This window comes from Bdellovibrio bacteriovorus, from assembly GCF_001592755.1.
GTDB classification, from domain to species: domain Bacteria; phylum Bdellovibrionota; class Bdellovibrionia; order Bdellovibrionales; family Bdellovibrionaceae; genus Bdellovibrio; species Bdellovibrio bacteriovorus_E.
On record NZ_LUKF01000017.1, the window covers coordinates 169,565 to 226,823 of the forward strand.

At 45.6% G+C, this 57,259-nt stretch carries 53 protein-coding genes and 1 riboswitch (2 of these 54 cut by a window edge); of the genes, 33 read left to right on the top strand and 20 right to left on the bottom strand.

Annotation, left to right across the window (positions count from 1 at the left end; all coding sequences use genetic code 11):
* Positions 1–1,279 carry the 5' portion of an LPS-assembly protein LptD gene (locus AZI85_RS13245; protein ID WP_253720986.1) on the bottom strand. 1,112 nt of this gene lie to the left of the window's left edge, so 1,279 of the gene's 2,391 nt are visible here — the first part of the coding sequence; the start codon lies at positions 1,277–1,279; its stop codon lies beyond the left edge, outside the window.
* Positions 1,280–1,429: 150 nt separating this feature from the next.
* Here AZI85_RS13245 and AZI85_RS13250 point away from each other — a divergent pair, with 150 nt between their 5' ends.
* Positions 1,430–1,756 (top strand): STAS domain-containing protein, encoded by a 327-nt coding sequence (locus tag AZI85_RS13250; protein WP_063244522.1) that lies wholly within the window; start codon positions 1,430–1,432, stop codon positions 1,754–1,756.
* Here AZI85_RS13250 and AZI85_RS13255 read toward each other — a convergent pair.
* On the bottom strand, positions 1,753–2,871 hold the full coding sequence (locus AZI85_RS13255; RefSeq protein ID WP_063244523.1) for a hypothetical protein: 1,119 nt from the start codon (positions 2,869–2,871) through the stop codon (positions 1,753–1,755). The genes AZI85_RS13250 and AZI85_RS13255 overlap by 4 nt on opposite strands.
* A gap of 143 nt (positions 2,872–3,014) precedes the next feature.
* Here AZI85_RS13255 and AZI85_RS13260 point away from each other — a divergent pair, with 143 nt between their 5' ends.
* Complete coding sequence (locus AZI85_RS13260; RefSeq protein ID WP_063244524.1) at positions 3,015–3,602, top strand: hypothetical protein; 588 nt, start codon at positions 3,015–3,017, stop codon at positions 3,600–3,602.
* Positions 3,603–3,606: 4 nt separating this feature from the next.
* Here AZI85_RS13260 and AZI85_RS13265 read toward each other — a convergent pair whose 3' ends face one another.
* The gene (locus tag AZI85_RS13265) at positions 3,607–4,812 is read right to left on the bottom strand and encodes a DsbA family protein (protein ID WP_063244525.1); all 1,206 of its coding nucleotides are present in this window, start codon (positions 4,810–4,812) and stop codon (positions 3,607–3,609) included.
* Between the two features lie 82 nt (positions 4,813–4,894).
* Between AZI85_RS13265 and AZI85_RS13270 the strand changes: the two genes are divergently transcribed.
* Together AZI85_RS13270 and AZI85_RS13275 are read left to right on the top strand one after the other, a co-directional pair.
* A complete protein-coding gene (locus AZI85_RS13270; protein WP_253720987.1) occupies positions 4,895–6,538 on the top strand; it encodes a ChaN family lipoprotein in 1,644 nt (547 codons plus the stop codon).
* Complete coding sequence (locus tag AZI85_RS13275) at positions 6,535–6,951, top strand: DUF4339 domain-containing protein (RefSeq protein WP_063244526.1); 417 nt, start codon at positions 6,535–6,537, stop codon at positions 6,949–6,951. The genes AZI85_RS13270 and AZI85_RS13275 overlap by 4 nt, the downstream gene beginning before the upstream one ends.
* Here the strand turns inward: AZI85_RS13275 and AZI85_RS13280 are convergent.
* On the bottom strand, positions 6,943–7,215 hold the full coding sequence (locus tag AZI85_RS13280; protein WP_063207049.1) for an HU family DNA-binding protein: 273 nt from the start codon (positions 7,213–7,215) through the stop codon (positions 6,943–6,945). The genes AZI85_RS13275 and AZI85_RS13280 overlap by 9 nt on opposite strands.
* Before the next feature lie 181 nt (positions 7,216–7,396).
* On the opposite strand from AZI85_RS13280, the gene AZI85_RS13285 reads away from it, so the two are divergent.
* From AZI85_RS13285 to pyk, 5 genes are all read left to right on the top strand, one after another.
* On the top strand, positions 7,397–8,110 hold the full coding sequence (locus tag AZI85_RS13285) for a hypothetical protein (RefSeq protein ID WP_063244527.1): 714 nt from the start codon (positions 7,397–7,399) through the stop codon (positions 8,108–8,110).
* Between the two features lie 51 nt (positions 8,111–8,161).
* On the top strand, positions 8,162–8,842 hold the full coding sequence (locus AZI85_RS13290) for an outer membrane protein assembly factor BamD (protein ID WP_063244528.1): 681 nt from the start codon (positions 8,162–8,164) through the stop codon (positions 8,840–8,842).
* Positions 8,839–9,576, top strand: a complete 738-nt coding sequence (locus tag AZI85_RS13295) for a hypothetical protein (RefSeq protein WP_063244529.1) — start codon at positions 8,839–8,841, stop codon at positions 9,574–9,576. The genes AZI85_RS13290 and AZI85_RS13295 overlap by 4 nt, the downstream gene beginning before the upstream one ends.
* 87 nt (positions 9,577–9,663) lie before the next feature.
* Entirely contained in the window at positions 9,664–11,340 is a 1,677-nt protein-coding gene (locus AZI85_RS13300; protein ID WP_063244530.1) for a hypothetical protein, read from the top strand.
* 4 nt (positions 11,341–11,344) lie between these two features.
* On the top strand, positions 11,345–12,832 hold the full coding sequence (gene pyk, locus AZI85_RS13305) for a pyruvate kinase (protein WP_063244531.1): 1,488 nt from the start codon (positions 11,345–11,347) through the stop codon (positions 12,830–12,832).
* A 25-nt stretch (positions 12,833–12,857) separates the two neighbouring features.
* Here the strand turns inward: pyk and AZI85_RS13310 are convergent, their stop codons facing one another.
* From AZI85_RS13310 to AZI85_RS13325, 4 genes are all read right to left on the bottom strand, one after another.
* The gene (locus AZI85_RS13310) at positions 12,858–13,841 is read right to left on the bottom strand and encodes a Crp/Fnr family transcriptional regulator (RefSeq protein ID WP_063207067.1); all 984 of its coding nucleotides are present in this window, start codon (positions 13,839–13,841) and stop codon (positions 12,858–12,860) included.
* A gap of 164 nt (positions 13,842–14,005) precedes the next feature.
* Positions 14,006–14,662 carry a CoA transferase subunit B gene (locus tag AZI85_RS13315; RefSeq protein WP_063244532.1) on the bottom strand — a complete coding sequence of 219 codons (657 nt, stop codon included), beginning with the start codon at positions 14,660–14,662 and terminating at the stop codon, positions 14,006–14,008.
* 3 nt (positions 14,663–14,665) lie between these two features.
* Entirely contained in the window at positions 14,666–15,364 is a 699-nt protein-coding gene (locus tag AZI85_RS13320; protein ID WP_063207073.1) for a CoA transferase subunit A, read from the bottom strand.
* 6 nt (positions 15,365–15,370) lie between these two features.
* Positions 15,371–16,546: a thiolase family protein gene (locus tag AZI85_RS13325; protein ID WP_063244533.1), complete on the bottom strand. Its 1,176-nt coding sequence runs from the start codon at positions 16,544–16,546 to the stop codon at positions 15,371–15,373.
* Positions 16,547–16,626: 80 nt separating this feature from the next.
* On the opposite strand from AZI85_RS13325, the gene AZI85_RS13330 reads away from it, so the two are divergent.
* The 4 genes from AZI85_RS13330 to AZI85_RS13345 all read left to right on the top strand — a co-directional run bounded on the left by AZI85_RS13330 (position 16,627) and on the right by AZI85_RS13345 (position 20,420).
* The gene (locus AZI85_RS13330) at positions 16,627–17,607 is read left to right on the top strand and encodes a DUF4097 family beta strand repeat-containing protein (protein WP_253720988.1); all 981 of its coding nucleotides are present in this window, start codon (positions 16,627–16,629) and stop codon (positions 17,605–17,607) included.
* 172 nt (positions 17,608–17,779) lie between these two features.
* On the top strand, positions 17,780–18,700 hold the full coding sequence (locus AZI85_RS13335) for a hypothetical protein (protein WP_063244534.1): 921 nt from the start codon (positions 17,780–17,782) through the stop codon (positions 18,698–18,700).
* 396 nt (positions 18,701–19,096) lie between these two features.
* A riboswitch (purine riboswitch) is annotated at positions 19,097–19,192 on the top strand.
* On the top strand, positions 19,185–19,664 hold the full coding sequence (locus AZI85_RS13340; protein WP_063244535.1) for a hypothetical protein: 480 nt from the start codon (positions 19,185–19,187) through the stop codon (positions 19,662–19,664). (Overlaps the previous riboswitch by 8 nt.)
* 96 nt (positions 19,665–19,760) lie before the next feature.
* Entirely contained in the window at positions 19,761–20,420 is a 660-nt protein-coding gene (locus tag AZI85_RS13345; RefSeq protein WP_063244536.1) for a type 1 glutamine amidotransferase, read from the top strand.
* A 53-nt stretch (positions 20,421–20,473) separates the two neighbouring features.
* Here AZI85_RS13345 and AZI85_RS13350 read toward each other — a convergent pair whose 3' ends face one another.
* Positions 20,474–21,778: a ferric iron reductase gene (locus tag AZI85_RS13350; protein WP_063244537.1), complete on the bottom strand. Its 1,305-nt coding sequence runs from the start codon at positions 21,776–21,778 to the stop codon at positions 20,474–20,476.
* Between the two features lie 275 nt (positions 21,779–22,053).
* On the bottom strand, positions 22,054–22,692 hold the full coding sequence (locus tag AZI85_RS13355; protein WP_063244538.1) for a hypothetical protein: 639 nt from the start codon (positions 22,690–22,692) through the stop codon (positions 22,054–22,056).
* Positions 22,693–22,796: 104 nt separating this feature from the next.
* On the opposite strand from AZI85_RS13355, the gene miaB reads away from it, so the two are divergent.
* From miaB to AZI85_RS13415, 12 genes are all read left to right on the top strand, one after another.
* Positions 22,797–24,158 (top strand): tRNA (N6-isopentenyl adenosine(37)-C2)-methylthiotransferase MiaB, encoded by a 1,362-nt coding sequence (miaB, locus tag AZI85_RS13360; RefSeq protein WP_063207099.1) that lies wholly within the window; start codon positions 22,797–22,799, stop codon positions 24,156–24,158.
* Positions 24,159–24,160: 2 nt separating this feature from the next.
* Positions 24,161–24,718, top strand: coding sequence for a bifunctional nuclease family protein (locus AZI85_RS13365; RefSeq protein ID WP_063244539.1), 558 nt, complete (start codon positions 24,161–24,163; stop codon positions 24,716–24,718).
* Between the two features lie 17 nt (positions 24,719–24,735).
* The gene (locus AZI85_RS13370) at positions 24,736–26,961 is read left to right on the top strand and encodes a cation:proton antiporter domain-containing protein (protein ID WP_063244540.1); all 2,226 of its coding nucleotides are present in this window, start codon (positions 24,736–24,738) and stop codon (positions 26,959–26,961) included.
* A 91-nt stretch (positions 26,962–27,052) separates the two neighbouring features.
* Entirely contained in the window at positions 27,053–28,234 is a 1,182-nt protein-coding gene (locus AZI85_RS13375; RefSeq protein ID WP_081111021.1) for a patatin-like phospholipase family protein, read from the top strand.
* A 69-nt stretch (positions 28,235–28,303) separates the two neighbouring features.
* Positions 28,304–28,816, top strand: a complete 513-nt coding sequence (locus AZI85_RS13380) for a gamma carbonic anhydrase family protein (RefSeq protein ID WP_063207111.1) — start codon at positions 28,304–28,306, stop codon at positions 28,814–28,816.
* A 90-nt stretch (positions 28,817–28,906) separates the two neighbouring features.
* Positions 28,907–30,370, top strand: a complete 1,464-nt coding sequence (gene guaB, locus AZI85_RS13385; protein WP_063244541.1) for an IMP dehydrogenase — start codon at positions 28,907–28,909, stop codon at positions 30,368–30,370.
* 14 nt (positions 30,371–30,384) lie between these two features.
* A complete protein-coding gene (gene guaA / locus AZI85_RS13390) occupies positions 30,385–31,905 on the top strand; it encodes a glutamine-hydrolyzing GMP synthase (RefSeq protein ID WP_063244680.1) in 1,521 nt (506 codons plus the stop codon).
* Between the two features lie 71 nt (positions 31,906–31,976).
* A complete protein-coding gene (locus AZI85_RS13395; protein ID WP_063244542.1) occupies positions 31,977–32,954 on the top strand; it encodes a hypothetical protein in 978 nt (325 codons plus the stop codon).
* A 72-nt stretch (positions 32,955–33,026) separates the two neighbouring features.
* On the top strand, positions 33,027–36,566 hold the full coding sequence (gene dnaE / locus AZI85_RS13400) for a DNA polymerase III subunit alpha (RefSeq protein WP_063244543.1): 3,540 nt from the start codon (positions 33,027–33,029) through the stop codon (positions 36,564–36,566).
* Between the two features lie 2 nt (positions 36,567–36,568).
* Positions 36,569–37,744, top strand: coding sequence for a hypothetical protein (locus tag AZI85_RS13405; RefSeq protein ID WP_063244544.1), 1,176 nt, complete (start codon positions 36,569–36,571; stop codon positions 37,742–37,744).
* 11 nt (positions 37,745–37,755) lie between these two features.
* Positions 37,756–38,682 (top strand): hypothetical protein, encoded by a 927-nt coding sequence (locus AZI85_RS13410; RefSeq protein ID WP_253720989.1) that lies wholly within the window; start codon positions 37,756–37,758, stop codon positions 38,680–38,682.
* A gap of 104 nt (positions 38,683–38,786) precedes the next feature.
* The gene (locus AZI85_RS13415) at positions 38,787–40,541 is read left to right on the top strand and encodes a substrate-binding domain-containing protein (protein WP_253720990.1); all 1,755 of its coding nucleotides are present in this window, start codon (positions 38,787–38,789) and stop codon (positions 40,539–40,541) included.
* On the opposite strand, the gene AZI85_RS13420 is transcribed toward AZI85_RS13415, so the two are convergent.
* Positions 40,538–41,092 (bottom strand): TetR/AcrR family transcriptional regulator, encoded by a 555-nt coding sequence (locus tag AZI85_RS13420; protein WP_063244545.1) that lies wholly within the window; start codon positions 41,090–41,092, stop codon positions 40,538–40,540. The genes AZI85_RS13415 and AZI85_RS13420 overlap by 4 nt on opposite strands.
* 93 nt (positions 41,093–41,185) lie before the next feature.
* On the opposite strand from AZI85_RS13420, the gene AZI85_RS13425 reads away from it, so the two are divergent.
* Positions 41,186–42,466 carry an acetyl-CoA C-acetyltransferase gene (locus AZI85_RS13425; protein ID WP_063244546.1) on the top strand — a complete coding sequence of 427 codons (1,281 nt, stop codon included), beginning with the start codon at positions 41,186–41,188 and terminating at the stop codon, positions 42,464–42,466.
* 2 nt (positions 42,467–42,468) lie between these two features.
* Positions 42,469–43,296, top strand: coding sequence for an alpha/beta hydrolase (locus tag AZI85_RS13430; protein WP_063244547.1), 828 nt, complete (start codon positions 42,469–42,471; stop codon positions 43,294–43,296).
* Between the two features lie 30 nt (positions 43,297–43,326).
* Here AZI85_RS13430 and AZI85_RS13435 read toward each other — a convergent pair whose 3' ends face one another.
* Positions 43,327–44,028, bottom strand: a complete 702-nt coding sequence (locus AZI85_RS13435) for a YebC/PmpR family DNA-binding transcriptional regulator (protein ID WP_063244548.1) — start codon at positions 44,026–44,028, stop codon at positions 43,327–43,329.
* Positions 44,029–44,124: 96 nt separating this feature from the next.
* Here AZI85_RS13435 and AZI85_RS13440 point away from each other — a divergent pair, with 96 nt between their 5' ends.
* Positions 44,125–44,907, top strand: a complete 783-nt coding sequence (locus AZI85_RS13440) for a ferritin-like domain-containing protein (protein ID WP_063244549.1) — start codon at positions 44,125–44,127, stop codon at positions 44,905–44,907.
* Here the strand turns inward: AZI85_RS13440 and AZI85_RS13445 are convergent, their stop codons facing one another.
* The 8 genes from AZI85_RS13445 to AZI85_RS13480 form a co-directional block, all read right to left on the bottom strand.
* Positions 44,908–45,972: a lipid A deacylase LpxR family protein gene (locus AZI85_RS13445; RefSeq protein WP_081111022.1), complete on the bottom strand. Its 1,065-nt coding sequence runs from the start codon at positions 45,970–45,972 to the stop codon at positions 44,908–44,910.
* Positions 45,956–46,690, bottom strand: a complete 735-nt coding sequence (locus AZI85_RS13450) for a pseudouridine synthase (protein ID WP_063244550.1) — start codon at positions 46,688–46,690, stop codon at positions 45,956–45,958. Before AZI85_RS13450 ends, AZI85_RS13445 begins: the two co-directional genes overlap by 17 nt.
* Positions 46,687–47,076: a 6-carboxytetrahydropterin synthase gene (locus AZI85_RS13455; protein ID WP_063244551.1), complete on the bottom strand. Its 390-nt coding sequence runs from the start codon at positions 47,074–47,076 to the stop codon at positions 46,687–46,689. The genes AZI85_RS13450 and AZI85_RS13455 overlap by 4 nt, the downstream gene beginning before the upstream one ends.
* Positions 47,073–47,819: an SDR family NAD(P)-dependent oxidoreductase gene (locus AZI85_RS13460; protein ID WP_063244552.1), complete on the bottom strand. Its 747-nt coding sequence runs from the start codon at positions 47,817–47,819 to the stop codon at positions 47,073–47,075. Before AZI85_RS13460 ends, AZI85_RS13455 begins: the two co-directional genes overlap by 4 nt.
* A gap of 217 nt (positions 47,820–48,036) precedes the next feature.
* The gene (locus AZI85_RS13465; RefSeq protein WP_063244553.1) at positions 48,037–48,258 is read right to left on the bottom strand and encodes a hypothetical protein; all 222 of its coding nucleotides are present in this window, start codon (positions 48,256–48,258) and stop codon (positions 48,037–48,039) included.
* Between the two features lie 143 nt (positions 48,259–48,401).
* Positions 48,402–49,604, bottom strand: coding sequence for an EAL domain-containing protein (locus tag AZI85_RS13470; protein WP_063244554.1), 1,203 nt, complete (start codon positions 49,602–49,604; stop codon positions 48,402–48,404).
* 19 nt (positions 49,605–49,623) lie between these two features.
* Positions 49,624–51,081 carry a peptide ABC transporter substrate-binding protein gene (locus AZI85_RS13475; protein WP_063244555.1) on the bottom strand — a complete coding sequence of 486 codons (1,458 nt, stop codon included), beginning with the start codon at positions 51,079–51,081 and terminating at the stop codon, positions 49,624–49,626.
* Positions 51,082–51,158: 77 nt separating this feature from the next.
* A complete protein-coding gene (locus AZI85_RS13480; protein WP_063244556.1) occupies positions 51,159–52,325 on the bottom strand; it encodes an acyl-CoA dehydrogenase in 1,167 nt (388 codons plus the stop codon).
* 186 nt (positions 52,326–52,511) lie between these two features.
* Here AZI85_RS13480 and AZI85_RS13485 point away from each other — a divergent pair, with 186 nt between their 5' ends.
* The 5 genes in view from AZI85_RS13485 to AZI85_RS13505 are tightly spaced (at most 15 nt apart) and all read left to right on the top strand, a layout consistent with a single transcriptional unit that may run on beyond the window.
* Positions 52,512–53,174 (top strand): site-2 protease family protein, encoded by a 663-nt coding sequence (locus tag AZI85_RS13485; RefSeq protein ID WP_063207160.1) that lies wholly within the window; start codon positions 52,512–52,514, stop codon positions 53,172–53,174.
* Positions 53,171–54,196, top strand: a complete 1,026-nt coding sequence (gene trpS, locus AZI85_RS13490) for a tryptophan--tRNA ligase (protein ID WP_063244557.1) — start codon at positions 53,171–53,173, stop codon at positions 54,194–54,196. The genes AZI85_RS13485 and trpS overlap by 4 nt, the downstream gene beginning before the upstream one ends.
* A 15-nt stretch (positions 54,197–54,211) precedes the next feature.
* Positions 54,212–55,210 carry a segregation and condensation protein A gene (locus tag AZI85_RS13495; RefSeq protein ID WP_063244558.1) on the top strand — a complete coding sequence of 333 codons (999 nt, stop codon included), beginning with the start codon at positions 54,212–54,214 and terminating at the stop codon, positions 55,208–55,210.
* Positions 55,211–55,212: 2 nt separating this feature from the next.
* A complete protein-coding gene (scpB, locus tag AZI85_RS13500; protein WP_063244559.1) occupies positions 55,213–56,742 on the top strand; it encodes an SMC-Scp complex subunit ScpB in 1,530 nt (509 codons plus the stop codon).
* Positions 56,708–57,259, top strand: the 5' portion of a protein-coding gene (locus AZI85_RS13505) for a hypothetical protein (protein WP_253720991.1). 15 nt of this gene lie beyond the right edge of the window; the window shows 552 of its 567 coding nt (coding positions 1–552); its start codon is at positions 56,708–56,710; its stop codon lies beyond the right edge, outside the window. Before scpB ends, AZI85_RS13505 begins: the two co-directional genes overlap by 35 nt.

Genomic DNA, 57,259 nt, shown 5'->3' on the forward strand with positions numbered 1-57,259 from the left:
TCGGATCGTTACAGCTGTTCTTTGGAAAGCGCACAGTGGTATCGCCCGAAGTCTGTGTCGTCATATCGTCATAAGCGTTGCCTGAACGAGTGAAGTTCACAACGTCGAGATCAAAAGCATAAATGAAATTGCTATCGCCGATGTTTTGCTGAGTGTGGGCCCAGCGAAGTTCAGGGATGCGGTGAACGGCATCATTGTTGCCGGCCAAAGGATCTCCGTGCAGCAAGTTCACGTAGTAGGAACTGTCGATACTCATGTGCTGATCTTCAGTGTTTTTCGTGTAAGACACACGATTTTCCATCGCGGAATCACCGTGATTTAAAGTCTCCGTCGGGAAGTCCTTAGGGTATTGGAGGTCACTTGCGTAGTTGATCTGTGCGCGGTGAACCCCACCGTCAGGCATTTCTAGATAGTGACTGTATCTGACGAAGTAACGCTCGATGGGATCGTTTTTTTCGCTCAAAGGACGATACAGATTTAAGCGATCGTCATCGGCGAAGGCTTTGTCGAAAAGGCTTCCGAAGTTCAAAGTACCTTCAGAATTTTCGTTCAACATGTAGCGATACTCTAGCAAACCCTTCATGCCACGCTTTGAGTAGTCTTTAAGTTCTATCGTTGCATCGCTGCTGCGAGAAATCGCCCAGAAGTAGGGAAGAGAAATCGCAAAACCACCCGTGTCGGATGCTTCAAAGGTGGGTGTTAATAATCCTGATTGGCGATCACTCTTTAAGGGAACGATGAGGTAAGGAAACCAAAAGACGGGGAGATGACCAAAACGCAAAACGGCGTTTTTGATATATGCATAGCCACCTAATTCCGCGCGCACCGTTGTTCCTGAAAAACTCCACGTCGAGGGACAGTTCGTACAAGCCGTGTAGTCGGCAGAAGAAACTACGTAATCGGATTCGCCGGTTTTTTGTAAGACCGTCCCCGAGAATGTGATGGAGCCGGATTGCACGTAGCCGTTATAAATCACACCCGTATTGTTTTCATAATCCAGATACACCTGATCACCGACGATGGTGTTCTTTGCATCCATGATTTCAACATTGCCAAAAAGTTCCACCTGACGGGATCGCAGAAGGACGCGAGCGCGGTCGGCGCGAATGTGTTGTCCTTGGTAAACAATCTGGACATTGCCTTCTAATTCCGCAGTTTCTTTTTCGGTATCTCGGAACATGCTATCTGCATTGATTAAGATGCCATGGATCTTCGCCGTGGGTTCGGCCGCCCATAGAGGTGTGCCCGTGAAAACGGTCACAAATAAGAATAAAAACAAGAAGATCCAGCTCTGAAGCACCAAAGTAGTGTAGGGACCAGTTAGGCGTTTGTCGAGTTAGAAAATCCTGATTCCCAGCCTCTTTTTGGACTCAAAATGTCAGAAAATACCGCCGACAAGTGAGCACAGTGATTTAACGTGAGGTCTTTCATGCAAGTAAAACTCGTGCTCGACGGGGATATTGCCATCGTGTCTTTAAGCGGTCGTATTGAGATTGAAAAAACTCAATCTTTTAAACAAGCGTGCTTACAAAACTTTTCTGATAAAAAAGTGGTGTTCTGCATGAAAAATCTAAGTTTTGTGGGCTCTTCGGGCATTCAAAACTTGTTCAATGTGCTGAATGATTTGAATTGCAATAAAAAGTTGAACGCGAAAATCGCGGGTTTGAACCCGGATTTCCAGCGTCTTTTCAGTTTTTCAGAGTGTGCGAACCTTGAGGTTCATGAAAGTATCGAAGGGGCTCTACAAAGTTTCTAGAGCCCGTCCTGTTTACGCAGCTCGTTGAGCTTCTGACTGAGCTCAAGGTTGATCCGCTCTAGTGCAGCGGCCGCAGCCTTGAGTTTTTCTGCTTCTTCATTCTTGGCATTCCACATGTAGCGCAGACTTTCTAGCTGCTCCATATATTGGAAGTTTTCTTTTTCCAATTTTTGGATGCGCTCTTGGTCTTCCACGACACGAATCTGTAGATCCGCATGCTCGACACCCAGCTTTTGATTCTGTTTGGTCAATTCGCTGATGCGTTCATGCTGGCGTTCGATCTCATTTTCCAAACGCTCTTTCATGTCTTCTTTAGTGCGGCGAAGTGTCACAACTTCGTTTTCTAAAGTGTCCTGACGCTCTAAAGCGGTGTGTAGCTTTAAAGTTTTAACTTCAAGTTCTTCTTGAATCTGATGAAGCTGCTGAACTTCGCGGCTCAAGCTTTGAATCTGAGACTCATAGAATTGAACCATTTCTTGAGCTTTTTTCTCGGAAGCTTCGACTTGGTAACGAGAATTTTTTGTCACTTCGATAATCTGGTGACGAAGGTCACGAAGTTGAGCTTCTTTTTGAGCTAAAGAGCTTTCCGTCTCTGCAAGTTTCAAATCTTGCGTGCGAGAATATTCCTTCAGTTGAGAGATGTAAGGCTTCACCTGATTTTTGATACGATCATGGTATTTCACATGACGAGAAAGTTCGGCCCCCATGTTTTGCAGTTTTTCTTGCAGGGCGCGCATTTTTTCCGTGTGGATTTCTTTTTCTCGCTCAAGGGAATCAACCTTCTGTCTCCACAGATTGTCTTTTTCTTTCCAAACCAGAATCTGATCGGTGATAGAAGATTGTGCAAGACGGGCTTTGCCGGTCTCTTCTGTCATTCTTTGGTTTTCGCTTTCCAGTAGCGAAAGACGACGAAGAGCGACTTTGAGGCGCGCCATCAAGTCTTCATTTTGGGAAATAAGATTTTCCACCGTCGAGGATTTTAGAATCTCTTTGGGAAGATGACTGTAATCGTTGCGCTTTGGAAGCTCATCAGGCAAAGGAATTTGCCCCACAGTCTTCTGAGGGTTTTCGAAGTCTAAATGTCCTAAAATAGCAGTCTGAAAGTCGGTTTCCATAGCCCTCCTCCATGAAGTCTAGGTAGCCTTTGCTACATAATCTCAAGATGAAACAGGACTCGTCAAACTTAGGTCGATAAGACTAGACCTTGGTAATATAAAGAAAGCTTCAATGAATTGGGGTTTTATCCGAAAAGGATTTCATGGCATTACCCGTACCCAAAGAAGGCAACGCTGTTGCTGAAACAAAAAAACAAGAAGAGACCGCGTTTTTTGACGTGGGTGTGGATAAAGCCGATTTCGGAAAGCCAGATTCGATTCGTTATAATATTCTGACTTGGGTATTGGATGAACGCTATGACCGCGCCATCGAAGAGCTGAAAGACTTTCTTGAGAAGCCTTCCGAATACCCCAATTTCAAATCTAAAGTAACACGTTATATTCATCACTCAGTGGACTTGATTTATGCAATCAAAGCCAAAAGAAGTTTCCCGGGGATCAATTCTTTAACGCGTGCAAAGCAGCAAGAGCTGCGTGAAAAATTCAAAGAGCACTTTAGAGAGCTTCAGTATGTTCTTAAAATAGTTGAGAAAATTCAAGGGGACTTGCGTGTTCAAGACGTGCGTTCCACCATCTACGTGGTGAAAGCCATGTGGTTTGCTGTGTTGGGAATCATTATTTTGGCCTTCTGGATGGATATCGTCCACGGCCTGGCAAAGACAAGCTTCTTGGTCTTTGATGATGGATTCGGCAAACTTGCAAACTGGCTCGCCGAATCCATAGGGTTTTAAACTATTACTTTAAGCTTCTATAAGCCGCTTCCAAAATAGGGATTAATTGTCCGCCACTTAAAAGTTTACCATTAGCAAAAACTGTCGGTGTTCCTTGGATCTGCGCTGTTTCGCCCTCTTTAGCCATTTTACGGATGAGTTCCGCTGTTGCTGGATCCTTCACGCAAGTTTTTAACTCCTCAAGAGCCAGGCCGGTTGCCTTAGAAACATCTTCAAGATTTTTATCCAAGTTGCCTGCACGGATGATTTCTTCTTGTTGGTCGAAGAAGTAATCGTGGGCTGCCCAACCTTTTTGACCCATTTTTTCAGCACACATCACTGCTGATGCCAGTCCGCAAGAGATGCCATCGCCACCGCCACGAATCGCTTCGTTGCAAGTTCCATCAAGGGGGAAGGGTTTGAAAACCAGCTTCACATCCGGATGGCTGTTGGCGAAAGCATGAAGAGTAGGGGCTGCGTGTTTACAGTGGGGGCAACGGAAGTCCGCAAACTCAACAATAGTCATGACTGGTTCGGAAGAGCCTTTTTGCAAAGTCAAACCCGCAGAAAGATCGAAAGTCTGTTGCGGAGCTGCTGACCAATAAGCGACTTTTTCTTTGGCCATTTTTTCTATATCTGAAAGACCATGGCTTTCAAGATACATAATGTTTCCAAGGAAGGCGAAAGCGGGGATCGCAAGCAAGAACCCGCCCACCCATTTTTCTGTCGTAAAAATGTCTTTCACGTCATCTGTAAGGTTCGCGACTGAAAGGTCCTCAGCACCCAACCAGATTCCGATGAATCCGATGATGGAAAGAATATAAGCGCCAATACAAAAGATGCACAAGTTGCTCATGAAGGACAATGAGATCGCCGCCATAACCAGAGTGCCGATGATCGTGATTCCCGAGAACAAGAAAGCGTAGCGGGATGTCTTCGCTTGATCTTGAACCATGTTAAAGCGAGTCACCGCCAAGAAGTAAAGAAGCACGATGTTTGCGACCACACCCCAAAGAGCTACCGGAACTCCGAAAAGAGCCGAGTACTTGCTCGCCGTTACCGCGTCACAGTTAAGAACTTCGTTGATGTTACAGACTGAACCACCCTCAGCAGTTCCGTATTTCAAGCCATAATAGTGAAGAGTTAGGTAAAGATGCACGCCGATGGCGATCAAAGTGGCAATCAGGGCAAGATTCAAAAACTTCTTTTTGCTAGATGCTGTATTTTTCATGCTCTCATTGAAACGTAGATTCGTGTTTGAAATCAATCAAAATTATGTAAAAATCGGAAGCACGCTATCAAGGAAGACAGCATTGAACGACTTACAGAAGTGGATTCGCATCCGCAAAGAGCTTTATCTCCAAATGCAACGTCAGGTTCGCCATAGACTGGGCGAGGACACACCTGAGTTGATGCGCTACCATAAGACTTATAATAAAGAGTTTCTCAAGAAATGGACGGCGTCTAATAAAGAAGCACTTTGGGAGCAAGTGTCGCAATCTCAAGTCGTTATGATGGGGGATTTTCACGCACTTCATCAGTCGCAAAAGGCGCAATTGAGAATTCTGCGCAGCCTGCCTAAGGGGCGCAAAGTCGTGCTGGCGGTGGAGTTTTTCGAGGCCGCCGATCAAGAAAAAATCGATAAATATCTTTCGGGAAAAATTTCGGAAAAAGAATTTTTGAAGTCCGTGCAGTGGCAATCCAAGTGGGGATTTCCTTGGGAACACTATCGACCTTTAATGCGCTGGGCTCAGAAACATAAGATTTCCGTTCGGGGCCTGAATAAAAGCTACAAAAAAAGAACGGCGATGACCTTAAAGTCTCGCGATGTCTTTGCTGGAAAAAAGATCGCCGAGCTCGTGCAAGAGTTTCCTGATCATTTGGTTTTCGTTATCTACGGAGATTTGCATTTAGCTGCACCTCATATCCCTGAAGAAGTGACGAAAATTATAGGGAAGCCTTTTGCTAAAAAAATTCTGCGTATCTTTCAGAACTCCGAATCTATTTACTTTCAGCTTTTGAATAAGGAGTTAGAGGCCTCTACGGATTTGGTGCGTCTTTCGCAGAATATTTTTTGCCTGATGAGTGTTCCGCCTTGGGTAAAATGGCAGAATTATCTTATGTACCTAGAGCAAACTTATGATCTGGGCTTGAGAGATGAAGACGAAGACGACGACGACGACGAGGATGATGAACAGTTGGACTACACAGATCACGTCGGGCGTTATGTTAAAATCATCGCTGACGAGTTGGGGTTGAATGTTTCTGTCGACGCACTTTCTGTGTACACGGCTCGAGACAGCTCATTCTGGATGCAAGCGCGGGAATCTTACGACGTAAAAACTTTGCGCTGGATCGAAGCTATGATCGGAGAGGGAATGTCATTTTATCTACCCGAGATCAAAGCCGCTTATCTTGCAAGGGCGACAGTCAATCACGCGGCTTCTTTAGCGATGCGCTACATTCATGCTCAAAGCAGTGCGATGACTAAGATACTGATGGATGTTCCATCAGATTTTCTGAGTTTGATCTGGCTTGAAGGAACCGCGTATTTCGGATCGAAGATTATCAACCATAAAAGAAAAACAGATACAATTGCGGACATTAAAGCAAGCTTAGCCACACGCGGACCTTCCGAATTAGGAAAAGAAGCTTTGCAGTTAGCCCTTGCTCAGAAAATGCATGAATTGATGGTCATCACCGGAGTGCCCGGTCATCGCTTGCAGGCCAAGCCTCGCAAAAAATGGAGCTATATGATAGCGGCCCAATTGCTGGGTGGCATGTTGGGTGAAAGACTTTATAATGGGTATCGTAAGAAGATGGTGTCAACGACGACGCTTCGGCATTTTTTGTCGAAGCCCGTTGATAGCAAGCATTTTCAAGTCGCGTACTATGATATGTTGGAAGTGATAGAAAGTTTGCCGACTCTGTTTCACAGCAAGAAGGAAAAGTTATGAAAAGCAACTCGTGGTTTTACAACAAAGATTTAAAGCCTCAAGGTCCTTTATCACTGCAGGAAATGCGCGCGTTGATCCATCGTGGAGACGTGGGTCCCTATGATCTTGTATGCAACGACAGTTTGGGGGAGTGGAAGGCCGCTTGTGAATTCGCGGAATTTGAACGTTCTCTTTTTCCAGCCGTTCAGGTTTTCAGGCCGGGACAAGATGTTATCGAAGATGAAAAAGAGTGGGTTCTGCTGAGTTCTTCAGAGTCGGGAAAATCTTTAGTGCAAGAAGGCCCCTATTCGGTGCGCGAGCTGCGCGCTATGCTGACAGCCAAGAAGGTTCAGGGGGAACAGTACATCTGGAAGTCGGGCTTGAGTGGTTGGTGTAAGCTGCAGGACCGACCTGAATTTTCGGGCTTAGTTTAGAGCGTCTTTTAGGTCTTTGCCTGGTTTGAAACGGGGAACATAGGCACTGGGAATTTTAACCGTTTCGCCGGTTTTTGGATTTCTGCCTTGGCGGGGTTTTCGGGCGCTGCGCGAGAACGTGCCAAAACCGACAAGTTTTACTTCATCACCTTTTTTGAGTGCTTCCTGAATCACTTTGAGGGTGGCGTCGAGAATCTGTTCAGATTGACTTTTTGTCGACTTGGTTTTTTCAGCTACAAGTTCGACCAATTGCGCTTTATTCATGTACCACGGTTCCTTAATCGAAGGATTCAAACTAGAATTCGCCCCAAAAATCGTCAAGCTAAATGCGTCGAATAAGAAGAGGGGTCTAGATGTGACGCGGAAAATTTCTGAATGTTAAGGATCAGCTTTCCATTTTTAGATGACATCTAATATTGTTAGACAAATATCCAGGAGAAGACTCATGAGCCTGCTTGTCGCGTTGTTACTGCCTTTCGTGGGATTTGCTCAAACTGTTTCTACAGCGAATCTTTATGATTTGAAATCCGAACAAACGAAAAAACTTTACACGTTAGAAGTACAACTATCAGAAAGTGACGGCGGTATTCACAGCGAAGCTGTTTACAAAGATTTAACTGGTAAAACCGTCGTCAGGGAACAAGGTGTGATTCAAGGCGCCCAAGTGAAGAGTTATGAAATCGAGCGGCCTCAAACCTCAGAAAAAGGAAAATTCACCGTCGCAGGCGATAAGATTCATTTCGAATACACCGGAGCAAATGGCAAAAAGAAAACCGCCGATGAAAAATTGAAAGGCCTTTTACTTTCAACGGCGAACTTCAATGCGGTGGTGAAAGAAAACTGGGATGTACTTTCTTCAGGCAAAGAACTTGATGTGCGTTTTGCCGTTTGGGACCGCTTAGAGACGGTGGGTTTCACTTTGAAAAAAATGGGTGATACCGACAAAGGCGGTGAAAAGTGGATGGAGCTTCGTATGAAGCCGACAAGCTTTGTGATCGCGGCGCTTGTGGATCCGGTTTATCTCTGGTACTCGCATGAGTCTAAAAAGCTCATGGTGATGAAGGGGCGCGTGGCTCCAAAGATAGAGTCCCGCGGTCAGTGGAAAGATCTGGATGCGGAAGTCGTCTATACTTACGACCAGAAGGCAGTCTCAAAATAATACGAGGTCTTTCAGTCTCAATTTTTATCGGTTTTTGCCGATAAGTGAGACATGAAGAATCAAAACGCTTTTTTCATAGTTTTTTGCTTGTCACTGACAGTGGGTATCCTGGGGGCGTACGCCTCTTTTGTGGGCTACTTCAATGGTCACGAACAGTATGAATTAAAGCTCGCACATCTGCAGAAACAGGTGGAAAAAGAGAAATTCAACAACTCTCTTTTAAGTTATCAGTTGAAGGACTTTCAACAAACCGTAGCTCAAGTTCTTCCTGATGATAAAAAACTTCAAGCAAAGTATGAGCTTGAAAATCTTTCTTCCGTGGTCAGATCTCCGGCCAGTGAAGACTCCTTGGATCTTTCCGGAGTTTTCTTTGAAAAGGGAAAGAAATACTTTAACAATCAAGACTATGAGAAGGCGATTGGGGAGTTTAATAAACTTCTAGATAAGTATCCGCTTTCTCAGCACGTGGTCGAGTCGCACTTTTTTATTGCTGAAAGTTATTTCCTTAAAAAAGACTTCCGCAACAGCCTTTCCCAAATTGACTCTATGGTGACGCTGTTTCCGCAGCATGAACTGACGGGCTTTATTCTTTTAAGAATGGGGCAGATCAGTGAGTTCAATAATCAGAGTGAAGAAGCTTCTGAAATCTATAAAACCGTTTTTAAGAATTTCAAAAATGAGGATCTTAAAAAGCAGGCCCGTAAACTAGCGCAGAGTGTAGAATACAAATGAAGAAGCTCTTCCGTGTCCTCATTTTCATCATGGCTTTTCAAATGGAAGTGCGAGTGCGTGCTTCCGGGGATGTTCTTCAACAGCCTTCAGAGTGTTTAAAGTCCAAAGAAACTTGCGCCTTGCAGGTGACGGGGAAGGCTTTGCACTATTCAAGTGAAAGCTTAAGGATTCATGCTAAAGATGGTTCAACATTGGTTCGTCTGGCTCCGGATCAGTGGCGTTTTGTCAACGGTGCTGTCTGGATGGAGAAATCTAAAAACGTGGAACTAGAAACTCTTTATGGAACTTTGAAGGCCACTCAAGGTCAGTACTTCGTGGTTGATCAGGGAAGTAAAGTTCTGATTCGTAATATGGATGCCACCTTGTCGGTGACTCTTCGTGATGGCAAGACGTTGAATTTACCGGAAGGATTTGAGTTTTGGATTTCCGGAGTGAACTCCAAAGGTCAAACTGATTACGGAATGATTCAACCTGTCGACATGAAATCGCATCTTCCTCTTTGGAATTCCATGTACGAGGGATCTAAGAAAGATTTTATCGCCATGGTTTCGCATTTGCGCGAAAACTGGGGTGATTTAACTGAAAAAAGCGCTTTGATTTATAAAAACGTCGTCGAGCGGGAGATCGCCTCTGAGAAGCAAAAAGAGCGCGCCGAGCAGGCTCGTAAGGCCCGCATCGAGGCGGAACGCCAGGAAATGAAGCGTCTTTACCATCAAAGGGTCTTTGAGCGCTAGACTCCGGTCCTGTTTTTAAAATACGACACTGCTGAATAGAAGTTTCTTCCAAAGACTAATGTTAATCTGTGGTCTGGGAGGATAAGGATGTCTTCTATTTCATCTTCGGATCGCGCACGTCAGGATGACAAGATTCGCCAAACTCGTGAAGAGTATGAGAACCGTGAATCGGAAAATGCTAAACGCCGGAACGCTGAAATCAAGCGTTTGGAGCAACGTCATCACGAAGAAATTCGTAATATCACTGATAATTATGAAGGTCGCATTGCGGAACTTAAAGAGCGCAGTCGTGAAACCTTGAGTGATAGAGATTTTGAAAATAATCGTAAGATTGATGAAGTACGTCAGACTTATCGCGAATCTTTGCGCAATAAGATGGAAGATGCTTACAACGCGCGAGAAGAGCAAAGATCGGCTTATGAAGGAACACTTCGTAAGCAAAAAGAGATCACGGAATCCCAAAAAGAAAACCTTGTTGGCCAGATGAATAACGAAGTGGCTCAACGAGACGAGCGTTTTGCGCAAATGTCTGAAGAGAACCGACTTAAAGCACAACAAACGGTTCACAATAATGCCCGTAAATTAAACGCGTCTCATGAAAAAGAAAAAGATGCGATGCAGGCAGGCTATAACGAGTCTTTACGCGCTCAGCATAGAAATACCAATGAGATGCGTAAGTCTTATGAATCTCGTCTTCGTCAAAGCGAGCGCCAAAGAGAAGCCGATAATTCTCGATGGTCACAGAAGTATTCAGACACGGTCGCTAATAAAAATGCTGAGTACGCTGACAACTTAGAAATGAAACAAATGATCCTTGAGGGAGAGCGCGAAGCGATCCGCGGGAAGTACGAAAATGCGCTGGCTAATAAAACCGAGACTATGGATGATCAAAATCAATCATTCCGTGATTCTGTGAATGAGCGAGTGAATTCGCAAGTTCGCTCTCGCGACAGCCAAATCCAGCGTCTTAATAGTAAATTAAATAATGAGATTTCTAAAAACGAAAGACTTCGTGGTTTAGAGCGTCGTAATCTTACGGAATCCTACGAAAAACGTTTTGATCTTGTGGATCAGCAAAGACAGGATGCCGTCGATCAGATGAAAGATCTGAATGACGATAGAATAGGCAAAGTTTTGAACGAGAACCGCAAGCTTTTAAGAAATGCGGATCGGGAAAGCAAATCTCAAGCGACTATGGCGAATGCTCGTCACCGCGAAGAACGTGAAACCTTGATTCAACAGCATAAAGATCAGGTGACCCAGATCTCTAACAATGCGGAAGGCCGCGTTAAAAAGGTTCTAGATCTGACGAACAAGCGTTCGGAAGATATGGAGCGCTACTATACGGATTCTTTGGACGTCGTAAAATCGAATTATTTGGATCGTATGGACACGTACCGTGAAAAAACGGTGAGTGATCAGACGGCGACCAATAAAGTTATGACCGAGCGCTTTAGAAATATGGAAGCCGGTTTTAACTCGAAGCTTGAGCAGACGATCAAGTCCTATGAGGACAAATTAGCTCAGTTGAAAGATAGCAATGACCGGGAAATCAAACGCCTGGAAAATCTTTATTCCACTCGTTCCGGTGAGCGTGAAAAAGCCGTAAAAATGGAAAAAGAGTCTTTGTCGATGAAGTACGAGGCAAAGCTAGCTCAACTCAACGAGTCTCATCAAGATCAATTAGATAGAATGAATAGACGCCACCAGGAGGATATGCAAAACTTATCTGTGAAGATGAGTTCATATAGCAGGAAGGCGTAATAAAATGTTAGCAGATCGTCGCGCAAAAATTGTGGCCACTATCGGGCCATCTACTCGTGATGAAAAGAACTTAGCAAAAGCAATTAAGGCGGGCATGAACGTGGCTCGCCTTAATTTTTCCCACGGCAGTCATGAAGATCACCTTAAAGTGATTCATTCACTGCGAAAACTAACCCAAGAATTAAGAGCTCCCGTTGCCATTTTGCAGGATCTTCAAGGTCCGAAAATTCGCGTGGGTAAATTTGAAAAAGGCTCTATCGAAATCAAGCCGGGTGAACAGTTGATTATCACCACGGATGCTGTTTTGGGAACAACCGGTCTTATTCCTTCTGATTTTAAAGAACTTCCTTTGGCGTGCTCTCCCGGGACACGCATTCTTCTTGATGACGGCTTGATGGAACTTAAAGTTTTGAAAGTGCGTGGCAATGAAGTCGATGCTGAAGTGGTTTATGGTGGCATTCTGAAAGACCGTAAAGGAATGAATCTTCCGGGCGTAAATCTGCCCGTAGAATGTATGACGCCGAAAGATCTTGAAGATCTGGAATTCGGTATTGCAAACAAAGTGGATTACATCGCTTTGAGTTTCGTGCGTCACGCCAGAGACATTCGTAAACTTCGTGAAATTATTGAATCAAGAAAATCCAATGCCAAGATCGTTGCGAAAATTGAAATGGTGGAAGCTCTAGAGAATCTAGAAGAAATCTGCCGTTTGAGTGACGTCGTCATGGTCGCACGCGGTGACTTGGCGGTGGAAGTAGGGCAAAGCCGTCTTCCTGGTTTCCAAAAACGCATTATTCAAGTGTGCAACCAATTGGGTAGACCGGTGATCACTGCGACTCAAATGCTCGACAGCATGGTTGAAAATCCTCGTCCCACCAGAGCGGAAATCACGGACGTTGCGAACGCTGTTTTAGATGGTTCTGATGCTTTGATGCTTTCGGCGGAATCTGCCAGCGGTAAGTATCCGTTTAAGTGTATTCGCACGATGCATGAGATTATCACGGAAGTGGAACGCAACGAGGAAGAGTACTACAAGCTTTCGCTTGAAAGTGAATTCCTCAGTACACCAGCTTCTATCGCAGCCAGTGCTTCTTTGAGTGCTTTAAAACTGAATGCGACGGCCATTGTCTGCTTAACAACGTCAGGCAAAACCGCAAACATCATCTCGGGATTCCGTCCTAAAGCGCGCGTGATTTCAGTCACTCAGCATATGGAAGTTTTAAATTCCATGGAGCTGATGTGGGGCATTCAGACTCACGTGATTAAGCCTTATAAAACGATGGAAGACATCTTAAGTCAGATCGACCAATTGATGGTCACTCACGGTTTAGCTAAGACCGGCGACCGCGTGATCCTGACATTGGGTCAACCTATCGCTCAAGGCGCAAAAACCAATTCGATCTACGTTCACACGGTAAACGGGGAGCAGTACTCAAAACTCCCTGACGATCAATTGCCACTGCGCTGCCAAGCCGATCCCAACATCGAGTAAAAAAGTACCTGCTTCGGCAGGTACCTTAGCGGAGTTTTTTCTTAAGGTTGTTTACGATCGACCAGTTGCGAGCCATCGGCTCTACGTAAGGGAGTTCTACCATGATGTAGACTCCTTTTTCGTCCATGATTTTTTCGGTGAGATATTTTTTCTCAATCAAAGAATTCACATCGTCGGGGCGGATGAGGTTTCCTAGCTCTTTCATGGATTCATTTTGCACTTCGTTTAAGTCGACTTTGTAAAGGCCTTTGTGATTGGGCTCTACTTTACGCGCGAAGTGCAAGATGCCATTAAGAACATTCACCTCTTGGTCGGTCATTGCAGGTAGGCGGTCTTTTTCTTGTTTGAAAAGCCATTCGTTATACCAATCAACGAACGAGAATAACTCCTGAGGTTTTAGATTTGTGATTTTTTGTGAACCATCGCCACGGTCTTCTTGTTTCAGATAGCCAAGATCTGTCAGAGCGTTCACCACACTTTGCATTTTGTTTGTGGCTTCTTGAAAAATTTGAATCGTGTAGTTGCGAATAAGAACAGACGAAAAAGCCAAGGTTCCTGGCGATTCTTCTTTGCCGTATTTATTCCCCACAAGATTTAAAATAGAAATGTACTTATTCACAATGTGCGGCGGGAAGCGCTCTTCATCGGGATTTGAATTTTCAAGAATTTTGATTTTCTTGTTCGCTTCGCGCATGTTCTCATTCAGAGTTTTCATGATCGCGCGCACCCATACAGGCAATTGCTCCATTTGTTTTGTTAATGAGTCGTAGGGAAGTGCGATGACTTCAGATTCTTTTGTGGCTTTGACATTGGCACTGCGAGGTTTGTTGTCGAATAGAGCCATCTCGCCCACCATCGCGCCAGGAGCAATTTCTGCCAAAACAATTTCAGTGTTCCCTTTTGTTTTCGTCACGGCGAAGCCGCCGGATTTCACAATGTACATCGCATCAGGGGCATCACCTTCACGGAATAGATAAGTATCTTTAGCCACCTTTTTCTGCTCTGCCACGAAAGACCTCTTTTTTGATGGATTGTGGAGTCTTATTATCACTGGAAAAAACAGGGCGGGCAAACGGTGGCTGGACCTTCGATGGAGAGTGTTTTTCTTTGATACAAAAAGACCCCAAGAGGTCTTGGGGTCTAACTAGATTCATAAAATAAGTGCGAAGTACTTTAGAATGTCATCGCTTTGCAATCCGGAGCGATAGTCATTTTACCTTCTGTCGCCGCCAGAACTTTTTCCGGAGATAAATCTGGAGCATATTCCTTCAACACAAAACCTTGAGGTGTGACTTCGATCACGCCGAAATCACTCACGATTTTTTTAATACACTTTACGCCCGTTAAAGGCAGAGTGCACTTCGTGCGAAGTTTTGAATTTCCTTCTTTATCCGTGTGTTGCATAGCCACGATCACGTTGCGAGCACCAGCGACTAAATCCATTGCTCCGCCCATGCCTTTGACCATTTTTCCTGGAACCATCCAGTTGGCAATGCTGCCTTCTTCGTCGACTTCCATGGCGCCAAGAACTGTTAAGTCCACGTGGCCCCCACGAATCATCGCAAAGCTGTCGGCACTTGAAAAGAAACTGGCTCCTGGAAGTGCTGTCACAGTTTGTTTGCCAGCGTTGATCAAGTCAGGATCGATGTCTTTTTCAAATGGGAAAGGCCCCATTCCTAAAAGACCGTTTTCGCTTTGTAACATAACGAACTTGTCGGAAGGGATGTAGTTTGCAACCAAAGTAGGAATACCAATTCCTAAATTCACGCAATAGCCATCTTCCACTTCTTGAGCAATACGTTGAGCGATTTGTTCACGAGTTAATGGCATGGCTTATCCCTTTCTCACAGTTTTTTGTTCGATGCGTTTTTCGTAGTTTGCACCTTTGAAAATGCGCTGTACGTAAACACCCGGAGTGTGAATTTGATCGGGATCTAATTCGCCCACTTCAACCAACTCTTCAACTTCAGCAACTGTGATTTTACCGGCTGTTGCAGCCATAGGATTGAAGTTGCGTGCGGTTTTACGGAAAACCAAGTTTCCGAATTTATCGCCCTTCCAAGCTTTGACGAAAGCAAAGTCACCTTTGATTCCGCGTTCAAGGACGTAAGCACGACCGTCGAAGTTTTTAATTTCTTTTCCTTCAGCAACCAGGGTTCCCACTCCAGTTGGAGTGTAGAATCCAGCGATACCTGCGCCACCCGCGCGAATTCTTTCAGCCAAAGTTCCTTGAGGGCAGAATTCAAGTTCCAGTTCGCCACTCATATAGAGTTTTTCAAACAATGCGTTTTCACCGACATAAGATGAAATCATTTTTTTGATCTGGCGATTTTGCAAAAGCTGACCTAAGCCGAAGTCGTCAACACCGGCGTTGTTAGAAACGCAAGTAAGACCTTTGACTCCCATGTCACGAAGAGCCGCGATGCAGTTTTCAGGGATTCCGCAAAGGCCGAATCCCCCAAGAACTAAAGTCATGTTGTCTTTAACGTCAAAGAGCGCACTCTTTGCATCAGTAAAAACTTTTTTGCTCATGGCCGACTACGCTTTTTCTACGATCAAAGCAACGGCTTCACCGCCACCGATACAAAGAGTTGCTAGACCATAACGTTTGTTGTGAGTGTGAAGACCGTGAACTAATGTCGCAAGAATGCGCGCACCTGAAGCACCGATTGGGTGACCGATAGCCACCGCACCACCGTGCACGTTCACTTTTTCAGCAGGGATTTCTAGTTCTTTCATCGCCACTTGTGTAACGACCGCGAAAGCTTCGTTGATCTCCCACATGTCGATGTCGCCGACGTTCAAGTTTGCTTTAGCCAAAGCTTTTTTGATCGCGCCAACAGGAGCTGTTGTGAAGTATTTTGGTTCATGAGCGAATGTGCCGTGAGCGACGATTTTTGCAATCGGTTTCAAACCACGTTTTTTAGCTTCGCTTTCAGACATCAAGACGTGAGCCGCAGCTCCGTCGTTGATTTTAGAAGCATTGGCTGCCGTGATAGTTCCGGCTTTGTCGAAAGCAGGCTTCAAGCCTGGGATTTTATCGAAGTTCGTGTTAAACGGCTCTTCGTCTTTATCCACAGTCACAGGACCTTTTTTGCCTTCAATCGTTACAGGAACGATTTCGTTTTTGAAAAGGTTTTTGTTCCAAGCGTCTTGCGCTTTTTTGTAAGAATCAATCGCGAAAGCATCTTGTTGTTCGCGAGTGAAGTTATGCTCTTTCACGCAGATCTCTGCCGCACTTCCCATGTGGAAGTTGTTGTAGGGATCCCAAAGACCGTCTTTGATCATAGAGTCGGTCATCTGTGTTGGACCCATGCGGTATCCAGAGCGTGAGTTTTCTAGTAGGTGCGGAGCCAATGTCATGTTTTCTTGACCGCCAGCTACCGCAATTTTTGTATTACCAAGAGCAATAGAATCTGCCGCTAGCATCACAGCTTTAAGACCCGAGCCGCACACTTTATTGATCGTCATACAAGGTGTTGTGTTTTTCAAACCGGCGAAGATCGCGGCTTGACGAGCCGGAGCTTGTCCTACGCCTGCAGTCAAAACCTCACCCATGATGCACTCATCAATTTCGTCAGCGGAAACACCCGCGCGAGTGATCGCTTCTTTGATTGCAATCGCACCGAGCTTTGGTGCAGGAAGAGAAGAGAAACCTCCTTGAAACGAAGCCACAGGAGTTCTTACGCTGCTCACAATTACGACATTTTCCATTTTTCACCTCAATTAGTTGTCAATGCCCCGATACTTTTTTATATTTTAAAGGCAGAGTCAATTTCCCAGGGAGTCAACGCATGTCAGCGATCAGTATCATTCTCGCTCATCTTCTTTTTCAGCCGGTTATGGCTGCAACATTTGAAGTTCCCGTCACTGACGGCGATCGTCTGGTCCTCAAAGGATTAGAAGCCCAGGTGCAAGTTGTGGGACAGGGTGGTAATTCCTTGAAAGTATCTGGCGTGGATGAGGCCAGCACCGAGGGCGTATTTGTTGTTACGAAGAAGAATAATATCATCGAAGTGAAAATGAATGAATACGCTGGCAAAAAGAACTGGTTGAACATCTTGCCTAAGTCCGGCACGCAAATGAGAAAAATTGAAATCTGGGGAGCGGCAGTTCCGACAGAAATTCACTTGCGCGGCGGATCGGTTGTCGCTCAGAAATGGAATAAAGATTTGAAGGTGAGTGTCGCTCAAGGCCGCGTCAGTTCTTTAAATGGCTCAGGTTCGTTGAATATCTATGTGCAAAAGGGCGATGTGAGTGTCTCTGATCATGTGGGGAAGGTGGATGCCGACTCTTACTCGGGCACGATGGCTCTTAAAAACATTCAGGGCGATGTGAGCGCCAGCCTATTCTCTGGTCAGCTTCAGATTGAAAAAGTGCGTGGCTTCCTCACTTTGGCGACGCAGCAATCTAATAGCAAAATCAATCAGGGCACGGGAACGATTCAGTTTGAAAATGGCCGAGGCGCTTTGAATATTCAAGGATTCCAAGGTCGCATGGAAGGCCAGAACCAAGAAGGTTCCGTGAATGTGACAATGACGCTGGATTCAGAGCTGGATGTGAAAGCCAAGTCGGGCCGCGTGAATGTCCAAGTCCCTGCGTCTTCAGGAATGAGTTTAAATTTAATGACTGTCGAGGGCGAAATCGTCGTCCCTTCCGAGCTTAAAGTGACTAAATTGAGTGCAGAAAAATCTGTGCGTGGTCGTCTGCGGGGCGATGCGCAAAGGGGCAGCGTGTTTGTGCGCAGTCAAGATGGAACAATTTCAGTGAAATGAGTTGACGCCCCTCTTGAAATGCTTCACACATGAAAGATCATTTTAAGAGCGCGTAACAAAATGGCCGGGGCCTTTGTTGCTCGTCGTCGACGTACGAGGGTGTACGCCTTCCTCCTCGCGCCGCGGCCCGACCCTTTTGTTACACGCTCTAAAGCACTATCTAGGTAGAATTATGGCAAAAATCGTTAAAAAGAAGCCCGCGGCAAAACCTGCTGCAAAATCTGCTAAAAAAGCGCCTGCGAAAGCGGCCGCAAAACCTGCTCCTAAAAAAGCGGCACCTAAGGCTGTGGTAAAGAAAAAGGCTGATAAAGCTCCGGCAAAACCGGTAGCAAAAAAGCCTGAAGTAAAGAAAAAGCCCGAAGTGAAAGCAGCTCCTGCGAAGGCCGCTGCGAAACCTGCTAAGGAAAAGGAAGTCAAAGAGACAAAAGTCGCTGAGGCTAAGAAGCAAGATAAAAAGGCTGCCACTCCGCAACCTGCTGCTGAAAAACCTGCGAAGAAGGATGCGAAAGCTCCTGCGGCTGCAAAAAAAGGTAAAGGCAAAAAGGAAAAAGAGAAGGAAGAGTCCGATCTTGATGACGACTTTATTGCCGATGACGATTTGATGGGCGATGAAATCGGCGAGTACGAAGAAGAACTGAAAGCCGTTGAAGAGTCTGACGAAGACGTCGAAGAAGAAGAAGAATGGTCGGGCGAAGAAAAGCCAAAAACAGACGAAGAGATCATTCTGACAGACGCCGAAGGCAATCGTTATTGCCGCGCGCGTGACTGCGATCAAATCGCAGCCGTAGATGCTTATTGCCGTTACCACTATCTTCTTTTCTGGAAGAAGATCCAAGTTCGTAAGAAGATCTTGGCTGATGGTAAATTGGAGCGTTACGTGGAAGAATTGACTTCCCGTTATCCAGATAAATTCTTAGAAATGATCCGCCGTGATTTGCGCACGGAAAAAGACTTCTTGGCTGCTATTCAGGAGCTTGAGATCGATGAGTCGGCTCAGGATAATGAGTTTGAAGAGGATACAAGTGCCTACATCGAAGAAGTTCGCGGCATGGGTGATAACGGAACTCCGGGCGTAGAAGACGACGAGTACTAGTTACCGCGAGCGGTGAAAAACGCCCATTCGACTGCGTTGGTCGGGCGGGCGTCTCCCTGAGGCGTACAGGCGTACGCCTCAGTCGCTTCCTTCCTCCCGCCTTGCGCCTGGGCATTTTTGACCGCTCGCTCTTTCTGGGTGTCCACGGTTTTTCGCTTGCTCCTTTGGAGCTCGCTTCTTTAGGTCTCTCTCTAAATTTAGCTTTTATAAAATTAGGTTTTCTTTTCTTGGGATTTTTAGTCTTTCATTTCTTATGTTTCTGATGCTTTGCTTCAGTTTTGTTGGAGGGTGGTTGGGGGCTTGGAATTGTTTGGGAATGGTTAGGATTGGTGTTTGCTGTTGCGTTAAAGCTGCTGGTGCGGACTTTTTTCATTGCAATAGGGAAATCTGATCTGTAGGACTAACCGAAATTGTTCAAATATATGTCAGAGATGGGTCTGATGTTTCTACCTGCCACCGTAAGGGCAGACTATTTGGAGGGGAAATGTTTAAGAGCGTGGCTCTTTTAGCAGTCGTGGTTTTGTGTTCAACTGTTTCTCATGCGAATGGGAATTTTCCAAAGGGGCCGGACGCAAATCTAACTCCGGGGGCTCTTTGTTCAAGAGCGGATTCTTACAGATATCCAGAGCATATTAAATATTGCGAGCGTGATGTCTCTTCTTCTCAGAAAGCCGCTATCTTCCAAAAGTACGATCAGATTGGTTACCGTACGCGCTCTATGAAGCGTCAGGCGTTCAAGATTGATCATTACATCCCACTTTGTGCGGGTGGTTCGAACTCTCCACAAAATCTTTGGCCTCAGCATGAAAGCGTTTATCAAATCACAGATCAGTTGGAAGCTTTGGTTTGTGAAAAGATGGCAGCAGGTCGCTTGAAACAGAAAGAAGCTGTTGAGTTGATCATGCAAGCTAAGAATCACTTGGATGAAGTTCCAGAGATTCAAAAATACGTAAACTCTCTTTAGTTCTAAAATTCAATCTCTCTTCGAGGGGTGCCCATGTCGTAAAAAGCATGGGTTTTTTTATGCCTAAAATTCGCGGCTTCTGTTAGTTTCTTGAGTATGAAAAGTCTTTTGGTTATTCAGCACGAAGCAGACACCCCACCGGGCACCACTTTAGAGTGGGCCGCGCTTCGAGGTTACACCGTTCATCACTGGGCGCCAGGAACGGACGCGCCACCCGTAAAAACAGATTTTGATCTGGTCGTTATTTGTGGTGGCTCTATGGATACTTTTGAGGAAGAAAAACATCCTTGGTTGGTTGTTGAAAAGGAATTCATTCGTAAACTTGTGAAAAATAACACCAAGATCTTTGGTTTGTGTCTTGGATCTCAACTTCTAGCAGAAATACTAGGGGGCTCCGTTCATCAACATCATGGGTGGGAGATTGGTTTTGTGCCTGTGAAAACTCGTGATGCCTCGACGTTACAAGCTTTTCATTGGCATCGTTATACTTTTGAACTTCCCCCAGGTGCAGAGCTTCTTTGTGAAGGAAGCTTTTGTAAAAATCAGGCTTTCACTTTCGGCAAAAATATTATGGCCACCCAGTTTCATCCCGAAACCACCGAGCAGTGGATTCGCGAATGTGCGGAAGAAGTGGCTCTGAATAAAAAGGCTTATACGGGGCTTGTTCAATCTGAAAAGGACATGCTGGCAAGTCTTCCTTTACAAAAGGATTTAAAACACTGGTACTTTGATCAACTGGATCAGCTGGTAAAATAAAAAAAGGGCTTCATTCGAAAGCCCTTTCATAACGTTCTCAAAAAAAAATTAATTTAAATAGCTAGCAAAGTGCGACTGCAAGAGCGGATCATCAAGTTGTCACGCTGAAGCCCTTTTTCTGAAAGCTCCAGGAATCGTTTTGCAGTTTCGTCGCTCATGATGTAGCTCTTATTTAAATAAAGTCCATTGCGTGAAACATGGGGCTTGCTTGAGTTCAGTTGAACACCGGTTTGACGAGCAAACTCCTTTTCGAATTCTTTGAAGAAATCCAAACCCCAACCATTATAGTTGTTTTTAGTAACTTTCTTTGCGTCTATATCCATCCAAGAAGGTGCTGTGTTTCCGTGTAAGATTCCCACGGATACGGACATGTATCCCTTAAGGAGGTTCGACTGCTCCCAAGCTTTTGTGATGTCTGTGCGTTTTACAGCTTCGAAAAACTCGTTTGAAAGATATGTGTCGCCGAAATCACGCAAAACGATTTTACCTGTTGGGCGGTTTTTCGCATCCAGCTCCACCAAGAAGTTTTGAGAGTGTGGGGAGTCATACGTCATGCCAGTGAGGGCATAAAATTCTGCCAATGCGCGGGCGAGCGGTTTGTTATAATGTTCGTTCCAATAAGCCGCGGGGTCTTTAGATCCGTTGGCCTTCGCAAGATCTCTTCCTAAATCTTCGTGCATAATAGAAAAGCCTGGAACATAACGTTTCCCCGATTTTTTCACCTCTTCATAAGAGCGGATGATCATGCCTTGGTCGATTTCTTTAATACCGAAGGCCATCGGCTCATCAAGCAGTACTATGTGTTCTAGTTTGGGTTGACCTTTTAATTGTTTATCCACGAAGTCGGTCATCAGACGAATCTGTTTTCCATCATCCCAGGTCTGTTGTTTGTCTCTCCAGTTGCCGCCGGTGCGGTCCGTAGAAACTTTTACTGAAAACTCAGCTCCTGACTTAGGGTCCACGGCAATATAACTCCGTGAAGCTGTCATGTAGCCGACGAAATGCTTTTTACGTACGGGCTCAATGCCGTTCTTTTTAAGGAAGTCTTCAACTTGCAAATACCATTTTGTATCTTCGGGATTAATCACCCAACGGACAAACTTTTCACCGTCTCTTTCAAAGATAAGAGAACTGACAAATTCAGGATTTGAACGAAGGGCTACGTCGGCTTCAATAAGTTTCAAAGGAATCTCATAATGTTCTAGACGCGTGAATCCGCTATCGCGAGTGGCTACCGCATTGGAATGAGTTTCCATGCGAACCAGGGCGTGCATCTCTTTACTGATGGCCCAGGAAAGGTGAGATGAAAAAATACTAGCGATTACCAGCGAATTTTTCGCCGCCTTCAAAATAGACATCCGGAACTCCTCTTTGACGAAGTTTCCTTTTTCAAAGGGAATGCCAATTTTTCGAGAGGGGAATTGCGATTGTGGTGCAAGCGTACTGGCAAATTGATCGACAAGTGTTGAGAAGACAGTATCTCAAAATGAGATTACCAAAAAACCTCGTTAAACTAAGAACTTACTAGAAGTTTCTTCGCTTATTCAAAGACTCTCACGGAACGCAGACTCCGTTCAAATGTTCGCGACGTTTTGGCTCGAAACCGTTTTGTTGAGCCTGAGTAAAATTGCGATTAGTGAAGATCACCTTTCTTTTTCTTACCACCGCCAAACATGCGGGGGCCACGATCTTCGGATTCATCATCCTCTTCTTCATCGTCTTCATAGTCTTCATCTTCAGAAAACTCTTCGTCGTCACGCGGCGGGGAGAGTTCTTCACTTTGTTCTGCACGAGAAAGCGCGTCTTCATCTGATTCTTCCGCGTCGTTATAAAGTGTTTCGTCATCGACACCCAGAAGTTTGTTCGCTTCCGCTTCTAAGGAGGAATTCTCGGTCGTGAATTGTAGATAAAGTTTTTTGCCTTGGAAGGGGAACTCTTTCCATGTGTAAGGGAAGTCCACTTCACCGTCGTTTTCTAGATACTCCATCATCATGCTTGCGGCTGCGTCCACGCAGTTATGAATGCGTTGAACCGCGTCTTGTTGATCCTGAGAGTAATTCATAGAAACTTCGAAATTAGCCTGGGCCAAGCGTCCTTTTTCTAGGTATCCGACGCGCAGCAGAATTTCTTCAGGGTAAATACGGCCTTCAATCACAAGGTCGCCATTGTCGAGATATTGGGCGAAGTTTTCGGTGAAAACGGCCTGAATCTGATCTGAGTACTCTTTCGGAAACGCCGTCCATTTTTTTGAGCTTTTGAGTCTTGGATTCATAGGGACCTCTGAGTCTGCCGGGCGTTTTTTGCGTCGGGCATTTTGACAAATTTAAGACGCTCCTCTATAACTCACTTTCTTTAATGACACAAGAGGTAAGAACCGTGGAAAACACTTCGCAAAACCCTGAAAGCCTTCAGCAAAATAACGATATCGGTCAGGGCCGTGGTGTTTATATTTCTACCTACGGCTGCCAAATGAACGTCAACGACACCGAACGTATGTACTCTCTTTTAGAGATGCAAAACTTCACTCCGGTTGAAAAACCCGAAGACGCGTCTTTGATCATCATCAATTCTTGCAGCGTGCGTGAAAAGCCCGTGCACAAAGTTTATTCTGAAGTGGGCACTTTCAGAAAAATGAAAGAGAAAAACCCGAACCTGCGTATTGGTGTCGGTGGTTGCGTTGGTCAGCAAGAAAAAGACAACTTGATTAAGAACCAGCCGATGATTGATTTCGTATTCGGTACGGATCAAATCGACAATCTTCCTAACTTGGTGGCGAGAACTTACGAAGGTGAAAAGAAAATCATCAATGCGAAGTTTGAACACCGCGCGCCTTATCACATCGAGACCATGGTTCGTAATCCGGGTGTCGCGACATTTGTGAACATCACAAAAGGTTGCGATAATTTCTGTACGTTCTGCGTAGTACCTTACACTCGCGGTCGTGAGAAATCTCGTCCACTCCAACACATTTTGACGGACATTCGCCACTTGGTGAAGCGTGGAGTGAAAGAAGTTACTCTTCTTGGACAAAACGTAAACTCCTACAAAGCCGAAGAGGGCTTGGACTTTGCCGATTTGATGGCGAAGGTAGCGACGGAAACGGATATCGAAAGAATTCGTTTCACGACGTCTCATCCTAAAGATTTTAATCAAAAGCTCGCGGACACAATGGCGGCTCACCAAGATAAAATCATGGAGTACATCCATCTTCCATTCCAAAGCGGAAACTCACGCATCTTAGATCGCATGAATCGCAACTATACGCGTGAACACTACTTAGAAAAAATCGCGATGTTGAAGAAGACCATTCCGAATGTGGTTTTCTCGACAGACATTATCGTGGGCTTCCCCGGTGAAACAGAGGAAGAATTCCGTGACACGGTGACATTGGTTGAAGAAGTGGGCTTTGAGACGATCTTTGCCTTTAAATATTCTCCGCGTCCTTTCACAAAAGCGGCGAAATTTGAAGATCAAGTGGCTGAAGAAGTTAAGACCGAGCGCTTGAATCGCCTGTTTGATGCTCACGATAAAATGGCTTTTGAACTTGTTAAAAAGTACGAAGGCCAAGTGATGAAAGTTCTTGTTGAAAACGTGGACCGCGAAGACGGAAAGATCCAAGGTCGCAGCACGGGGAATAAACTTGTGCACTTCTTGGGTAGCAAAGATTTGATCGGTCAAACAGTGAATGTGAAAATCACAAAAGCCTTCCCGGCGGTATTCAGAGGAGAGTTAGTTTAAACATGAAAGATCTTTTGGATTCACAAAATCTTAAAGCTCAGATTGTGTTTGCACAGAACACTCATGAGGAAGAAACCTTTCACCAAAATGATTTGGTGCAGTTGTTTCCTTACGGCTTGTCAGTAACAACGGATGCGACTCGTCCGTTCTTGCTTTTGAAGGATGAAGCGCACGTTTATACCTTGCCTGTGGCGGTCAGTCCGATTGATGCGGGTGTGGCGTTGTCTCAGAATAATAAAGTCGTGGCAGAGTCTTCTCCGCACAAATTCACGGCGCTTCTGCTTCAATCCTTAGGGATCGAAATAAAGCAGGCGGTGTTCGTTGAAATCAAAGGCTCCCATCAATATGTGCGTCTTTATATCAGTGGGCACCCGGCGACAAATTCAGTGAAATTGCGCGCGGATGAAGCCATGTCTTTGTGTCTGTACTTACAAGTGCCTCTGTTTGCGACAAAAAACTTTATCGGTCGTTCGCGCATTTTGAATGCAGAGATCGAGAGCGGCGCGCAAAAGGCACAAAATTTCGGTTTCATGGATAAAGGGTTTGGATATCTGAACTAGGTTTGTAAAAATGGGGCATGACTCATTTGCCTCATTTGATTACTGATCTAGGTTTTATTCTTATCATTGCGGCGCTAGCGACGCTGCTCTTTAAAAAGCTGGGACAACCTTTAGTTCTTGGATATTTGATCGCGGGCTTTTTAGTAAGTCCGCATGTACCGTTTTTTCCCACAGTGACAGACAACGAAAGCATCAAAGTCTGGTCCGAGATCGGCGTTATCTTTCTTTTGTTCAGCTTAGGTCTGGAATTTAGTTTTAAGAAATTATTCAAAGTCGGTGGCTCTGCCGGTTTCACTGCGGCCTTTGAAGTGATCTTTATGATGGGATTAGGATATCTTTTCGGCCGTATGTTTGGCTGGAACAGTATCGACAGTCTTTTCTTTGGTGCCATTCTTTCCATGTCCTCTACGACGATTATCGTACGCGCTTTCCAAGAGATGGGAATCAAAGGGAAGAAGTTCGTTGAATTGGTTTTTGGTATTCTGGTGGTGGAAGATATCATTGCCATCCTGCTCCTCGTGTTACTCACAGCGATTGCCGGGTCTGGAGAGTTCTCAACAGCAGAACTTGCATTAGATGGCCTTCGTCTTTTCTTTTTTATTGCTCTTTGGTTTATCGTCGGGATCTTCCTTATTCCCATATTCCTGCGCCGTATCCGTCGTTTGCTGGAAGATGAAACCACGCTTTTAGTGGCTATTGGTCTGTGTTTTTTGATGGTGATGATCGCGGCTTATGTGGGATTTTCTCCGGCCTTGGGCGCCTTCGTTATGGGTTCGCTATTAGCAGAGACGCCTGAAGGTCATAATATGGAAAAGGTGCTGCAACCGGTGAAGAACCTTTTTGCGGCGATTTTCTTTGTCTCTGTCGGAATGATGATTGATCCAAAAATACTTTGGGAAAGATGGGATCTGGTTTTAGCTGTTACACTTTTAACAGTTATCGGAAAATTCATCAGCACCTTCTTGGGTGCGATTTTGTCGGGACAAACCCGCAAGGTGTCCTTTCAGTCAGGAATGAGTTTAGCGCAGATCGGGGAGTTCTCTTTCATCATCGCCTCACTAGGTGTCACAATGAAAGTGACCAGTGATTTCCTTTATCCCTTGGCCATTGCCACATCGGCAGTAACAACTTTTACGACACCCTATCTGATTAAATTCTCTGGCCCCGTACACACTTGGGTTGAAGCGCGTCTTCCTGAAGGGATCAAAGTCATCTTAGATCGCTATCAGCAATCCTTTAACCAAGAGGGGCGAGTCAACGTCGGCGGGCTTATCTTTAGAACCTACGGACTTAAAGTATTAATGAACACGGTGATGGTGGTGGCCATCCTTCTGGCTTCAAAAACTTTCTTAACCGGCGAAGTGCAAAGTTATTTGCAAGAAAGCCCCTGGGCGAGCAGTGTTTCTTTATTCTTATGCTTGTTAGTTTGTGGCCCGTTCCTTTGGGGAATTGTTTTGGGAGGACCTTCTTTAGGATCCGAACGTGATGTGGAAGAATTGCAAAAACTGCGCGGCTTGCAAGCGGGAATATTTGCGGGTCGTTTGATATTAGCGTTAATCTTGGTGGCCGCGATTTTATCGCAGTTCGTGACGGTGAAAATGGCGTCGGGCGTGATGGTCGCCGTTTTGATCATTGCCGCTGGTTTGGCCCAGTTATGGGTTAAAAAACTTTATCAGGGGATTGAAAAGAACTTTTTAAAAAATCTGACCGAAAAAGAGCGCAAATCTTTAGTCAGTGCTGAGGTCGCAAAAAACTTTCTGCCTTGGGAAGCAACCCTGGGAAGTTACGAGATTTTCCCGGAAAGCAGCATCGTCGGACAAAGCTTGCGCAAGCTTTCGTTTAAAGAAAAATATGGCGTGACGGTCGCGGCCGTATTTCGCGGGACTCACCGCAAATTTGCGCCGGACGGAGAATTTATAATTTATCCTTTCGATCGATTGATCTGTTTTGGCAGTGAAGAAGAACTGCAGAACTTCCATAAGACTTTAGAGATGGAACGCGCTTTAAAAACTCAACCCACACAGACGGATCAGCAGGATTACAAGCTGTCTTCTTTCAGTGTGACTGAGGACTCGCCATTAAAAGGAAAATCCATCCGTGAAAGTGGTTTGCGAGAAAAAATGCACGGCATGGTCGTGGGGATTGAAAGAGGCTCTGAGCGCATCCTAGGTCCTAGGGCGAGCTTCACGATTTTGGAGAATGATCTTCTTTGGGTGGTCTCTGACCGTAAACAAAATTCTTAGACGTAAACTTTGTATTTCATCGTTTTCAAACGCCCGCTTTTTTCCTGAGGACAGAAAGGTTTTACCATAGAAGTCCAGGGAAGGAGCCGGCATGCCTTGTTTGGGACTTGTTCTATCAGGGGGAGGCGCAAGGGGAGCGTATCAAGCAGGAGTGCTTGCTGCGATCGCCCATGTAGCGGCGAAAACAAAAATCAGAAATCCTTTTAAAATCTATAGCGGTGTGAGTGCAGGGGCGATCAATGTCGCGATGCTCGCAGGTAACAGCGGTGACTTTGTCGAAAGCACCAAAAATCTGGTTTCGCTTTGGAGTCATATCAATAGCGATCAGATCTATTACGCCGATCTGATGACGTTGTCTCGTGGTGGTTTGCAGTGGATGAGCGAGTTTTCTTGGGGTGGTGGAAATAAAGACTCGGCCTTGAGGTCTCTTTTAAGCACGCATCCATTAAGCAATTTCATTTCGGATAAGTGTCACTTCAATCAAATAGAAAAGAAAATCAAATCAGGTGATTTACGCGCCGTCAGTGTTTCGGCTTTGGACTATGAAAGCGTTTCAACCTTCACGTTCTTTCAAGGAAGTCCGGATATCACGCCTTGGGAGCGAGGTATGCATCGAAGTGAGCGAGTGAACTTAGCAACAGAACACGTCATGGCCTCTTCCGCGATTCCTTTGCTGTTTCCGCCCATACAAATTGGTTCACGCTTTTTTGGTGATGGATGTATTCGCAATCAGTCACCCTGCGGTCCTGCTATTTACATGGGCGCCGACAGCTTGATTGCGATCGGAGTCCGTCGTCGTCAGGACACTTGGTTTTCGTATCATAACAGTTCGGCGTCGGCGAGGCAGGCACCTTCCGTGTCGCGGGTGGCGAATGTGTTGATGAATGCCGTTATGATGGATGGTTTTGAATCCGATGTGCATCGCTTAGAGCAAATCAATCAAAGCTTTTCGTCTTTGTCGCCAGGACAAAAAAAGAAGGTCGCTGTTCGCACGATTGATTACCTTTGGATTTCTCCTTCAGTGGATTTTTCTGAAATTGCAAAAGAGAAAGGTTCTGAACTTCCGCGTATGATTCGTTATCTGTTGCGGGGCCCGGGATCCATTGAAGAGTCGCGAGAGATGTTGAGTTATCTTTTATTTACGCCCAGTTACTGCAAGCAGTTAGTGGATATCGGTTTTTCAGACGGGATGAAAGAAAAAGAGCGTATTGAAGAATTGATCGTTTCAAAGGCCGCAAAATCCCATTCTGTAAAGCATCATGCCAATCCGTGAAGCGATCAATCATTCTTGCATTGCGGTAAAAAATTCGCCATCCTAAGACGATAAAAGAGGTTCGGTTTTATGAGCGACGTTTTTGTAAGAGCCCGTGGTGTTTCTCCTGTTATTTCAGAAGATGTTTTTATCGCCGACAATGCGCGCATCATCAGTGATGTCGAAATCGGTGAAGGTTCTTCTATCTGGTACAATGTGGTCATTCGCGGAGACGTCATGCCGATCCGTATCGGCAAAGAAGTGAATGTTCAAGATGGCACGGTCATTCACGGCACTTACGGCAAATGGGGAACAACTCTGCATGATCGCGTGACTATTGGGCATTTGGTGATGCTGCACGGTTGTGAAGTCGGTCGCGGCACTCTTGTCGGCATGGGCTCTATCTTGATGGACGGTGTGAAAGTCGGCGAGCATTGTTTAATTGGCGCGGGCTCTCTTTTAACAGAAGGTACGGAAATTCCACCGCGCAGTCTGGTTGTAGGACGCCCTGCGAAAGTGAAACGTCCTTTGACGGACGAAGAAGTGGCTCTTTTAGAAAAATCCGCTGACAACTATCTGCTCTATAAGTCCTGGTACGAATAGTTCTAAAAAACTTATTTCTGACAGAGTTCCTGTTGAACTCTCAAATATTTCGTTTGAGAATGAAGAAACCCTGTCAGGAGCAAGCTTTTTATGGAACGTGAAATTCCCTATGCCTTAACCTTTGATGACATTCTTCTTCTTCCTCAATATTCCGAGATCACACCGACGGAAGTCGTTCCTAGATCTCTTTTCGCCAGAGATAAATATCTAAATACACCGATCATCTCTGCCGCGATGGATACGGTCACTGAAAACCGCATTGCGCGTGTGATGGCTCAGCATGGGGGCTTGGGTATCATTCATAAAAATTTGGATATCGAAAAACAAGCTCTCGAAGTTGAAAAAGTAAAAAAATACGAATCCGGTATGATCATGGATCCTATCACGTTGGGACCGGATCATTTGGTGCAAGAAGCTGTGGATCTGATGGAAAAGTTCTCTATCAGTGGAGTGCCGATCACTGTGGACGGGGCTTTGATTGGAATTCTGACAAATCGTGATTTGCGCTTTGAAGAAAACTTCAACCAACCTATTCGTAACCTGATGACGAAAGAAAATTTAGTCACAGCGAAAATGGGCACAACTCTGGAAGAAGCAAAAAAGATTTTGCAAAAACACCGTATCGAAAAACTTCCGGTTGTCGATAGCAAAGGCAAGCTCAAAGGGCTTATTACCATCAAGGATATTGAAAAAGCGAAAAACTATCCGCAGGCGACAAAGGACGAACATGGTCGTCTTTTCGTTGGCGCGGGCGTTGGTGTGGGGGCGGATTCTCGAGATCGCTCGGATGCTCTTGTGGCTGCGGGGGCGGATGTTCTTTGTGTGGATACAGCTCACGGACATTCGAAAAATGTTCTGGAGATGGTGAAATATATTTCGCAAAAACATAAAGACGTGATCGTGGTTGCTGGAAACGTTGTGACGGCGGAAGGCACTCAAGCTCTTCTTGATGCCGGAGCCGAAGTTGTTAAGGTCGGTGTCGGACCGGGAAGTATCTGTACAACTCGCGTAGTGGCGGGCGTGGGTATGCCACAAATTTCGGCGGTGATTGAATGTGCTAAACTTGCAAAATCCAAGGGCAAAACGGTGATTGCTGACGGAGGAATTAAATTCTCTGGTGATATTACAAAGGCCTTAGCTCTGGGCGCAAACACCGTGATGATTGGAAACTTGCTGGCGGGGGCGGAAGAGTCTCCGGGGGAAACCATTTTGTTCCAAGGCCGTACTTATAAAGTTTATCGCGGCATGGGCAGTATCGGAGCGATGTCTCGCGGATCCAAAGACCGTTACGGACAAATGGATATTGAAGAAAATGAAAAACTTGTTCCTGAAGGCATTGAAGGAAAAGTGGCGTATAAAGGCTCCGCGGCCGGCGTGATTCATCAACTTGTCGGTGGATTGAAATCAGGTATGGGTTATTTGGGTGCCCGCAATATCGATGAACTTCAAGCGAAAGCGAAGTTCGTGCGTATTTCCGCCATGGGTCTTCGCGAGTCTCATGTTCATGATGTCAGTATCACCAAAGAAGCTCCGAACTATCGTATTGAAACATAGAAATGGAATCGAAAATGCGCGGATTTATTATTTTAGATTTCGGTTCTCAGTTCACTCAGTTGATCGCGCGTCGTTTGCGTGAGCTGGGTTTTTATTCAGAAATTCATTCTTATAAATTTCCCACAGAAGAAATTCGTAAAAGAAATCCTTACGGCATTATCTTAAGTGGCGGCCCTAACTCCGTTTACGAACAAGGAGCTCCGCAAAGAGACATCCACGTACTTCGTAACATAAGCCCTCTCATGGGAGTGTGTTATGGAATGCAACTTCTGACTCACCAGTTGGGTGGCAAGGTTTCTCGGTCAGAGCATCGTGAGTACGGTCTGAATTATGTAACATGGACTTCCGTCGTAGGAAGTATTCCACACCGACAAAAGGTTTGGATGAGTCACGGTGATGTGGTGGAAAAAGCGCCTGAAGGTTTTCAAGTGATTGGTATGTCAGACGGAAATCATCCGGCGGCTATGCAAGGGCCCGGCGTTTTAGCGGTGCAATTTCATCCTGAAGTCGCGCACACCGAGCACGGCACGGATTTATTAAAGCACTTTGCGCAGACAATGTGTCACGCCTCTGCGGATTGGGATGCGCCTCATATCAAAGACATGTTGATTGAAAATGTTCGCAAGCAAGTTGGTGCTACGGATCACGTGCTGGTCGGTCTTAGCGGTGGAGTAGATTCCACAGTCGTGGCGACCCTTTTAACGAAAGCGTTAGGTCCTGAAAGAGTTCACTGTGTTTTTGTCGACAATGGTCTTTTGCGCAAAAACGAATTTGAAACTGTTTTAGAGAATTACCGAAAAATCGGTCTGAACGTGAAAGGTGTCGACGCCTCTGAAGAGTTTCTGTCAGCTCTCAAAGGAAAGTCAGATCCCGAAGATAAAAGAAAAACGATCGGGCGTGTCTTCATTGAGGTCTTTGATAAAAGTTATGATCATCAGTATCCGATCAAGTGGTTGGCGCAAGGTACATTATATCCTGACGTTATTGAAAGCGTTTCTTCCGTCGGTGGCAGTGTCACGATTAAATCGCATCACAATGTTGGCGGCTTGCCTGAAAAAATGAATCTAGGGCTGGTAGAACCAGTTCGTGAGCTTTTTAAAGATGAAGTGCGCGCCTTAGGAGCGCAGCTAGGGTTGCCCCATGAGATGTTGTGGCGTCACCCATTCCCAGGGCCTGGACTTTCCATTCGTGTTCTAGGTGAAGTGACAAAAGAGAAACTGCAAATTCTTAAAGAAGCGGATGATATTTTTATTTCAGAACTTCGTCGTCGCGGGCTTTATGAAAAAATCTGGCAGGCCTTCTGTGTCCTTTTGCCGGTAAAAACTGTCGGTGTTCAAGGGGATTCCAGAACTTACGATCATGTGCTTTCCTTACGTGCGGTGACCTCCAGTGATGGTATGACGGCGGACTGGTATCCTTTTGAATTTCAGTTCCTTCGAGAAGTCTCGAACATGATCACCAACAAAGTGAAAGGCGTGAACCGTGTTGTTTACGATATTACCAGCAAACCTCCGGGGACGATCGAATGGGAATAATGGCCGTTACCCCAGGGTAATGGCTTCTTTGTAACTCGATATGCGCGGAAGAAATCTGTAGTTTTCTTCGCATGAAAACTAAAAAGAATATCTTCCGCGTTTCTAAAGCCGTTACCTTGTTAATTGTTCTTTCAGCCATTGCTGCTATGGCGGCAACCACGGAACTTCTTTATGAAGCTTCCGGCACGGCCAGCTTTAAACTTTATAAAGACACGAAGTCAGAACTTCGCTCGACGGTTATTCAATCTCAAGACTTCGAGCTGGCGCGCCACTACACGGCGGCGGAAGGCGAAAAGCTCTTCCTAGTGAATATTAAAAAAACGGTGCAAAGATATTTGGATGCGGAAGGTATCGTAGGGACTGCGACATGGAATGTGCGCACCGGTGATAAACTTCAGACGCATTTATGGAGTCGTACCGAATCTGCCACCGAAGTGAATGTACATCCTGAGCAACCGGTTTTGGTGAGTGGTCTTGGTGGATGTTGTGCCGAGATGACGGGATATCGTCTGTTCAATATTGAAACGGGCCGACTGATTATGTCCTTCAATGATTTTGCGTGGAAAGAAAAAGTCGTTCAGCCCTTTTCTTTGGAGGTTCCTAACTCCACTCTAGCGACTCGTTACATCGGGGCGATCACTCAAGACTCCACACGGGATCGTGATTTCGTCGAAGCGGCTCCCGGAAAGAAAGCGGCGTTGTTGGTTAAGTATGCAAACGAAATGCTGAAACAAAAACTGCAAGTGGATATGGAAACCGCGCAGGGCTATGGTATCAGTGTGATGGAATTTTCAATGGAAAAAGACCCTTCCGTTCCGGGGAGTGATAAAATTGAACTTCAAGGAAGTGACAGAGCCGTGCTTTGGAATGTCGATGGAGCTTCTTCGCCCAGCGCGATTTCCGGAGTTATTCTCAAAATTGTTCTGGATGCAGGTTTAGGCCAAAAAACTATCAAAATTCCTGTCAGAAACGATGAGTTGGATTTGGATTCAGCCGTCATTCCATCGGGAATTGAGATCCATCCTATCGTCAAATCCGGCGGCTTTTAATGCAGCGTGAGATGTGAGGGTCTGGGTGCCCCTTTTATTGAATAAAAAAAGGGCCTAAGATATGAAATTATCATGTCTTTTGTACATCTTCACGTCCACTCCGAATATTCCCTTTTAGAAGCTGCGGCTCGCGTAAAAGCTATTGCAAAAAAAGCGGCGGCCATGAACATGCCTGCGGTGGCATTGACCGACAATGGAAACATGTTCGGTGCCGTGGAGTTTTATTTTGCCTGCAAAGATAACAACGTAAAACCCATCTTGGGATTGGATGCTTACCTTGCAGCTGGATCGCGTTTAGAGAAAAAACAAGATCGCGATCAAGTCAGTCAAGGGCCACGTCGTTTGGTGTTCTTGGCTCAAAATATTCAAGGTTATCGAAACCTCAGCAAGCTTTCGACCATCGGTTATCAAGAAGGCTTCTACTGGAAGCCTCGTATCGATTACGAAGTTATCAAAGAATACAATTCGGATTTGATTTGTTTAACGGGTGGTTTGCGCGGTGAAGTGGCTGAGGCTTTCTTGCGTGAAGGTCCCGATGTGGCACTTGCAAAGATTCGTCAATTGAAAGAAATCTTCGGCGACCGGCTTTATTTGGAGATGTGTCGCACGGGAGTTTCTGAGTGGAATCAGATCAATCCTTTCTTGATGGAGGCCTCTAAGATCACAGGCGTCCAACTTGTTGCAAGTAATGACGTCCACTACATGACTCAAGACGATCAAATCGCCCAAGAGGTTTTGATTTGTATCGGAACGAATAAAACTTTGAGTGATGAATCCCGTTTCCGTTTAGGAACGGATGAATTTTATTTTAAAAAATCAGAACAAATGCAGGAGCTTTTTGCAGACGTTCCTGAAGCTGTCAGCAACACATTGCAAATCGCAGAGCGCTGTGATGTGAAATTCAAACTGAAAGATGAAAACGGAAAACCGATTTACCATCTTCCGACATTCCCGACTCCCGAAGGGGTTTCGTTAAAGGACGATATCGCTCGTCGTGCGAAAGAAGGATTGTTGGCGCGTTTTGAAGAGGCAGAGCTTCGTGGTGAAACTGTGCCTGAAGAAAAAAAGCCCGAGTACTACGCTCGTTTGGATTACGAGCTTGGTATTATTGATCGCATGGGCTTTAACGGTTACTTCCTCATCGTTCAAGACTTCATCGGTTGGGCGAAGGATCATGATATTCCGGTAGGACCGGGTCGTGGATCCGGTGCGGGCTCCTTGGTCGCTTACTGTTTAAGAATTACGGATCTGGATCCGCTTCCAAATTTCCTTCTCTTTGAGCGTTTCTTAAATCCTGAACGTATCTCGATGCCCGACTTCGATATCGACTTCTGTCAGGATCGTCGTCAAGAAGTGATCCGTTACGTGACGGAAAAATACGGGCAAGAGTCGGTGTCTCAGATCATCACCTACGGTAAGTTGCAAACGCGTGCGGCGCTAAAAGACGTGGGTCGCGTTTTGGGAATGCTGTTCTCGGAAGTCGATCAAGTAACAAAGCTGATCCCAGATAAATTGGGTATCAGCCTTAAAGAATCTTTAGAGATGGAACCTCGTCTTACAGAAATGATGGAGATGAATCCGACTGTCGCAACTATGATCGACCTCGCTCAACGCGTGGAAGGTATGGTGCGAAATGCGGGGATCCACGCCGCCGGTGTTATCATCGGTGATGGCCAGCTGGTAAAGCATGCTCCCTTGTACAAAGGGGCTGATGGCGAACAAGTCGTTCAGTACGACATGAAGCACGCCGAAAAAATCGGTCTGATCAAGTTCGACTTCTTGGGCTTAAAGACGCTCACTCACATCAACATGGCGTTAAAGCTCATCAAGAAGAATCGCGGTAAAGAGATCACTTCTAAAATGATTCCGATGAACGATGCGGCGACCTTTGAAATGATGTCTCGCGGAGATACGGCCGGGGTGTTCCAGTTCGAGGGTGAGGGTATCACCGATGCCACTCGTAAAATCCGTCCGTCTTCATTTGCAGACATCACGGCGATCACATCTTTGTATCGTCCCGGTCCGATGGCGAACATTCCTGACTTTACCGATCGTAAACACGGCAAGGCGCCGGTTGAATACTTGCTTGAAGACACCCGCGAAGTGCTTTCAGAGACCTACGGGATCATGGTTTACCAAGAACAAGTTATGGGTATTGCCTCTAAGATCGCCGGCTACTCGTTAGGCGAAGCCGACATGCTTCGTCGTGCGATGGGTAAGAAGATCAAAGAGGAAATGGATCAGCACCGCGAACGCTTTATGAAAGGGGCGGTCGAAAGAGGTCATAATAAAGAAAAATCTTCTGAGCTCTTTGATCTGATGTATAAGTTCGCCGACTACGGTTTCAATAAATCGCATGCGGCCGCTTATTCTGTCGTCACTCTACAAACAGCCTGGTTGAAATGTCATTACCCGGTCGAATTCTTCGCGGCTCTTCTCAGTACCGAGTTGTCGGACACAGAAAAGATCGTGAAGTACTCGAAAGATGCGGCAAAACGCGGCATCACCGTGAAGCCTCCGCATGTGAATTTCTCTGAGTATCTTTTCGGCGCCCATGGTGACGAGATTTACTTCGGTCTGGGCGCGATTAAAGGCGTCGGGCAAGGGGCGGTGGAAGCGATCATTGAAGCTCGCAACAGTTTGCCAGATAAAAAGTTTAATTCTTTGGATGAATTCTTTAACTCTATCGATCTTCGTCGTGTGAATAAGAAAGTGATTGAATGCTTGATTAAGGCCGGCGCTTTTGAAGGCTTCGGCGTTCACCGGGCGCAGATGATGGCTGGTTATCAAAAGTATTTGGATCGTGCTCAGGGGCTCCAAAAAGACAAAGAGCTAGGGCAGGCTTCGCTATTTGATCTTGGTCCTTCCGCCGAAACGAAAGTGACGTTGGAAGAGACGAAGCCTTGGAGTCGCACAGCCTCCTTGGCCTACGAAAAAGAAGTCTTGGGTTTTTATCTTAGCGATCACCCGTTAAAGGGTTTTGACACGCTTTCAGAGATTTGGACAACGTGTAAAGTGGCTGAGCTTCCCGCGCAAATGCCGGCTCCGGGTTCGCCTGAAGCCGAAGCCTTGAAAGCAGCTAAGAAAGACTGGAAAAACCGCGACGCTGGTAAAAAGAAGATTGTCGTAGCTGGACTTATCACAGAGTTGCGCGAGCTTATTACGAAAAAGGGAACACGCATGGCTTTCGGTAAGATCGAAGATCTGACGGGGGCTTGTGAGCTGGTGATCTTCCCAGACTCTTACGCGCGCTTTGAAGCCCAGCTTCGCGATGAAAGGCCGGTCTTGATTGGCGGTGCGCTTGAGGTTGAAGAGGGTGTTGCTAAGATTATGGTAGACAGTGTGTCGCCGATGGAAGACATCCTGAAAAAGACCAAGCGCATGGTGCTTCGTTTGGATAAAATTGATCCCAACGACTATCCTCGTTTACACTCTTTAATGAAGGACTATCCAGGGACGACTTCGGTTAGCTTTGAGATTGAAATCCCGGAAGTCAGTCGCCGCGTTTTGATGGATGCGGGAGAAGCAACGGGTGTAGCCGTGAATAATGAATTCTTTGAAGGTGTGCACTCGGTTTTCGGTCGCACTGATTTTATCGAGTTAAGGAGTTAATAATGCGTTTGGCTTTTGTGATGGCAGCAGCGTTGATGTTCTTTGTAAATAGTCCCGTAAAAGCTCAACAATCTGAATTGGTCGATCGCACGTTCTCGGGTGTTTCTAAAGAGACCACTCCGCAAGGAGCCCGTCGGGATATTCAAGATCAAGCTTCGCAGAAAGTGTCTGAAGACATCATTAAAGAACTGGTGGGCGAAGAAAGATTCTCTAAAAACAAATCTTTGATTCAATCTAAGATTATCAAAAACTCGGCTCGTTATATTCCTTTTGCCAAAGCGTCGACGCTGACTCAAGAAGGTACCGAGTACAAGATGTCTGTGTCCCTCAAAGTATCTTTACGCGATCTTAAGCAAATGCTTCAGGACAATACTTTGTTGAATGAAAACGACGCCATTCCCGTCGTTCTTCCTGTCATCAGCTGGATTGATCGCGTCCAAGGAAAGAGTTACCGCTGGTGGTTGCCCACGGATAAAACTCAACAGGCTTTTTTGATCAAGGAAGCTCGTGTGCTGGAAGAGGCGATGCGCGGATCCTTCCAAAAGAATAACTTCTTTGCGGTGAAACCTGTGGAAGCAGGTTTGGGTGCCAGTGTACCTGCGGATTTTCAAAATGAACGCGTTGTCGGTGAAGACGCTCAGTTTTTTTCTCAATACTTCAATGCGCCTTTGTTGATTGACGGACAGGTGGTCCTGAATAAGGGTGAATCTGGCAAAAACTATCGCATCGAAATTCGTATGACCGCAGTTCAGGTCAGCAATGGTCGAGCTATTGCCGATGTGTCACGTCGTTACGATACGGAAAACGGCAGCTTTGAAAACGCCGTAGATAAGAAAATGCGCGAAGTGATCGAAACCACGGCAAATGATTTGGCTTCGCAAGTATTGGAAGCTTGGCAACGTGGTTCTTTAGGAACTTCGGTGATTCGTTTAACCATTCAAGGTCGTAACACGCTTCCAATGATGGAAGGCCTTAAAGAAAAAATCCGTTCTCAAATCACGCAGGTAAAAAGCATCCGTGAACGTTTAGTCAGTTCCGAGGCCGTAAGTTTTGAGGTCGACACGGCAGTGTCTACAGCAGAGCTTTTAGGGAAATTGGAAGCACTGGATGTCGAAGGCAAGAAGCTTTCGAAGGTTTCTGAAAAACAAGACGAAATCGTCTTGAAATGGGCACAGTAGGAGGTGCGGTCGTGAAAAATCTTGTTCTGTTACTATCGTTGTTGGCATTCACGGCTTGTACTACGATGGATGGAGCCGGTCCCTCTATTCGTCGCGACGTTAAAGACGTCAACTATGAAGCTCGTAAGGATGATTCAGCTCCTCGTAAGCGCTTGATGGTTCTTCCATTTTTAGATGTGGGTGACAAACGACCTTCTGAGCTTCGTGAAAGAGCTCGCAATGCGTTCATCATGGATTTAAATCGCTCGGGCGAAGTGATTGCCTTAGATAGCAAAGAGCTTAACGTCGATCTTTCAAAGATGATGGAAGGCGGTCAGTACAAACTTCCTGAGGTCGCGAAAGCTGCGCAATCCTTAGGCGTCACGGCCGTGCTTGAAGGGAAGATCATCGATATCCGCATCAAACGAAAAGCTGATAACGTGGGCGTTGTTCGTCACATGTCGACGGCCTTTGAAGTCGTTGCACAAGTGCGTGTCGTGACGGGAAGAGCGGCTCGCGAAGTTTTTAACACGGTAAAAACTGTGACCGTAGAAGAGCAGGGAACACGCGTTGGAGAACGTGTTGAGACAGATAAGTTTATCTCGAACAATCCCGACATGATTCAAACGATTGTGAAAGATGCATTTCTTGATTTCACTCCGCAAGTTTTAGCTTCCTTGGATAAAGTTTCCTGGGAGGGAAGAATTGCGGCCATCAACGGCGATAGAATTTATTTAAATGTTGGCCGCGTCTCTGGTTTGCAGGTCGGGGATTTGCTGAAGGTGACGGAAGATGGTGACGATATTTATGATCCTGAAAGCGGGGGACATATTGGTCGTGTGCCGGGTCGTCTTAAGGGCACTCTTGAAGTAATTAGTTATTTCGGTAACGACGGGGCAATTGCTATTATTCATTCAGGTTCTGGCTTTAAAGAAAACGACCGCGTGGAGTTGTACTAGTAGGACTTCTACGTGTGCATAGTTGTCATCACGGAAAATTACAGAACGACCCTTAACAGAATTTGCACATAAAGACCTTGGGGTTCGTTCTTTAAAAGAATATAATGGCTAAAGTGAATGCTTTAGCCTTTTTTATTTTCATTTCTTTGTTTACCTTTTCACATCTTTCTTCGGCCAAGTCCTTTGAAGTTTCAGTCCTGTATTGGAGTATGAAAATCGAAGGTCAAGTCGCCATGAGAAAAGGTTTTGAAGAAGAGATTTCATTATTCAATAAAAAGGGCGGCGATAAAGTCGTTCTGACTCCTTATGTGGCCGGTGAAGGTCGCAAGGGAATTACCAATCAAGTTCATCAAGTCGGCGAAGTTTTAAAGGCAAAGCCTGCGGCGATCGTCATTCAACCCACAGATAACTCCGCTTTAGCTCGGGCTTTAGAAGAAGCCAATCAGCTTAAAATTCCCGTCTTCGCTTATGATCAATACATAGTGAATGGAGATATGACATTCTTCACTACAAGCGATAACTATGGGGGAGGTCGTGACAATGGGGATTATATTCACGGGCTTTTCGATAAGAACAAAGAACTTCGTCTGGTGATTTTTGAATATCCGAAAGTGTCTTCGACGATTGATCGTGTGGATGGTTTTTTAGATGCACTTCGCGATCAAGGTCGAAAGTTCAAAGTTTTAAAGCGCTACGAAGCGGTGGATCCCGCATCGGGAGAGGAAGCCGCTAGGCAGTTCTTAAAAGACTTTCCGCAAAAGGGAAGTGTGGATGTTATTTTTACGGTCAACGACGGCGGTGGTCTTTCCATCGTTAAGACTCTTCACGAAAAGAAACGCACGGATGTTATCCATGCCACCTTTGATGGCGATCCCTTATCGGTAGAAAATATTAAGCAAGGAAAAATCACGGTGATTGATTCTGCACAGTTCTGTGCAGAGCTGGGACGAGAAACCGCGCGGGCCTTGATTGCCTATCTGACTAAGGGCGAAGTTTTAGAAAAAAAACTGATTCCGACTTATCCGGTGACGGCAAAGACCTTAGCAAACTATCCCGGCTGGATGGGGAGAGTCCCGGCCTTCTTGCAAAAGAATGAAGTGAAAAAAACTTCTCCTTCTCCGAGAGTGTCCCCAAATCAACGCAATCTTCTTACAATTAAAATTGGTGTAGCACCCTTGTGTCCGTATCTTTGTGAGCAGGGCCCGGGAGTGTGGGGCGGATATATTTATAACATCCTTAAAGAAGTCGCCAGTGAACGCGGCTTTAACTTGGATTTAGAAAGTATTCCTAATACACGGCTTTTATCCGCGCTGCAAACTCGTCGCGTGAATTACATTATCGTTCCGGCGGATCTAGTTCGCTATGAAGATCAGATACGGATCGTAGGTCCGAAGTTGGGCGTGAACTACACCGGAGCCATCCTAACTCCAGGATCCAAGGAATCTCTGATAGATGAGGATTTGTTGCGCACTAAGAAAGTGGTCTTTGCCGATATGGGAACTCATTCGGGAGGGCCGCATTTAGAAATACCTGCGGCGCGCAGCCTTAAGGTGACCGGAGCTGATGTTGCCGATCGCATGATAAAAATGATTGGTGATCGGCGGGTGGATGTCGCTCTGGGTGATTACAATGTGCTTCGTTATTCGTTAGTGAAAAAACCGCGCGCTGAACTTCAGTTATTGCCGACTTCATTGACGGGTTTTAACTCGCTGGTTTTAGTCGGGACCCCCCGAGAGTCGCACTTTGGATATTTACCTGAGAATCTTGATACTTGGTTCACGCGGGCGCGTGCGGATGGTTCGCTCGAAAAAATCCTTAACAAATACAATCTCAAGGATTGGAAAGTATTTGATCGTTAAGAAAGTCCCTTGATTAAAAATTTCACCATACTTTTAAATGTCTCGGCCTCACCACGCATACGCGCCACTTGCAGCCCTCCTTGAATAGCGGCTAAAAAAGAGTCGGCGACAACGGCGGGATTTAAATCCTCGCGAAAAATCTTGTTGTTCATTCCATCTTTGATGGTGGCAATCAGCCATTTGCGTTGTTGAAAGTGGAACTCGCGCAGGCGATCTTGAATTTTTTCGGACATAGTATTGAAGTCAGAACACAAAGCTCCTAAAGGACAGATCTTATTTTTGTCTTTACCGATCTTGTAAAACATCTGAAGCATTTGCTCCATTTTTTTGTCCGCTGGCAAGTCGTGGATCTTTTTGGCCCAAGAAACATAGGCATTTTGATAGTCTTCAAGAATCGCTAGACCCATTTCTTCTTTTGAGGCGAAATAATAATGAAGGCTCGCCTTTTTTATACCCAAGGCGTCGGCCACGGTTTGAAAGCTAAAGCCATTAAATCCAAGGGTTTGCAGATAGTGACGTCCTAAATCCAATGCTTTGGTTTTTGTATCCATGCTTTCCGTCCTTGCTTTATAAAGGCTGATAGAGGTATTATCTACCTATTGGTAGGTAGATTCAAGTTTTAAAAGAAACACGAGGAAACATCTATGAAAAACAAAACCATGCGCCCGGTAGCCATTCTTGCAGGTTCACGAACTCCGTTTGTGAAGTCCTTCACTAACTATTCCCGCACTTCAAACCGTCAATTGATGACGGCCACTCTTCAGGACCTTGTGAATAAGACCAATATTCGCGGTGAACTTTTGGGTGATGTGGCGTTGGGTGCTGTTATGAAGAATGCCTCGGACTGGAATCTTTCCCGCGAGTCTTTATTAAGTGCGGGTCTAGATCCTCATACTCCGGGCTACGACGTGCAACGTGCTTGCGGTACCGGTTTAGAAACGGCGGCCCACATTGCTTTAAAAATCGCGGCCGGTCAGATTGAAAGCGGTATCGCCGGCGGTACCGACACGAATAGTGATATTGCCGGGGTTCTGCCTCACGAGCTTTCTTGGATCTTAACGGAAGCGCAAAAAGCTCCCAATGCAATGGCGCGTATCGCGAAGTTATCTGAAATCAAATTGGAATATTTAAAGCCCCGCTTTCCGAATGTGCAAGAGCCTCGTACAGGTCTTTCCATGGGTCAGCACACCGAGCTTATGGTGAAAGAGTGGAAGATCACTCGTGAAGAGCAAGACAGACTTGCTTTGCAAAGTCATTTGAATGCGGCGAAAGCCTATGATGCGGGATTCTTCAATGATCTGGTTTTTGAATTTAAAGGTATCAAAAAAGACGTTTTCGTCCGTGGTGATACTAGCATGGAAAAACTAGCGAAGTTAAAACCCGCTTTTGATTTTACCGGTACCGGCACTTTGACTGCGGGAAACAGTACGCCTCTTACAGACGGCGCTTCCGCAGTTCTTTTAAGCAGCGAAGAATGGGCGAAAGCTCATGGTCTTCCAGTGCAGGCTTATCTAGTAGATGCAGATTATGCCGCTGTTGATTACGTGAATGGCGAAGGGCTTTTAATGGCACCTACGCGCGCGGTGGCGCAAATGCTTCGTCGTAATAACTTGAAACTTCAAGATTTCGATTTCTATGAAATTCACGAAGCTTTCGCAGGTCAGGTTCTTTGCACATTGAAAGCGTGGGAATCCGACGAATATTGCCGTAAGCATTTAGGAGAGTCTCAAGCTCTTGGTTCTATTGATCGTTCAAAATTGAATGTGAATGGCGGAAGCTTGGCTTTAGGACATCCCTTTGCGGCAACAGGCGGAAGAATTCTTGCCAGCCTTGCAAAAATGCTTGCGCAGAAAGGTTCAGGCCGCGGTCTGATCTCTATTTGTACAGCCGGCGGTATGGGTGTTGTGGCCATTGTTGAAAGATAATTATGGAAATTTCATTGGCGAAGAAGTTACAAGTTGCGGGTCTTCGTGCGGGTTCTTGGATTTTTCCTAAACTTGCGGCTCAAGGAGCGTTGGATCTTTTTCTAACGCCTCAGCGAGTGCCACGTCCTGCCTCCGAGCAGGAACTTTATGCTTCTTCGAAAAAATATGTTTTAGGTGGTGGTATCGCCGCTTATGAATGGGGGCCTGAAAAAGGCCCTCTTGTTGTTTTAGTGCACGGATGGAGTGGTCGCGGGACGCAAATGGCGGCCTTTGCTCCAGCGCTTACAGCGGCAGGATATCGTGTTGTCGCTTTGGACGGCCCCGCGCACGGAGCTTCGGAAGGTACGCAGACAAACGTCGGCGATTATTCTCAGTTCCTAGTGAATGTGCAAAAAGAACTTGGAGACTTCGAAGCGGTGATAGCGCATTCTTTCGGTGCTGGATGTTCGGTTCTAGCAGTAGCTAAAGGCCTTCGCGCTAAAAAACTAGTCCTCGTTGCTGGACCCGCTCACTATGAAAAAGTCGTGAATAATTATTTTAAGTTCGTGCAAATCAGTCCCGTCGCGGAAAAATATTTTATTCAAATGCTTGCCCAAAAAGTGGGACTGACACCCAAAGAAATGAATGTCGGTGTCATCGGAAGCAAACTTCATGTGAAAGCCTTGATCGTACATGATCGCGACGACAAGGAAGTTCGCTATGTCGCTGCGGAAGAGATTCAGAGCGTCTGGCCACAGACAGAAATTCTTGCCACAGAAGGTTTAGGTCATCGCCGCATCCTCAAAGATGCGAAAGTGATCGAACAAGTTGTGCAGTTCATCCAGAAATAAAAAAGCCGCCTTCATCAGGCGGCTTCCTCTTTACACCGTCGCGTGAACGCGGTGAGTGTCGTCCATGTCATCAAGGTAGTTTAAGAACTCCTCAACATCTTTTCTTTGAGCATCATTAAGTTCAGTGATGTTCTTAGCTTTATATGAAAGTTCTGCTGTCGTCACTTTCCATCCGCGTTTTACCAAAGCATCGCGAACTGCATCTAAGTCATCTGCATTTGTGAAGAACTCATAAGAGCCATCATCGTTTTTGCTGACTTCGTTAGCGCCGGCTTCGATGGCTTCTTCATCCGGATCAAAAGTTCCTGCTTTTTCTCCTTCGATAAGTCCTACGCGATCAAACATCCATGCCACAGAACCGACCTCGCCCATATTGCCTTCGTGAGATTTGAAAGCATGGCGCATGTCAGGAGCTGTTCTGTGTTTGTTATCCGTTTGGCATTCTACGATAACGCCCACGCCGTGAGGTCCGTAACCTTCGTACGTGATCTCTTCAATGATTTTTCCATCATCCAAAAGACCCGCACCTTTTTTAATCGCGCGCTCAATCGTATCATTCGGACAAGAAACTTTTTTAGCGGCATCAATGGCAAGACGAAGACGGGAGTTGGCTGCGGGGTCAGGGCCGCCTGCTTTTGCTGCAACGGCGATCTCTCTAGCTAATTTTGTGAAGATTTGTCCCTTTTGTTGGGCTTTCTCTACTTTACCCGCATTTTTCCACGATTTTCCCATATTACTCCATCTGGCGTTTTTTTACTTTTTCCAGGGCTCTATTGCAGCAAATCACTAATTATTTGGCAACTTTGGGAGCAGGATGTAAAAGGCCCTATGTTCAGTTTTTCCACCCCGGATATCTGGGAAAAGATCGCAAATATCCAAAATTCCTGTGAAGAGGCCTTAAAGCTTACTTCCCCAGGCCTTGTCCCCGAAGACCCGGCGCGGGATGTCCCCACTTTACACCCCAAGCTTCATCCTCCTAAGAAGGGCTTTTCGACGGTGGAAGGGCAGGCGCGGATGCTTCACGATTTGGCGAGCATTGAGCTGCAAGCCATGGAGCTAGGGCTTCGCACTTTGGTAGAGTTTCCCGACGCCCCTCAGGGGTTTCGCGAAGAACTGTTGGCTGTCACGGTCTCTGAAGCTGAGCACTTAAGAATGTGCCTAGAAGGTATCGAGTCTTTGGGACATAAATGGGGTGACTGGCCTGTGCACTTAGCGTTGTGGCGTGCCGTGAGTGTCGAAGACAGTCTGTTGGATCGTATTCTGATTGTGCATCGTTATCTGGAAGGCAGTGGTTTGGACGCCGGCGACACATTGATTCGTCGTCTTGAAGGAACGGCGGGTAAACAGACGATTCAAAAAATCGTAAAACAAATCAACTTTGAAGAAATCGGTCACGTGGATTTTGGTTCACGATGGTATCGTGAAATCTGCAAAGAAAATAAAATTGATCCCAATACCGATTTTCCTGAGCGCATGGATTCTTTAAGAATTCGTTTGCCCAAGCGTATTGAACCTTTGAATCACGACTTAAGAAAAAAAGCGGGCTTTACCGAAGAAGAAATCGCCTACTATGAAACGCTTCGTCTGGATTTCTTAAAACCTTCTAAGTAATCAGTCCCAAGGCCGGATGTAAGAAATGGAAATCGAAGCATAGCTTTTGAATTCGCTTTTTTCTTCGAACTCTGGCGACACCGTCACAAATCTCCAAGAATAGCTCCAGTGCGAAATCTGAAATGCGTAACCCACTTCCGTTTCTGCGTTGAAAGGATATTTGGTGACGTGATGGCTATCGTGGATCGTATTTCCGTCTAAGAAAATATTGTGGGCAACGGCATTTCCACGAATACCGGCAAATCCATAAAGACGCCAGGGAATGCTTTTATCTGCGACTTTTAAATTCAGCAAGGGCTCTCCGTCGACGGAAGAAAGACTGGATGCCCCGAAATCATCAGGGAGTCGCACTCCCGCACGAACCAAGGCTCCGATATGAGCTCCGATAAGGACGTTCCCTAAAGAAAGACCTGCGGAAGGAATGAAGTCAAAAGTTCTTCCCGCATCGGTCTCAAGTTCATAAAAGCGAATCTTTTGATTATAGTTCAATTGCAATGTGGGTTCGGTTGAAAGCTGATTGTCCCAGCCATTGGCTGTCGGGACATCGATAATTTCATGAAATCCATTTTGCGCCTGTTCGCCCAAGGCGCCGGGTCCCACAAGTCCTATATCAAGTTCTAGATTGTGACTGTGGGATCGCGTTTTTAGATTTGCTGATAAAGCGACATAAAGCCAGGCCGCGTAAGGCCGATCATTGATGATTAATTCAGAAGCATCTGTGTTGTCCGGGGTAAAGATTTGTTGAGCAATAGAGATTCCAAAATTGGTCGTGGATTTTTCACGTTCATATTTGAAGCGATCCGACCAGCCAATCAATGGTGGAGCCCAAGCAGGTTCTCGATCTTCGGCATATTGATATGTAAAGCGCACACCACTGGTGTAATCACTGTCGGCATTGGGGCCGCCTAAACGGCGCGTATCGTTTTCGATATAGACCGAAAAGGATTCACCATAAGGTTTTGCCGCTTCGGGAAGATTTGTTGATTGAACCTCGGCGTGGCCTTCCAGGCTTAAAAAAAGAAAGCACCAAAGAAAGGCCGCAGAAATTCTAATCAAGGCTTTCATCCTCTTCTAGAAAGCGCCATTTGCCTTCCGGAAGTTTTCCGAGGACCAAGCTTCCAATGCGCACACGTTTAAGACCCGTGACTCTTAAACCCACAAGTTCACACATGCGACGGATTTGGCGTTTTTTTCCTTCACGCAAAATAAAACGCAATTGATCTTCATTGATCCATTCCACCTTCGCGGGCTTCAAAGCTTTGCCATCCAAAGACAGGCCATGGTTCAAAAGTTTTAATTTATCTGCCGGAAGTTTTCCTTCAACGCGAACAATGTATTCTTTTTCAAGTTTCGTTTCTTCCGCGATGATTTTTTTGGCGATACGTCCGTCTTGCGTAAAAAGAAGCAGACCTTGTGAATCAATATCCAGTCGACCCGCAACTGCCAACCCTTCAAAATGTTCTTTGCGCAGACGTTGTTTGGAATCACCAAATTGATTTTCGGGCGTGATTAATTTAATCGCGGGTTGATAGGGTGGTTCAGGTTGCGCACTCACCCAGCCGATGGGTTTATTCAGGATGATTGTCGCTAAGCGCTTTTGTTGTTTCAAAGCTTGCGCTTCCAAAGTGATTTTAACTTTGGGATCGACCTTGGTTCCTAATTGGTCGACCTTGACGCCATCAACTAGCACCAGGCCCTTGGCGATGTATTCATCGGCCTCACGTCGAGAACAGATGCCTCGTTCCGCCATCAATTTTGATAATCTTACTTTTTCTTCACTCATTGGCGGATCTCCGTCCACAAATTGTCCATTTCATACAAACGCAAATAAGAAACATCTTTTCCGCGTCCGTGCTCTTTTAGTTTTTCAAGAAAATACAGAGCGATATTTTCTGTCGTTGGATTCTTTTCTTTAAATTCGGGAATCACGAAATTCAAATGCTCGTGATCTAAGACGTCTGTCAAAGACTTTAGCAAGGTTTGCAATTCCTGCTTTTGTTCTGTGATGTCTGTCTTTTGGATATGAAAGCCCACTTCCAAAGTGTAGTTATGGCCGTGACCATATTCAGTAAAGCAGCGCCCGAAAGTCTTTGTGTTTTCTTCTTTCGACCACAAAGGCTGATGATAAAAATGAGCACTGCTAAAAGGGCTTTTTAAAACAAGGATCATGCGAGGTTGATGCCTCCATCAACGGTCATCACAGCCCCCGTCGTCCAACTGGATTGTTCAGAACCTAAGAAGTAAGCCGTCTTCGCGATATCTTCAGATGTTCCGATGCGCCCCAGAGGCTGAAGAGACTTCATTTTATCTAAAGTTTCTTTTTTGGCGTCGGCTTCTAAAGAATGAAAGCTATGAATAGGGGTGTCGACGATACCGGGGCACACGGCGTTCACACGAATATTATGAGCTCCGCCCTCAAGAGCAAGACTCTGTGTCCAGTTGATAAGAGCGGCCTTGCTTGCGGAATAGGCGCCGGTATTTGCCGTAGGGCGAAGACCTAAGGTTGAAGAGATGTTCACGATGCTGCCGCCACCCAGTTCTTTAAAATAAGGGAAAAACGCCCGTGCCACACGAACGGGGACGAAGAAATTCATCTCCATCTGGCGCTTCCAAATATCATCCGCACCTTCGGTGAAATTATGAGTTTCAAAGATGCCTGCGTTGTTGACTAAAACTTCCACGCGGTGAATTTTTGCGCCCAAGACTTCGTTCAAACGTTTTTGTAAAGCGGCTTCATCCGTCATATCGCAAGAAACAATGGAAGCTCCGCTGCGACACTTTAACGCCACTTCTTGCAGGCGTTCTTTGTTTCGACCCATCAGATAAATAAAATAGCCGTTGCGAGAGTATTCAATGGCGGTGGCGGCGCCGATGCCGCTGCTGGCTCCAGTGATGAGTGCTGCCTTCTTCATGGGCTGGGGTCTCCTAAACTGGACTCATACTAGCAAAGTCGGGGACCGAAGAGAAGTCATGTCGATGCGCGAAGCGTTTAGTGTCGGAATCAAATATTTCTTTGTAGGACTCATCCTATTCACAGCCTTTTGGGCGCAAATTCCTTAAGTCTAAAATAAAAAAAAGACCAGGTTGGGAGACCTGGTCTTAAACGGATGAAATTTGAAATAGGAACAATTACGCGACTTTTTTGGCAGCCGTGTAATGGTAATACTTCTTATCAAAGTCAGAAGCTTTTAAGCCTTCCTTAGTGATAAGACCGGCCTTAAACCATTCAAAGTGCTCAGCGCAAAATCCCGCCTTGTCAGACTTCTTTTTGCAGCCTTCGCCGCAGCAGCGAGCCGACTCAAGGGAAACTACGTTATTCGGGATTTGTTTTTCAAATTTTTTGTCAGCCATTTTGTGACCTCCAGTTGAAATCTTAAGCTGGTTGAATGTCTTAAGACATAAGACTTATCGGAGGCCACTAAACGGACTTTAGTACTTTCCTAGAAACCCTCTGAAGGTCTAGGCGGATCTCAAAATGAGATGCTTTTAAAGCATTAGATGAGTTTTAAGAAGCGACCTAGGTCCACAGGTTTTGAAAACAAATATCCTTGGCCAAAACGGGCGCCCAAAGTCTCTAAAACCAGAGCTTCTTCGTTATTTTCAATACCCTCAGCAATGATTTCAATATCCATGGCGTGGGCTAAGTGGATAATAGAACTGACGACCGCTTTTGATTTGGGATCGTTCAAGATCTTCATCACAAAACAACGGTCGATCTTCAAGAAGCTAATAGGCATTTGAGTCAAATATTGAAGGCTTGAAAAACCTGTCCCGAAATCATCAATGGAAATCGCGTAACCTTGATCATGACACTGTTTTAAAGCATCTAAGGCAATGGCTCCGTCCATCATGATTCTTTCGGTCATTTCCAATTTGATGTTTTTAGGTTGAAGATCATGTTTTTCACGCAAGTCTTCAAGGTTGTTCACGAAATCGGAATGAGTGAACTGGCGACCTGAAATATTAATGCTCATCATGAAGTCGTCGGCCATTTTTTCTTTTTTATTCAGACGAAGCTGATCTTGAACGGTGCGCAAGTCCTTCAAAGCCTGGTTGATAATCCAGTGACCGATCGGGATGACCATCGACGAGTTTTCAATGACGTCGATAAAAAGATTCGGAGACACCAGTCCATGCTGAGGGCTGTTCCAACGAAGCAAAGCCTCACAGCCATTGATTTGCTTTGTTTTTAAATTCACGATGGGCTGATAAAAAAGTTCAAACTCTTTATTTTGGAAAGCTTGGAAGATTTGATTTTCAAGTTTGATTTGATCTAAGGCCGTTTGAGTTCCATCATCGCCCGCACCCGAGTTATCAAACTCCACATCGGAAATTTTTGTCCCAGCCGGTGTATTGATGTTTTTACGACGAAGGCGTTTTAATAAAACACGCATCAGAAGTTGAACGACTTTATCTGCGGTGGACACGCGTTCTAAGACTTGCTGCTTAGTTACGATAGCTAAGCGAACATCTTCTAAAGCTCGTACAGAGGCCGAGCGGTTTTGATTATCAATCAGTGCCATCTCGCCAAAGATTTCACCTTCACCTAAGATAGTTAAAGGGATGTCTTCTTTATCTTTGCTAAGGTAGATCAGCACTCGGCCTTTTTCGATGATGTAGGCGCAGTCTCCTGCATCACCTTCGCTAAATATGATCTGATCCTTATGTATGTCGACGGACTGAGTTGCTGAATTCATAGACTTTATTCTAGAGGCTTCAGTGAAGATCAGACAAGTCCAGCTGATTCATTTGATTGAGCTTCCATCCCTTAAATTCTGGTTTTACCAGAACTGAAAAATGAATGGCGCCCAGAGGAATCATCAAGTGATTCTTCATCAGGTAATCCGCCCCCGCAAGACACCATTTTTTCCGTTCTGCCGGTTTCTGTGCTTGGGAAAGCGAGGACAAAATCTTTTCGTATTCGGCCGAGTTGATCCGGAGATAATTTTCCGGGCTCCAAGGAGCGAAAGTCTCTAGGGCCGACAAGCAGGTGGGACGGTCTGGAGAGACGCCTTTCCTAAAAATGGCTGGTGGATTATGTTGCAACACTTGCAAGAACACCTTGTTCTCTTTGACTTCAAGATGGGTTTTCAACTGCGCATTTTTGCTCCATTGGTTCTGGAGCCATTCGGTCGCACGTTTATGGTCTTCACCACCCAAAGCCGAAAACATCAGTGTGTAGGTCTTAGAACTCTTCATCTTTGGAACTTTGGAAAGATCATAATCAAAACAAGGAGCTTTTTCTGGAAACCAAGAGTCGGGAAGTCCAATGCAACCCGGCTTTCCCTCGGAAGAAAAAATCTTTTGTAACTCCGTATAGTTCAAAGAGTAGGTGAAAGCCTTACGTGTGTTTTCATCACCTGAAAGTTCCGGACCAAAACCCAAGTAATCCAGGCGAGTGACCGGGTACCAGTAAAAGTCTTTGCGTTTTTTATAAGTGGGGATGAAGAGGGTCGGAAGGCGACGTAAAAACTGCAACTCGTTCTTTTCATAAAGCTGCAAAGCCACCGTATCTTCTTCGACAAAAAGAAATTCCACGACCGGACGCTGGGGATGTCCTAACTTATAAAGTCGGTTGGGTTCAAGAACGAGCTTTTGCCCCTTTTTCCATTCTTTGAGTTTGTAAGGGCCAGAGTATGCCGTCAGATTTTCTTTGGTTGGTGCCAGTAAGAAATTCGAAAGATTGTAGTCAAAATCAGAGTCTGGATTTGTAAATTCAAACTTCAAAGTCAGTTTGTCCGGGGCACTTACGCCCAACTTTTTCGCGTCGATTTCACCTTTGTAAAAAGCCTCGGCATTTTTGATTTTAAAAAGTAAATCCGCACGTGAGATCGCATTTTTAGAGGTCAGAATTTTAATATAGGTTCTTAAAAAATCTTCAGAAGTCAGCGGGGAACCGTCGCTCCACTGCAAATCGCTCTTCAGAGTGCAAGTCAGCATCGTTCGTTTTTTATCGCGCTTACAGCCTGTGCCTAAATCAGGAAGAAGTCCCTTTTGATCGTCGAAAGAAAAAATATTGCGATAAAGATTTCCCAAAACATAGCTGGAAGAAGATGTGCGCTGTTTGTTGGGATCCAGTCCGCCGGGTTCTGTTGCTAAGTGCAGGCGAAAAACTTTTTCCGAAGCAAAAGCGGGAGCACTCAAAAGAAGAAACAAAGCTAAGAAGTAATTCATGCTCTTTAGTCTAACCACAATTAATTGGAAAAAGAAGAAAAGAAAAAGGGCTCTTTCGAGCCCTTTTTTTTGAAAAACTATTTATCTAGTTCCATTTTTGCAATTGTTTGCAATTGCATGTTTGTCGTTCCTTCGTAGATCTGACCGATCTTAGCGTCACGCCAGAATTTCTCGACAGGATATTCTTTAGTGAAACCGTTACCACCGAACAAGTCGATAGCTTTAGAAGTGATCTTTTCAGCGGCGCGAGAAGCGTAAAGTTTCGCCATCGCTGCGGCTTCAATGAAATCTTGGCCAGCGTCTTTCAAACGAGCTGCATTGTAAACCATCAAACGAGCGGCTTCGAGTTCAGTGCGCATTTCTGCTAGTTGGAATTGAACGCCTTGGAAGTGAGCGATAGGTTTGCCGAATTGCTCACGGCCTTTAACGTAACCCAGAGCTGCTTCGTAAGCGCCTTGAGCGATACCGATCATTTGTGCGCCGATACCGATACGACCTTCATTCAATGTTTCGATCGCGATTTTATAACCCTTACCAACTTCACCTAGCACGTTCTCTTTAGGAACTTCGCAGTTTTCAAATAGAAGTTCGCAAGTGGAAGAAGCGCGGATACCTAGCTTGTCTTCTTTCTTACCAACTTTGAATCCTGGGAATGATTTTTCAACGATGAAAGCTGTGATGCCTTTGTAGCCTTTAGCCATATCGATGTTTGCAAACACGATAAATACGTTAGCCTCTTTACCGTTTGTGATCCAAAGTTTTGAACCATTCAAAACCCATTTGTCGCCTTTGTCTTCCGCTTTCAATTTCAAAGCGAAAGCATCAGAACCAGAAGAAGATTCAGACAATGCGTAAGCGCCAACCCAGTTGGTTGCCATTTTGCTCAAGTATTTTTCTTGTTGAGCGGGAGTTCCCCATTTAAGGAACGCATTTGTCGTCAAAGTATTTTGAACGTCGACAAGAACAGAAACAGAACCGTCAACGCGTCCGATTTCTTCAACAGCCAAGCAAGCCATTGTAAATGTTGAGCCAGCGCCACCGAATTTTTCCGGTGTTTCAATGCCCATCAAACCCATTTCGAAAAGTTTTTTAACGATAGCAGGATCCATCTCTGCTTTTTCGTCCATGTGTGTCACATGAGGTTTGATTTCAGATTCAGCAAAAGCTCTTACAGCGTCTCTAAACGCAGCTTCGTCTTCAGAAAGCATTGTCAAAGCTGGACGAGCATTAGTTACGTCAGACATGGTCCCATCTCCATTCATATAGTTAAAACAGTGGGAAGAACGTATCCGCTTCAAAGAATTTATTCAAGGCCTTGGAAAGACGAGAGCTTTTCTCTTAACAAGCTGTGTTACACTGTTTGCACTTTAATTGGGCAAGTGATTCGACACACTAGACAAGGGTCTAGGTGTGATTTAGCGTGAGGTGATATGGATTTCGTCGAGATTGGCGCCAAGATTGGTATTTATTTTATCCCGTTCCTTTTTGCACTCTGTTTTCACGAGTATGCACACGGTTGGGTTGCGCGTCGTCGCGGTGACAACACTGCAGAAATGATGGGTCGTCTGACGATGAACCCGATTGCGCACATGGATATGATTGGAACTTTGGTGCTTCCGATCATTTCCATTGTTTTAGCGACACCGATTTTCTTTGGGTGGGCAAAACCGGTTCCAGTGAATGAGCGCAACTTGAAAAATCCCCGCGTGGATATGTTCTGGATTGCTCTTGCAGGTCCTCTTTCGAATATTCTTTTGGCGATCGTGGGCTCCACGTTGATTGCCATCGTCGCGAAGTATTTCTTGGGCGCTTCTTATGCAAGTGGCCTGATTGAAATTCTAAAAACTTTTATTGTGACGAATCTTTTCTTGGCGTTCTTTAACATTCTTCCTTTGCATCCTTTGGATGGAGGAAAAGTTTTAGCGCGTTTCCTTCCAGCGCAATTAAATTACAAGCTGGAACAAAACGAACACATCACAAGTATGATTTTGATGGCTTTGGTATTAACAGGAGCTTTGCGTATTCTCGCCATCCCTGTTTTCTGGAGCTATAACAATCTTGTCGGTCTTGCCTTAGGGGGCTTTGGTATATGAGTTCTGACGTGGTTCAAACCCCACCACCTGCACCAGTAAAAAAACTGCGCGTCATGTCTGGCATGCGCGTCACCGGTCGTTTGCACATCGGTCACTATTGGGGTGCGCTCCAAAATTGGCTGACTCTGCAAAATGACTACGAATGTTTTTTTGGTGCGATGGATTGGCATGGAATGACCACGGCCTACAAGTCACCCAAAGAAATCACGCCATGGACTCGTGAAATGGTGGCGGAATTTTTAGCTTGGGGAATCAATCCTGAGAAGGCGACGATTTTTATTCAAAGCCGCGTGCCTGAGCACTTGGAACTTTTCATGATTTTTTCAAACATGGTTCCGATGGGCTGGCTTGAGCGCGTGAATACATGGAAAGACGCTATTGAAGAAATGAAAGCCAACGACACTCACAACTTGGGGCGCTTTGCGTATCCGGTTTTGCAAGCGGCAGATATCGCTATCTATCGCGCTAACGCCGTTCCCGTCGGGGCAGACCAGGTATCGCACTTAGAGTTAGCGCGTGAGTTGGTTCGCCGCTTCAATCATTTATATAAAGCGAAATTGCCAGAGATGAATCCTCTATTGACAGAGATTCCTTTGGTGCCGGGTCTTGACGGTCGTAAGATGTCGAAGTCTTACGGGAACACTTTGTTCCTCACTGAAGACACAGAAAAAGATTTGAAGAAAAAAGTAAACTTGATGGTCACGGATCCTGCGCGCGTTCGTCGCGAAGATCCAGGAGAACCGACGAAGTGTTCGGTGTATGGCTATCATAAACTCTATTCATCAGCCGATGATATCGCCTGGGTGGAACAAGGATGTCGCACAGCAGGAATCGGTTGCGGAGACTGTAAAGGTCGCTTGGCTGCCAACATCGAAAAACTTTCGGTGGGCCCAAGAGAAAAGAAAAAAGAATTGTTGAATAATCCAGGTCAGCTTGATTCAATCATCGACGCTGGATGCGACAAAGCGCGCAAGGAAGCCCAAAAGACATTAGAGATAGTTCGTTCCAGTATGAAATGGTAGAGGGGATCCAGTTTCATGAGTATTACAGTTCAGTTGCCTAAATTTGAAGGACCGCTGGGGCTTCTTCTTTATCTTATCCGTAAAGAAGAGATGGACATCATGGATATCAAAATCCATGAGATCACCAAGCAGTATCTTGATTACATCAAATTGATGAAGGAATTGGATCTTGAAGTTGCCGGCGAATTCGTCGCCATGGCTTCCACGTTGATTCAGATCAAATCCCGCATGCTTCTTCCTCAATACGATGAAAACGGTGAGGTTGTAGAGGCCGAAGATCCACGTAAAGAACTGGTTCAAAAACTTTTGGAATATCAAAAGTATCAGGAAGCGGCGAAGCTTCTTTACGAGCGCCCCTTGGTTGGTCGTGATGTGTGGTTGCGCGGAACTCGTGAATCTTTAGATGAAAAAGAAGAAGAGATTATCTTAGAAGAAAACGCCCTGTTTTCTTTGATCTCGACTTACCGAAAAGTTTTGCGTTCCGTTAAAAAGAAAGTCCATCAAGTAGCAGCGAAAGCGCAATCTATCGCCAGTCGCGTATTGGAAATCAAAGACCGTTTGATCGTAGGCCAGCGCCTGACGATGATGGAATTGGTGACGGCGACAGAAGATCGCGCGCGCCAGGCTTTGATCACTTTCTTGTCATTGTTAGAACTTGGAAAAATGGGTTTTGTAGGTCTTTACCAGACAGAAGCTTACGCGGATATCTGGGTGGATGCGAAGAAACCAATCGAAACAGACGTTTTGGCCCGCGTGGAAGAATACGATTCTATGCGTGCGGATCAAGTCGCTGAAAAGATGATGGAAGAATCCAAAAAAATTCAGGAGGACGAAGAGTTCCTTCTGACAGATGCAGAAGATAAGTTGGAAGAAGCCAACCCGCAAATGCAACTGGGCTTTATTGAGGATGGATCCTCTGCTGAAGCTACAGAATCAGGTCTAGATATCGCCACGGACGACGAGATCCTAGCAATGGAAAACGAACTATTTAAAGACGACGCAACGGAAGTATAAAGATGGCGAGAAAAAAGAAAAATCTTGAAGCACCAGTTGAAGCAGAAGCTGAAACAGCAGTCATGGAGGCGGAAGTAGAAGCCGCTGAAGTGGATACTGAAGCCGAAGCAGTTGAACTTTCTGAATCTGAAAACGAAAATGCGTTCGAAGACATGGAGCTAGACGGTATTGAGTCCGATGCTTCGGTCTTTTTAAATGAAGAAGAAGAGTCTGAAGGTTTCCTTCCAGAAGCCAGTGAAGACGAAGTGGCAGAAATGGAAGCGGAAGCTTCTGAAGAAGATGAGGTTTCTGTTGAGGGAACTGAACTTGATAATTTTGATTCTGCCGAAATCGAGGAAGTTGAATTCGTTGAAGAAGAGCGTCTTGAAAGTATCGTGGAAAGCGTTCTTTTTGCCAGTGACCGCCCGGTCAGCTTAGCGTCTTTAAAGCTTCTTTTTAAAGGTACAAACATCCGCGGTGATAAAATCCGCAGAGCTTTGGATCAATTGGCGGTGGAATACGCCGGTGGACGTCGTGGTGTGACTTTGGAAGAAGTTCCAGGTGGCTACCAGCTTCGGACTAAAATCGACAACATGGAATTCCTAAAACGCACTTTGAAAGCTCGTCAATTCAAGCTTTCAGGTCCGGCGTTGGAAGTTCTTTCTATCGTGGCTTACAAACAACCGACAGTAAAAGCCGAGATCGACGAGATCCGCGGTGTTGAATCGGGCCACTTGTTACGTGCGTTGATGGAAAAGAACTTGGTCAACTTCGAAGGTAAATCCGAACTTCCGGGTCGTCCTATGCAATACGGAACGACAAAAAAGTTCCTAGAGATCTTTGGTCTTCGTTCGATCAAAGAACTTCCGACTTTATCCCAAATCGACGAATTGTTGCCTGAAGGTATCGACGAGCAACAAGCCGAAGAAAAACCTACCTTGGCTTCTATCACAGATTCTATGTCTGAAACTTTCGTGGGTGCTTACTCACAAGGTGAAGACGAGTTGATGAAGATTCAAGAACAACTGGAAGACATCGCGACGACAACAAATTTCTTTGAAGAAGAAAAACGTCGTCAGGCAGAAAAACGCGATCAAGAACGCGCGCAAAACATCCGTGATGCTTTGGCGTTCGGCGAGCCGGTTTCCACTCGTGATGCGAACTGGTTGAAGAAGTACGATGAAGCCTTGGCGGCAGGTACGACTTTGGTGGCGATGGCGGCTGATAAAAAAGCGAACTTTATGAAATCAACCCCGGGTTCAGCGGAAGGTGCTTCAGCAGAAGCGTCTGAAGGTGATAGTGTTGAAGAAGCACTGATTGCAGAAGCTGCGGCAGAAAATGAAGAAATGAGCGCCGACGGAGAGACTGAAGACGGCGAAGTTTCCGAAGAGCTTGCCGAGGCTTTAGAGTCCTTCGACAACGATGAAGATATGGACGAGGCTTCTGACGATCAACTTTTTGCTGACAGCGATGAAGAGTCAGCGGAAGATGAGGAATTGCCATTCCTAGGAGAAGCTGATGACATTGACGAAGAAGGGGATGCTTCCGTTTAAGGTTTTATTAAGCCTTTGGATTGTCTATAACATCTTTACTATGTTCGTAATGCCCAATGTAGGAGCCTACTTTGGGCGCGTGACCTCAAGATTTATCACGCCCTACGCAAACACCGTGGGGCTGAATGCCAGCTGGAATTTCTTTTCTCCAGATCCTGCCCACACTATGTATGTTCGCTACACGATTCGTTACTCCGATGAAGAGGGTAACGATATCCAAGAACCTGTCGACGGTTATTTCCCAGCCGAAAAAAACAAAGGTATTACCAGTGCTACAAGAAAGCGCGAACTCTATGCTATGCGCTTTATGGTGATTGAACCTAAGCGTTTGCGTGTTCTGTACGGACCTTGGCTGTGCAAGCAGTATCCGGGGGCGAGTTCTGTTGAAATGGAGCATGTGATTGAAACTGTGCCGCCATTAGATCAGGTTGTTTTCAGAAAAGACGAAACGCTGAAGGATCTTTCTCAAGAGCTGCAGTACGTGCGTGAATACTATTCTTGCACCGGCGGTGCGGAT

Bases quoted from the DNA above. Each gene is read 5' to 3' on its own strand.
- AZI85_RS13425 (WP_063244546.1), top strand. From the start codon at position 41,186: ATGAAAAACAAAACCATGCGCCCGGTAGCCATTCTTGCAGGTTCACGA.
- AZI85_RS13295 (WP_063244529.1), top strand. From the start codon at position 8,839: ATGAAGAAGCTCTTCCGTGTCCTCATTTTCATCATGGCTTTTCAAATG.
- AZI85_RS13475 (WP_063244555.1), bottom strand. From the start codon at position 51,081: ATGAATTACTTCTTAGCTTTGTTTCTTCTTTTGAGTGCTCCCGCTTTT.
- AZI85_RS13380 (WP_063207111.1), top strand. From the start codon at position 28,304: ATGAGCGACGTTTTTGTAAGAGCCCGTGGTGTTTCTCCTGTTATTTCA.
- AZI85_RS13370 (WP_063244540.1), top strand. From the start codon at position 24,736: ATGACTCATTTGCCTCATTTGATTACTGATCTAGGTTTTATTCTTATC.
- AZI85_RS13285 (WP_063244527.1), top strand. From the start codon at position 7,397: ATGAGCCTGCTTGTCGCGTTGTTACTGCCTTTCGTGGGATTTGCTCAA.
- AZI85_RS13495 (WP_063244558.1), top strand. From the start codon at position 54,212: ATGAGTATTACAGTTCAGTTGCCTAAATTTGAAGGACCGCTGGGGCTT.
- scpB (WP_063244559.1), top strand. From the start codon at position 55,213: ATGGCGAGAAAAAAGAAAAATCTTGAAGCACCAGTTGAAGCAGAAGCT.
- AZI85_RS13480 (WP_063244556.1), bottom strand. From the start codon at position 52,325: ATGTCTGACGTAACTAATGCTCGTCCAGCTTTGACAATGCTTTCTGAA.
- AZI85_RS13320 (WP_063207073.1), bottom strand. From the start codon at position 15,364: ATGAGCAAAAAAGTTTTTACTGATGCAAAGAGTGCGCTCTTTGACGTT.
- AZI85_RS13415 (WP_253720990.1), top strand. From the start codon at position 38,787: ATGGCTAAAGTGAATGCTTTAGCCTTTTTTATTTTCATTTCTTTGTTT.
- AZI85_RS13395 (WP_063244542.1), top strand. From the start codon at position 31,977: ATGAAAACTAAAAAGAATATCTTCCGCGTTTCTAAAGCCGTTACCTTG.
- AZI85_RS13340 (WP_063244535.1), top strand. From the start codon at position 19,185: ATGTTTAAGAGCGTGGCTCTTTTAGCAGTCGTGGTTTTGTGTTCAACT.
- AZI85_RS13455 (WP_063244551.1), bottom strand. From the start codon at position 47,076: ATGATCCTTGTTTTAAAAAGCCCTTTTAGCAGTGCTCATTTTTATCAT.
- AZI85_RS13375 (WP_081111021.1), top strand. From the start codon at position 27,053: ATGCCTTGTTTGGGACTTGTTCTATCAGGGGGAGGCGCAAGGGGAGCG.
- AZI85_RS13470 (WP_063244554.1), bottom strand. From the start codon at position 49,604: ATGAATTCAGCAACTCAGTCCGTCGACATACATAAGGATCAGATCATA.
- AZI85_RS13290 (WP_063244528.1), top strand. From the start codon at position 8,162: ATGAAGAATCAAAACGCTTTTTTCATAGTTTTTTGCTTGTCACTGACA.
- AZI85_RS13420 (WP_063244545.1), bottom strand. From the start codon at position 41,092: ATGGATACAAAAACCAAAGCATTGGATTTAGGACGTCACTATCTGCAA.
- AZI85_RS13315 (WP_063244532.1), bottom strand. From the start codon at position 14,662: ATGCCATTAACTCGTGAACAAATCGCTCAACGTATTGCTCAAGAAGTG.
- AZI85_RS13445 (WP_081111022.1), bottom strand. From the start codon at position 45,972: ATGAAAGCCTTGATTAGAATTTCTGCGGCCTTTCTTTGGTGCTTTCTT.
- AZI85_RS13465 (WP_063244553.1), bottom strand. From the start codon at position 48,258: ATGGCTGACAAAAAATTTGAAAAACAAATCCCGAATAACGTAGTTTCC.
- AZI85_RS13275 (WP_063244526.1), top strand. From the start codon at position 6,535: ATGAAAAGCAACTCGTGGTTTTACAACAAAGATTTAAAGCCTCAAGGT.
- guaB (WP_063244541.1), top strand. From the start codon at position 28,907: ATGGAACGTGAAATTCCCTATGCCTTAACCTTTGATGACATTCTTCTT.
- AZI85_RS13450 (WP_063244550.1), bottom strand. From the start codon at position 46,690: ATGAGTGAAGAAAAAGTAAGATTATCAAAATTGATGGCGGAACGAGGC.
- AZI85_RS13365 (WP_063244539.1), top strand. From the start codon at position 24,161: ATGAAAGATCTTTTGGATTCACAAAATCTTAAAGCTCAGATTGTGTTT.
- AZI85_RS13255 (WP_063244523.1), bottom strand. From the start codon at position 2,871: ATGGAAACCGACTTTCAGACTGCTATTTTAGGACATTTAGACTTCGAA.
- AZI85_RS13350 (WP_063244537.1), bottom strand. From the start codon at position 21,778: ATGTCTATTTTGAAGGCGGCGAAAAATTCGCTGGTAATCGCTAGTATT.
- AZI85_RS13250 (WP_063244522.1), top strand. From the start codon at position 1,430: ATGCAAGTAAAACTCGTGCTCGACGGGGATATTGCCATCGTGTCTTTA.
- AZI85_RS13440 (WP_063244549.1), top strand. From the start codon at position 44,125: ATGTTCAGTTTTTCCACCCCGGATATCTGGGAAAAGATCGCAAATATC.
- AZI85_RS13300 (WP_063244530.1), top strand. From the start codon at position 9,664: ATGTCTTCTATTTCATCTTCGGATCGCGCACGTCAGGATGACAAGATT.
- guaA (WP_063244680.1), top strand. From the start codon at position 30,385: ATGCGCGGATTTATTATTTTAGATTTCGGTTCTCAGTTCACTCAGTTG.
- AZI85_RS13430 (WP_063244547.1), top strand. From the start codon at position 42,469: ATGGAAATTTCATTGGCGAAGAAGTTACAAGTTGCGGGTCTTCGTGCG.
- AZI85_RS13345 (WP_063244536.1), top strand. From the start codon at position 19,761: ATGAAAAGTCTTTTGGTTATTCAGCACGAAGCAGACACCCCACCGGGC.
- AZI85_RS13335 (WP_063244534.1), top strand. From the start codon at position 17,780: ATGGCAAAAATCGTTAAAAAGAAGCCCGCGGCAAAACCTGCTGCAAAA.
- AZI85_RS13330 (WP_253720988.1), top strand. From the start codon at position 16,627: ATGTCAGCGATCAGTATCATTCTCGCTCATCTTCTTTTTCAGCCGGTT.
- AZI85_RS13485 (WP_063207160.1), top strand. From the start codon at position 52,512: ATGGATTTCGTCGAGATTGGCGCCAAGATTGGTATTTATTTTATCCCG.
- AZI85_RS13265 (WP_063244525.1), bottom strand. From the start codon at position 4,812: ATGAAAAATACAGCATCTAGCAAAAAGAAGTTTTTGAATCTTGCCCTG.
- AZI85_RS13260 (WP_063244524.1), top strand. From the start codon at position 3,015: ATGGCATTACCCGTACCCAAAGAAGGCAACGCTGTTGCTGAAACAAAA.
- trpS (WP_063244557.1), top strand. From the start codon at position 53,171: ATGAGTTCTGACGTGGTTCAAACCCCACCACCTGCACCAGTAAAAAAA.
- pyk (WP_063244531.1), top strand. From the start codon at position 11,345: ATGTTAGCAGATCGTCGCGCAAAAATTGTGGCCACTATCGGGCCATCT.
- AZI85_RS13460 (WP_063244552.1), bottom strand. From the start codon at position 47,819: ATGAAGAAGGCAGCACTCATCACTGGAGCCAGCAGCGGCATCGGCGCC.
- AZI85_RS13280 (WP_063207049.1), bottom strand. From the start codon at position 7,215: ATGAATAAAGCGCAATTGGTCGAACTTGTAGCTGAAAAAACCAAGTCG.
- AZI85_RS13405 (WP_063244544.1), top strand. From the start codon at position 36,569: ATGCGTTTGGCTTTTGTGATGGCAGCAGCGTTGATGTTCTTTGTAAAT.
- AZI85_RS13435 (WP_063244548.1), bottom strand. From the start codon at position 44,028: ATGGGAAAATCGTGGAAAAATGCGGGTAAAGTAGAGAAAGCCCAACAA.
- AZI85_RS13325 (WP_063244533.1), bottom strand. From the start codon at position 16,546: ATGGAAAATGTCGTAATTGTGAGCAGCGTAAGAACTCCTGTGGCTTCG.
- dnaE (WP_063244543.1), top strand. From the start codon at position 33,027: ATGTCTTTTGTACATCTTCACGTCCACTCCGAATATTCCCTTTTAGAA.
- AZI85_RS13355 (WP_063244538.1), bottom strand. From the start codon at position 22,692: ATGAATCCAAGACTCAAAAGCTCAAAAAAATGGACGGCGTTTCCGAAA.